The organism is Rhizobium sp. CG4 (genome assembly GCF_023701965.1).
Lineage (GTDB): Bacteria > Pseudomonadota > Alphaproteobacteria > Rhizobiales > Rhizobiaceae > Agrobacterium.
This window is the reverse complement of sequence record NZ_JABAEG010000003.1, coordinates 574,757-631,619: the sequence shown is the minus strand read 5'-3', so window position 1 is coordinate 631,619 and position 56,863 is coordinate 574,757. Positions and strand designations below refer to the sequence as shown.

At 54.8% G+C, this 56,863-nt stretch carries 57 protein-coding genes (2 of these 57 cut by a window edge); 25 read left to right on the top strand and 32 right to left on the bottom strand.

The window, feature by feature from the left end; genetic code table 11:
- From corA to HGO37_RS13175, 5 genes are all read right to left on the bottom strand, one after another.
- Positions 1-471 carry the start of a magnesium/cobalt transporter CorA gene (gene corA / locus HGO37_RS13195; protein ID WP_250983660.1) on the bottom strand. 507 nt of this gene lie to the left of the window's left edge, so the window shows 471 of its 978 coding nt (coding positions 1-471); it begins with the start codon at positions 469-471; the stop codon falls past the left edge of the window.
- Positions 472-722: 251 nt separating this feature from the next.
- Positions 723-1,862: an Mrp/NBP35 family ATP-binding protein gene (locus HGO37_RS13190; RefSeq protein WP_250983659.1), complete on the bottom strand. Its 1,140-nt coding sequence runs from the start codon at positions 1,860-1,862 to the stop codon at positions 723-725.
- Between the two features lie 85 nt (positions 1,863-1,947).
- Positions 1,948-3,174, bottom strand: coding sequence for a CmpA/NrtA family ABC transporter substrate-binding protein (locus HGO37_RS13185; protein WP_250983658.1), 1,227 nt, complete (start codon positions 3,172-3,174; stop codon positions 1,948-1,950).
- Positions 3,175-3,252: 78 nt separating this feature from the next.
- Positions 3,253-3,993: a helix-turn-helix transcriptional regulator gene (locus HGO37_RS13180; protein ID WP_502941418.1), complete on the bottom strand. Its 741-nt coding sequence runs from the start codon at positions 3,991-3,993 to the stop codon at positions 3,253-3,255.
- Positions 3,994-4,148: 155 nt separating this feature from the next.
- On the bottom strand, positions 4,149-4,964 hold the full coding sequence (locus tag HGO37_RS13175; protein ID WP_250983656.1) for an IclR family transcriptional regulator: 816 nt from the start codon (positions 4,962-4,964) through the stop codon (positions 4,149-4,151).
- A 138-nt stretch (positions 4,965-5,102) separates the two neighbouring features.
- On the opposite strand from HGO37_RS13175, the gene HGO37_RS13170 reads away from it, so the two are divergent.
- From HGO37_RS13170 to HGO37_RS13155, 4 genes are read left to right on the top strand one after another with little or no spacing between them, the layout of a single operon-like run.
- Positions 5,103-5,867, top strand: coding sequence for an SDR family NAD(P)-dependent oxidoreductase (locus tag HGO37_RS13170; protein ID WP_250983655.1), 765 nt, complete (start codon positions 5,103-5,105; stop codon positions 5,865-5,867).
- Positions 5,867-6,796: a 2-dehydro-3-deoxygalactonokinase gene (locus tag HGO37_RS13165; RefSeq protein WP_250983654.1), complete on the top strand. Its 930-nt coding sequence runs from the start codon at positions 5,867-5,869 to the stop codon at positions 6,794-6,796. Before HGO37_RS13170 ends, HGO37_RS13165 begins: the two co-directional genes overlap by 1 nt.
- A gap of 5 nt (positions 6,797-6,801) precedes the next feature.
- Positions 6,802-7,434, top strand: a complete 633-nt coding sequence (locus HGO37_RS13160) for a 2-dehydro-3-deoxy-6-phosphogalactonate aldolase (RefSeq protein ID WP_250983653.1) — start codon at positions 6,802-6,804, stop codon at positions 7,432-7,434.
- The gene (locus tag HGO37_RS13155; protein ID WP_250983652.1) at positions 7,434-8,324 is read left to right on the top strand and encodes an SMP-30/gluconolactonase/LRE family protein; all 891 of its coding nucleotides are present in this window, start codon (positions 7,434-7,436) and stop codon (positions 8,322-8,324) included. Before HGO37_RS13160 ends, HGO37_RS13155 begins: the two co-directional genes overlap by 1 nt.
- A 58-nt stretch (positions 8,325-8,382) precedes the next feature.
- On the opposite strand, the gene HGO37_RS13150 is transcribed toward HGO37_RS13155, so the two are convergent.
- Both HGO37_RS13150 and HGO37_RS13145 read right to left on the bottom strand, forming a co-directional pair.
- Positions 8,383-9,735, bottom strand: a complete 1,353-nt coding sequence (locus tag HGO37_RS13150) for a putative bifunctional diguanylate cyclase/phosphodiesterase (RefSeq protein ID WP_250983651.1) — start codon at positions 9,733-9,735, stop codon at positions 8,383-8,385.
- Positions 9,736-9,861: 126 nt separating this feature from the next.
- Entirely contained in the window at positions 9,862-11,556 is a 1,695-nt protein-coding gene (locus tag HGO37_RS13145; RefSeq protein ID WP_250983650.1) for a response regulator, read from the bottom strand.
- Positions 11,557-11,885: 329 nt separating this feature from the next.
- On the opposite strand from HGO37_RS13145, the gene mutL reads away from it, so the two are divergent.
- Together mutL and HGO37_RS13135 are read left to right on the top strand one after the other, a co-directional pair.
- Positions 11,886-13,709 (top strand): DNA mismatch repair endonuclease MutL, encoded by a 1,824-nt coding sequence (gene mutL / locus HGO37_RS13140; RefSeq protein WP_250983649.1) that lies wholly within the window; start codon positions 11,886-11,888, stop codon positions 13,707-13,709.
- Positions 13,710-13,811: 102 nt separating this feature from the next.
- Positions 13,812-14,051: a DUF2093 domain-containing protein gene (locus tag HGO37_RS13135; protein WP_192487100.1), complete on the top strand. Its 240-nt coding sequence runs from the start codon at positions 13,812-13,814 to the stop codon at positions 14,049-14,051.
- Positions 14,052-14,057: 6 nt separating this feature from the next.
- Here HGO37_RS13135 and lpxK read toward each other — a convergent pair whose 3' ends face one another.
- From lpxK to HGO37_RS13090, 9 genes are all read right to left on the bottom strand, one after another.
- Positions 14,058-15,086, bottom strand: coding sequence for a tetraacyldisaccharide 4'-kinase (lpxK, locus tag HGO37_RS13130; RefSeq protein ID WP_250983648.1), 1,029 nt, complete (start codon positions 15,084-15,086; stop codon positions 14,058-14,060).
- A gap of 100 nt (positions 15,087-15,186) precedes the next feature.
- Positions 15,187-15,912, bottom strand: coding sequence for an HAD family hydrolase (locus HGO37_RS13125; RefSeq protein WP_250983647.1), 726 nt, complete (start codon positions 15,910-15,912; stop codon positions 15,187-15,189).
- A 129-nt stretch (positions 15,913-16,041) separates the two neighbouring features.
- A complete protein-coding gene (waaA, locus tag HGO37_RS13120; RefSeq protein ID WP_250983646.1) occupies positions 16,042-17,361 on the bottom strand; it encodes a lipid IV(A) 3-deoxy-D-manno-octulosonic acid transferase in 1,320 nt (439 codons plus the stop codon).
- 225 nt (positions 17,362-17,586) lie between these two features.
- Positions 17,587-17,826 carry a DUF4170 domain-containing protein gene (locus HGO37_RS13115; RefSeq protein WP_192487097.1) on the bottom strand — a complete coding sequence of 80 codons (240 nt, stop codon included), beginning with the start codon at positions 17,824-17,826 and terminating at the stop codon, positions 17,587-17,589.
- A gap of 78 nt (positions 17,827-17,904) precedes the next feature.
- Positions 17,905-18,687: a 3'(2'),5'-bisphosphate nucleotidase CysQ gene (locus HGO37_RS13110; protein WP_250983645.1), complete on the bottom strand. Its 783-nt coding sequence runs from the start codon at positions 18,685-18,687 to the stop codon at positions 17,905-17,907.
- Between the two features lie 27 nt (positions 18,688-18,714).
- A complete protein-coding gene (locus tag HGO37_RS13105; protein ID WP_250983644.1) occupies positions 18,715-20,064 on the bottom strand; it encodes a TldD/PmbA family protein in 1,350 nt (449 codons plus the stop codon).
- Positions 20,065-20,192: 128 nt separating this feature from the next.
- Complete coding sequence (locus HGO37_RS13100) at positions 20,193-21,104, bottom strand: patatin-like phospholipase family protein (RefSeq protein WP_502941417.1); 912 nt, start codon at positions 21,102-21,104, stop codon at positions 20,193-20,195.
- Positions 21,105-21,167: 63 nt separating this feature from the next.
- Complete coding sequence (gene rsmD / locus HGO37_RS13095; protein WP_192487094.1) at positions 21,168-21,725, bottom strand: 16S rRNA (guanine(966)-N(2))-methyltransferase RsmD; 558 nt, start codon at positions 21,723-21,725, stop codon at positions 21,168-21,170.
- Positions 21,706-23,805 carry a pseudouridine synthase gene (locus HGO37_RS13090; protein WP_250983643.1) on the bottom strand — a complete coding sequence of 700 codons (2,100 nt, stop codon included), beginning with the start codon at positions 23,803-23,805 and terminating at the stop codon, positions 21,706-21,708. The genes rsmD and HGO37_RS13090 overlap by 20 nt, the downstream gene beginning before the upstream one ends.
- Before the next feature lie 70 nt (positions 23,806-23,875).
- On the opposite strand from HGO37_RS13090, the gene HGO37_RS13085 reads away from it, so the two are divergent.
- Positions 23,876-24,331: a nucleoside deaminase gene (locus HGO37_RS13085; RefSeq protein WP_250983642.1), complete on the top strand. Its 456-nt coding sequence runs from the start codon at positions 23,876-23,878 to the stop codon at positions 24,329-24,331.
- A gap of 58 nt (positions 24,332-24,389) precedes the next feature.
- Here HGO37_RS13085 and HGO37_RS13080 read toward each other — a convergent pair whose 3' ends face one another.
- The 5 genes from HGO37_RS13080 to chrA form a co-directional block, all read right to left on the bottom strand.
- A complete protein-coding gene (locus HGO37_RS13080) occupies positions 24,390-25,022 on the bottom strand; it encodes a hypothetical protein (RefSeq protein ID WP_192487091.1) in 633 nt (210 codons plus the stop codon).
- A 129-nt stretch (positions 25,023-25,151) separates the two neighbouring features.
- A complete protein-coding gene (ileS, locus tag HGO37_RS13075) occupies positions 25,152-28,055 on the bottom strand; it encodes an isoleucine--tRNA ligase (protein WP_250983641.1) in 2,904 nt (967 codons plus the stop codon).
- A gap of 331 nt (positions 28,056-28,386) precedes the next feature.
- Entirely contained in the window at positions 28,387-29,367 is a 981-nt protein-coding gene (locus HGO37_RS13070) for a bifunctional riboflavin kinase/FAD synthetase (RefSeq protein WP_250983640.1), read from the bottom strand.
- A 16-nt stretch (positions 29,368-29,383) separates the two neighbouring features.
- Positions 29,384-30,232: a TIGR01459 family HAD-type hydrolase gene (locus HGO37_RS13065; protein ID WP_250983639.1), complete on the bottom strand. Its 849-nt coding sequence runs from the start codon at positions 30,230-30,232 to the stop codon at positions 29,384-29,386.
- A 105-nt stretch (positions 30,233-30,337) separates the two neighbouring features.
- Positions 30,338-31,690 (bottom strand): chromate efflux transporter, encoded by a 1,353-nt coding sequence (gene chrA / locus HGO37_RS13060; protein WP_250983638.1) that lies wholly within the window; start codon positions 31,688-31,690, stop codon positions 30,338-30,340.
- 166 nt (positions 31,691-31,856) lie between these two features.
- On the opposite strand from chrA, the gene groES reads away from it, so the two are divergent.
- From groES to HGO37_RS13045, 3 genes are all read left to right on the top strand, one after another.
- Positions 31,857-32,153, top strand: a complete 297-nt coding sequence (groES, locus tag HGO37_RS13055; RefSeq protein ID WP_027673890.1) for a co-chaperone GroES — start codon at positions 31,857-31,859, stop codon at positions 32,151-32,153.
- A 73-nt stretch (positions 32,154-32,226) separates the two neighbouring features.
- Positions 32,227-33,864: a chaperonin GroEL gene (gene groL, locus HGO37_RS13050; protein WP_250983637.1), complete on the top strand. Its 1,638-nt coding sequence runs from the start codon at positions 32,227-32,229 to the stop codon at positions 33,862-33,864.
- A 916-nt stretch (positions 33,865-34,780) separates the two neighbouring features.
- Positions 34,781-35,227: a hypothetical protein gene (locus HGO37_RS13045; protein ID WP_192487085.1), complete on the top strand. Its 447-nt coding sequence runs from the start codon at positions 34,781-34,783 to the stop codon at positions 35,225-35,227.
- Positions 35,228-35,284: 57 nt separating this feature from the next.
- Here HGO37_RS13045 and HGO37_RS13040 read toward each other — a convergent pair whose 3' ends face one another.
- Positions 35,285-35,986, bottom strand: a complete 702-nt coding sequence (locus HGO37_RS13040; protein WP_250983636.1) for a glutathione binding-like protein — start codon at positions 35,984-35,986, stop codon at positions 35,285-35,287.
- Between the two features lie 218 nt (positions 35,987-36,204).
- Between HGO37_RS13040 and HGO37_RS13035 the strand changes: the two genes are divergently transcribed.
- Complete coding sequence (locus tag HGO37_RS13035; protein ID WP_250983635.1) at positions 36,205-36,645, top strand: DoxX family protein; 441 nt, start codon at positions 36,205-36,207, stop codon at positions 36,643-36,645.
- 50 nt (positions 36,646-36,695) lie between these two features.
- On the opposite strand, the gene HGO37_RS13030 is transcribed toward HGO37_RS13035, so the two are convergent.
- From HGO37_RS13030 to hisS, 4 genes are read right to left on the bottom strand one after another with little or no spacing between them, the layout of a single operon-like run.
- Positions 36,696-37,109: a GFA family protein gene (locus HGO37_RS13030; protein WP_250983634.1), complete on the bottom strand. Its 414-nt coding sequence runs from the start codon at positions 37,107-37,109 to the stop codon at positions 36,696-36,698.
- 56 nt (positions 37,110-37,165) lie between these two features.
- Positions 37,166-37,861 carry an ATP phosphoribosyltransferase gene (gene hisG, locus HGO37_RS13025; RefSeq protein WP_250983633.1) on the bottom strand — a complete coding sequence of 232 codons (696 nt, stop codon included), beginning with the start codon at positions 37,859-37,861 and terminating at the stop codon, positions 37,166-37,168.
- A complete protein-coding gene (locus HGO37_RS13020; RefSeq protein WP_250983632.1) occupies positions 37,858-38,979 on the bottom strand; it encodes an ATP phosphoribosyltransferase regulatory subunit in 1,122 nt (373 codons plus the stop codon). Before HGO37_RS13020 ends, hisG begins: the two co-directional genes overlap by 4 nt.
- 1 nt (position 38,980) lies before the next feature.
- Positions 38,981-40,495 carry a histidine--tRNA ligase gene (gene hisS / locus HGO37_RS13015; RefSeq protein WP_250983631.1) on the bottom strand — a complete coding sequence of 505 codons (1,515 nt, stop codon included), beginning with the start codon at positions 40,493-40,495 and terminating at the stop codon, positions 38,981-38,983.
- A 358-nt stretch (positions 40,496-40,853) separates the two neighbouring features.
- Between hisS and HGO37_RS13010 the strand changes: the two genes are divergently transcribed.
- The 4 genes from HGO37_RS13010 (at position 40,854) to copM (ending at position 42,792) form a co-directional block, all read left to right on the top strand.
- Positions 40,854-41,099: a DUF2798 domain-containing protein gene (locus HGO37_RS13010; protein ID WP_192487078.1), complete on the top strand. Its 246-nt coding sequence runs from the start codon at positions 40,854-40,856 to the stop codon at positions 41,097-41,099.
- A gap of 82 nt (positions 41,100-41,181) precedes the next feature.
- Positions 41,182-41,946 carry a hypothetical protein gene (locus HGO37_RS13005; protein WP_250983630.1) on the top strand — a complete coding sequence of 255 codons (765 nt, stop codon included), beginning with the start codon at positions 41,182-41,184 and terminating at the stop codon, positions 41,944-41,946.
- A 45-nt stretch (positions 41,947-41,991) separates the two neighbouring features.
- Complete coding sequence (locus tag HGO37_RS13000; protein WP_250983629.1) at positions 41,992-42,348, top strand: hypothetical protein; 357 nt, start codon at positions 41,992-41,994, stop codon at positions 42,346-42,348.
- Positions 42,349-42,423: 75 nt separating this feature from the next.
- Positions 42,424-42,792: a CopM family metallochaperone gene (gene copM, locus HGO37_RS12995; RefSeq protein ID WP_502941416.1), complete on the top strand. Its 369-nt coding sequence runs from the start codon at positions 42,424-42,426 to the stop codon at positions 42,790-42,792.
- 69 nt (positions 42,793-42,861) lie between these two features.
- Here copM and HGO37_RS12990 read toward each other — a convergent pair whose 3' ends face one another.
- Both HGO37_RS12990 and HGO37_RS12985 read right to left on the bottom strand, forming a co-directional pair.
- Complete coding sequence (locus HGO37_RS12990) at positions 42,862-43,305, bottom strand: hypothetical protein (RefSeq protein WP_250983628.1); 444 nt, start codon at positions 43,303-43,305, stop codon at positions 42,862-42,864.
- Positions 43,302-43,931, bottom strand: coding sequence for a DNA-3-methyladenine glycosylase I (locus tag HGO37_RS12985; protein ID WP_250983627.1), 630 nt, complete (start codon positions 43,929-43,931; stop codon positions 43,302-43,304). The genes HGO37_RS12990 and HGO37_RS12985 overlap by 4 nt, the downstream gene beginning before the upstream one ends.
- Before the next feature lie 186 nt (positions 43,932-44,117).
- On the opposite strand from HGO37_RS12985, the gene HGO37_RS12980 reads away from it, so the two are divergent.
- Together HGO37_RS12980 and HGO37_RS12975 are read left to right on the top strand one after the other, a co-directional pair.
- Positions 44,118-44,894, top strand: a complete 777-nt coding sequence (locus HGO37_RS12980; RefSeq protein WP_250983626.1) for a L,D-transpeptidase — start codon at positions 44,118-44,120, stop codon at positions 44,892-44,894.
- A 134-nt stretch (positions 44,895-45,028) separates the two neighbouring features.
- Positions 45,029-45,727 (top strand): L,D-transpeptidase, encoded by a 699-nt coding sequence (locus tag HGO37_RS12975; protein WP_250983625.1) that lies wholly within the window; start codon positions 45,029-45,031, stop codon positions 45,725-45,727.
- Positions 45,728-45,798: 71 nt separating this feature from the next.
- On the opposite strand, the gene HGO37_RS12970 is transcribed toward HGO37_RS12975, so the two are convergent.
- On the bottom strand, positions 45,799-46,179 hold the full coding sequence (locus HGO37_RS12970) for a DUF4870 family protein (protein WP_250983624.1): 381 nt from the start codon (positions 46,177-46,179) through the stop codon (positions 45,799-45,801).
- A gap of 164 nt (positions 46,180-46,343) precedes the next feature.
- Here HGO37_RS12970 and HGO37_RS12965 point away from each other — a divergent pair, with 164 nt between their 5' ends.
- From HGO37_RS12965 to HGO37_RS12935, 7 genes are all read left to right on the top strand, one after another.
- Positions 46,344-47,240: a LysR family transcriptional regulator gene (locus tag HGO37_RS12965; RefSeq protein ID WP_250983623.1), complete on the top strand. Its 897-nt coding sequence runs from the start codon at positions 46,344-46,346 to the stop codon at positions 47,238-47,240.
- Positions 47,241-47,366: 126 nt separating this feature from the next.
- Positions 47,367-48,695: a glycosyltransferase family 4 protein gene (locus HGO37_RS12960; protein ID WP_285200574.1), complete on the top strand. Its 1,329-nt coding sequence runs from the start codon at positions 47,367-47,369 to the stop codon at positions 48,693-48,695.
- Positions 48,695-49,432 (top strand): HAD-IIB family hydrolase, encoded by a 738-nt coding sequence (locus tag HGO37_RS12955; protein WP_250983622.1) that lies wholly within the window; start codon positions 48,695-48,697, stop codon positions 49,430-49,432. Before HGO37_RS12960 ends, HGO37_RS12955 begins: the two co-directional genes overlap by 1 nt.
- Before the next feature lie 155 nt (positions 49,433-49,587).
- Positions 49,588-50,079, top strand: coding sequence for an NUDIX hydrolase (locus HGO37_RS12950; RefSeq protein WP_250983621.1), 492 nt, complete (start codon positions 49,588-49,590; stop codon positions 50,077-50,079).
- A gap of 191 nt (positions 50,080-50,270) precedes the next feature.
- Positions 50,271-51,773: an inorganic phosphate transporter gene (locus HGO37_RS12945; RefSeq protein ID WP_250983620.1), complete on the top strand. Its 1,503-nt coding sequence runs from the start codon at positions 50,271-50,273 to the stop codon at positions 51,771-51,773.
- Positions 51,774-51,792: 19 nt separating this feature from the next.
- Entirely contained in the window at positions 51,793-52,530 is a 738-nt protein-coding gene (locus tag HGO37_RS12940; RefSeq protein ID WP_250983619.1) for a 16S rRNA (uracil(1498)-N(3))-methyltransferase, read from the top strand.
- A 127-nt stretch (positions 52,531-52,657) separates the two neighbouring features.
- A complete protein-coding gene (locus HGO37_RS12935) occupies positions 52,658-54,031 on the top strand; it encodes a glutamate--cysteine ligase (RefSeq protein ID WP_250983618.1) in 1,374 nt (457 codons plus the stop codon).
- Between the two features lie 149 nt (positions 54,032-54,180).
- On the opposite strand, the gene HGO37_RS12930 is transcribed toward HGO37_RS12935, so the two are convergent.
- Positions 54,181-54,477 (bottom strand): DUF1127 domain-containing protein, encoded by a 297-nt coding sequence (locus tag HGO37_RS12930; protein WP_192487065.1) that lies wholly within the window; start codon positions 54,475-54,477, stop codon positions 54,181-54,183.
- Positions 54,478-54,623: 146 nt separating this feature from the next.
- Here HGO37_RS12930 and HGO37_RS12925 point away from each other — a divergent pair, with 146 nt between their 5' ends.
- Positions 54,624-55,577 carry a LysR substrate-binding domain-containing protein gene (locus HGO37_RS12925; RefSeq protein WP_250983617.1) on the top strand — a complete coding sequence of 318 codons (954 nt, stop codon included), beginning with the start codon at positions 54,624-54,626 and terminating at the stop codon, positions 55,575-55,577.
- Positions 55,578-55,595: 18 nt separating this feature from the next.
- Here the strand turns inward: HGO37_RS12925 and HGO37_RS12920 are convergent, their stop codons facing one another.
- Together HGO37_RS12920 and katA are read right to left on the bottom strand one after the other, a co-directional pair.
- Positions 55,596-56,213, bottom strand: a complete 618-nt coding sequence (locus HGO37_RS12920) for a TetR/AcrR family transcriptional regulator (RefSeq protein WP_250983616.1) — start codon at positions 56,211-56,213, stop codon at positions 55,596-55,598.
- A gap of 169 nt (positions 56,214-56,382) precedes the next feature.
- Positions 56,383-56,863, bottom strand: partial view of a catalase KatA gene (gene katA / locus HGO37_RS12915; RefSeq protein WP_250983615.1) — the end only. It continues 1,001 nt past the right edge of the window; 481 of the gene's 1,482 nt are visible here — the last part of the coding sequence; the start codon falls outside the window, past its right edge; its stop codon occupies positions 56,383-56,385.

Below are 56,863 nucleotides of genomic sequence, written 5' to 3'. Positions count from 1 at the left end.
ATCAATGCCGGCTACGGATCGTTCGAGAATTTCCGCAGTGCGGTCGACAATCGTTTCCAGCAATTTCAGCAGGAACTGAAGGCCGTTGCGCTGTTCGCCGGAAACACGTGAAATGGCGGCAATGAACAGATTGAAGGATTTCGGCTCAGCATATCGGATGGTGACCAGTCTATTTCCAGCCAGAATGAAGGCGACATCCGTCAACTGGGGCACATCGGTTTCTGCCTTGCAGATCAAAGATGCCGTCATGAAGACATTGCCGTTATCAATATAAAGACGGCTGGACGGTTCAATATCTTTCAAATCTTCGCGGGTAGGAACCTCTATGCCCAGCAGAGTCTCTATATATTGCTCTTCATCCTGAGTAGGATTGAGCATGTCGATCCAGATTATATCGGGATATAGCTCCGCAATCGGCTGTTGCGCCGAGAGGGTTACTGCCTCGCAGGTCGAGCGATAGGCATTGATCAATCAGTTTCTCCGGTTTGCAAATCTGACTGTCATCAGCCTGCCGCCAAATCGTTCATTATCATGATCCGGGCGGAGGCGACAAACAAATGATTGCAGCAAGCCAGAACGGCAGGGGATAAAGTTAAGCCGCCCTACCGCTCTGTTTTTGTTCAAGCCTCGGACGCCCTGATCCAACGTCTGAACGGCGCAGGCATGTGCCCGTAAACGGATTTATAATCAAGCGCTATTTATCGGCTCACAAAACCGGAGTGTTATTCAAACACGATTTTTGGTGCAGCCTTGCCACTTCCAGCCTTCAGCGTATCCCAGACACGCAAGGCAATATCGCGGTAGATTCTAGCAACCGGAGCGTCCGGCTCCATCGCAACGATTGGCGTTCCAGCGTCGGACATTTCACGGACCGAAATGGTGAGCGGCACTTCACCAAGGAAAGGAACATTGATCCTTTCAGCTTCTGCCTTGGCGCCGCCATGACCGAAAATGTCATAGCGCGCGCCAGTATCCGGCGCGATGAAGTAGCTCATGTTCTCGATAACACCGAGCAGCGGAACCTCGACCTTGCGGAACATGGTGATGCCTTTGCGCGCATCGGCTAGTGCCAGATCCTGAGGTGTCGACACGATAACTGCACCGGACAGCGGAACCTGCTGCGCCATGGTGAGATGTACGTCACCTGTGCCGGGTGGCATATCAACGACCAACACGTCCAGCTCTCCCCATGCGACTTCGCGCAACATTTGTAGCAATGCTGACTGGACCATGGGACCACGCCAGATCATGGCCGCTTCTTCATCGACCAAAAAACCCATCGACATGGTTTTAAGGCCGTAATTTTCCATCGGCACGATGGTGCGACCTTCCAGCTGTTTCGGGCGACCGGAAATTTTCAGCAAACGCGGCAATGAGGGCCCGTAAATATCGGCATCCAGAATACCGACTTTTAGACCGATCGATTGAAGACCGAGGGCCAGATTGACGGCAGTGGTGGATTTGCCCACCCCACCTTTGCCGGATGCGACCGCCAGAATGGCACCGATGCCGGGAATGCCCGCCTTGGCAGGAGGCCGAGGTGCGGGTGGACGCAAACCGCCGGCAGGAGGAACCGGCCGCGATTGCGCAGAGGAAGATGGTTCGCCCGCCTTCTTGTCAGCCGTCAGGGCCACCATAACCGAGGCGACCCCGGGTATGGCTTTGACCAAAGTTTCAGCCTGTTTTCGCAGTGGCTCGAGATCTTCTGCTCGTCCGGCGGGCACGGAAATGGAAAAATATACTTTGCCATCGGTGACAAAGATTTCCGAAACCATGCCCATATCCACGATGTTCGACGGGCCGCCGGGCACCTGAACCTTCGCAAGAACTTCCAGAACTCTCTGTTTTTCGACCTGTGCCATGACTGCGCTGCCTTCCGGTTTCCAGCGTAGATAAACACGTCCGGGCCATTCGCCAATGCCCGGATTGCACTATCCCTGACATAGATCAAAGATCGTTGAAGGTGTCAAAACGCTCCGGATCGAAAATCCGGCCATCAAAAAACATGTCTGGACCCAAAACGAGACCCGAACGAGAGGAGCCGACATGAACCGGCTGGCGCAATGTTCCCTCCATTTTCAGATTGGCGGATGGTACATGCGCAAATAACGGTTTTAGGGCCTTGCGAAAAATATCCGGCCGGAACGCATCTCGCACCGCCTCGCATGTCGTGGGGTCATCGGCCAGTGTGGCCGGGCAATCGCCCCAGCGCATCATCTGGTTGAAGTACCACAGCGCCTGACTTTGCCATGGGAAATTGGCCGCCTTGCCACTGGTGACAAAAAACTCCTCGATTTCCAGCATCTGCAGATCGGATATCGACAGAAAGCCGGTGAAGGACGGCAGGATAAGATCACCATCTTCGCCCAGATATTTTGGTGCTGCCAAAATGCCGGTCAGTTCCTCGATATTGCTGGCATTGGCGCACCACTGGCCGGCACGGTAAAGGGCGCGCAACAAGGCTTCCAGATGCTGCATATTTTGTTCGGCCCAGCCCTGGCTGACGGCAAGCACCCTTTCCGGAGAGTTGTGCCAGATATTGGACTTGGTGGTGGCCATAAAGCCTGTGCCATTGAGGATAGACGCACTGCCAAATGGCTCCGGCGCATAAAACCCGTCAATCGTGCCCTCTTCCAGAAGATAGGGCATGGCCTGTGGTGACGAGATAACGATGCTGACGTCGGTCGGCACCGCGATGCGACAGTGTGCCAGCATGTAGCGCAGCTCATACCACGAGGTGCCGTATCTGCTTTCAACGGCAATCTTTAGAGGTGTTGCCAGACCTTGCGCTCTTCGGCGTCCGCACAGGCGCGACAGGGCAATGGATAAGGTGGACGGGCTCAAACCGAGCGCGCCAGCATCCTCCAGACGTTTATGCAAATCCGGAGAGACAACCAGACTGGCACCGCCGAGCGACAGCGTAAAGGGTGCAAAATACCCTTTGGGCATACCAGCCAGTTGCAAAGCAGACAAAACCGGGAATGTTGCAGGCAATTGACCCAATGACAGTTCGTCATCGCGCAGGGCTTCGACAATATCACCAACGAGGTTTTTACGAACGAGTGAAAGGCGGACGCCTTCATCCGCTGCAAAACCCTTCTCAGCTGCGATCGCAAGAATTGCGCTATCGACGGAAGGAGAGAAACCAACCGAGATAATGGGGTTGTCCGGCAAGCACGGGTCCTCCTGACGAATCGTATAGAGGATTGCGCATGGCGCGGCAGATAACAATCACCAAACAGCAAAATCGTCTTATTTTATAAGACCCACGCGCAACGCTTTTGCTACAGCCTGGGTCCTGTTGACGGTATCCAGCTTTTTGGTTGCCCGGTTGAGATAATGATTGACCGTGTGCTCGGAGAGAATGAGGATTTCCGCAATCTCAGCGCTGGTCTTACCAGCAGCGGTCCAGTTCAAGCAATCCAGTTCCCGGTCCGTCAATGTGTCCGGGACGCGGTTGTCGAGGCGCTTGATATACGCCAGTCGGTCGAAGATATGGGTGGCAATATAGGAAATTTCGGCAATTTCCTGATGGGAGAACGCTTCTCTGTTGCCAGAGAAGGACACGGCACCCCGCGCGCCAGAAACGTCATGCGCCGGACACCATATGGAATTTAACATTTCGAAGCGCTCAAACAGCGCACGCACGACTTTTGTGGTTGCCGGGTCTTCTGTTCGATTAAGAAAGTCAGCATCAACGAAAAAAGGAACAGTCGATTTTTGCAGCGCCGCCATGACCGTGCTGCCACGGATGAGGCTTTCGTTGTCATAGGACTGCAGCAGTTCGGCCGGCCAATTGGTGATAATCGTATATTGCGATAATTCAAGTCCTGCCTGGGTGGGCAAATTGACGACCATGAATGCCTTCATATCCCAGGTTTCCGTCAGATTTTTCAAAAAGCGGAAAACATCAAATTGTGTCTTCAGCGCTTCGATCTCAGTGACACGCTCTGCATGCGTCCTGACAGGTCTATCGTGTTCAGACATGGACATTCTGCTTTTTCTTTAGATGGATAAAACAAATAGACCGGCTTCAGAAAACGTGGTTCGAGTATCTACCCAAGACCGCATTTTTTTACAAACCATAGTTGAGCTAAAAAACCACAACCGCGCCGTTTGTGTAACCCCACAAATTGAAAATCAATGACCTAACGGGATGATGGAGATATTCTGACGGATATATCAGTTGCAATTTTATCGGCGATTTCACAAACAACCGGCGCGAGCTTTTCAAGATGCTCAAGCGTCAATCGATACGCCGGACCCGTGACGGAAACTGCCGCTGCAAAGTCATGACCGGTACAAAGAATTGGCGCTGCAACACAGTGGATACCGTCCTCATGTTCGGCCAGATCAAAGCCAAAGCCACGGGCTCTTATGGCATTGACCTCTTTCAGCAGCGCCTCACCATTTGTTATGGTGCTGGCTGTAAATGAACGAAATTTAATATTATCAACGATTTGCAAGAGCCTCTCCTGCTCAAGCGTGGCCAATGCTGCTTTGCCAACCCCGGTGCAAAAGACGGGTGATGCATTGCCGATTTGCGAGTGCATGCGAATGGCACGGCTACCCTCCACCTTGTCCAGATAGATGACTTCAGTGTCGCGCAGCATACCGAGATGCACTGATTCTCCGGTTACAGCCTGCAATTCTCGTAAATAGGGGGCGGCAACACTTCTGAAATCATTACGGGCCCATGCCTTGCCGGCAAACTTCAAAAGCCGCATGCCGGGCACATAGGCCTGATGGGCATCGAGCTCCAATAACCCTTCCTGCAACAAATGGGTCAATTGCCGGTGAACAGTGCCGCGCGGCTGGCCGACAATGTTCAATATCTCGGTGAAACGCAAAGGCTCGGGCGCCATCACAACCAATTCCAGCAGAGCCATGGCCTTGCCAAGTGTGCCGGTTGCTGATTCTTCCCCGGCTGTGTTTACTGATGATGCGACATTATGGTCGGGCATTTGCCTTGATATCCTTGGCCGCAAAGCTTGACAGCTTGCGAAAGAGCGACGAATAATTCCATTTAATTGAACATAGTTCCAAATAATGGAATTAACAAGACTTCAGGGATTGAACGTCTATGGCGAGGAACGATTAAGATGCAGCGGCCCGGTTTTTCCGATCTGAAAGATGCTGGCGTTCTGATTTCCGGCGGAGGCTCCGGTATTGGTGCGGCGCTGACTGAGGGATTTGCCCGCGCGGGCGCCCGAGTGACGTTTCTCGATATCGCCAAGGCGCCGAGCGAAGCCCTGGCAGCAAGGCTTTCGGCCGAATGCAGCCATCCGGTGAATTTCGTCCATGCCGACTTGCGCAATATCACTGAAACGAAAACAGCGATCGATGAAGCTGGGCGCAAGGCCGGTTCGTTTCGCGTGCTGGTCAACAATGCCGCATGGGACGACCGTCATGACATCGACACCGTGAATGAGGACTATTGGGACAATAATCAGGCGATCAACCTGAAACAGCTGTTTTTCGTCACGCAGGCTACCCTTCCCTATCTGCGCAAGGAAAGGGATGCGGCGATCGTCAATTTCTCATCCATTTCCTTCATGCTCAACATGGGTGATCTACCATCCTATGCGGCGGCGAAGGCTGGCATCATCGGCCTGACGAAAAGTCTCGCCGGACGGCTTGGGCCGGAAAACATTCGGGTCAATTGCATCCTACCGGGCATGATCGTGACGGAGCGGCAAAAGGAACTTTGGCTCACCGAACAATCAATCGAGGCGACAATGGGCAAGCAGTGCCTCAAGCGCGTCTTGACTGCAGAAGATATTGTCGGCCCGTGCCTTTTCCTATCTTCAAAGGCGGCAGGGGCCATTACATCACAATCTATTATCGTTGACGGAGGAATTTTCTGATGGCGCAACCCGCATTCGTAGCCGTGGACTGGGGAACCACCAGTTTCCGCATGTGGCTACTCGACAAGAGCGGAGCCATTCTTGCTGAACGACGCAGCAACGAAGGTATGACCACGGCAGCCCGCACCGGCTTCGCCGAGGTACTGAACGCACATCTGGCGGCGACGGATGCACCTGACGATATTCCAGTGCTGATATGCGGCATGGCTGGTGCGCGCCAAGGCTGGATCGAAGCCGGTTACATTGACGTACCTGCACAAATCGAAGACGTCCTGAAGGGCGCTGTTCGTATTCCCGGCGAAAGCCGGGACATTCGTATTTTGCCGGGTCTTGCCCAGCGTGCAGAAACGGCACCAGACGTTATTCGCGGTGAAGAAACCCAGCTGCTCGGCGCGTTGGCCTCCGATGAGGTCAAAAACAATTGCCTCGTCTGCATGCCGGGAACCCATTCCAAATGGGTGACCGTACAGGACGGCACTGTTGAAGGTTTCTCCACCTACATGACCGGTGAGCTTTTTGAAGTTATCGCCAAACATTCGATCCTTGCTCACGCCGTTTCGGAAGGTGAAGCAACGACGGGCGAGAACCCTGAATTTATTGCTGCTGTGCGCAAGGCCGTTGAGAACCCGCAGATGGCGACACACCATGTGTTCACTGTCCGCTCCGGTCAGCTGCTGCATGCACTGTCCGCCACCAACGCCAAGGCACGCCTCTCCGGTATTCTGATCGGTGTTGAAATTGCCGGTGCCCGTTCACAGGTATCCAGTGACACGCAGGTTGTTCTGGTCGCATCCGGCGGACTTGGCGAACTCTACAAGGCCGCATTGGCGGCTCTGGACATTTCCTACACGCTTATCGATGCCGATGCCGCAGTACGCCACGGTCTTTACGCCGCCGCTACGACCATCTGGCCGAATTTGAAAGGTTGATACCCATGCGCATTCCATTTCCATCCATAAAATATCCGCTGGTCGCCATTCTGCGTGGCCTGAAGCCGGAAGAAACCCATGATGTGGTCAGCGTTCTGATCGAAACCGGTTTTCGCGCCATCGAAATTCCGCTGAACTCGCCAGAGCCGTTCAAGTCCATCGAGATAGCTGCAAAGCTTGCCCCTGCCGATTGCCTGATCGGTGCAGGCACCGTGTTGAGCGTTGACGATGTAGAAAATCTCGACAAGGCTGGCGGCAAGCTGATGGTTAGCCCGAATGTCGACGTTGAGGTTATCACCGCCGCACGCGAAAAAGGCATGGTGACATTGCCGGGCGTGCTGACACCAACTGAAGCACTGCTGGCCGCCAAGGCCGGTGCAACCGGTCTGAATTTTTTTCCGGCCAGCATTATGGGCCCCGCCGGTATTGTTGCCATCCGTACCATTTTGCCAAAGGATCTGCTGGTTGCAGCCGTCGGCGGCGTATCGGACAAGAACTTCTCCGATTACACCAAGGCAGGCATCACAGCTTTCGGCCTTGGCACAAGCCTTTACAAGCCCGGCCTCACGGCTGCGGAAGTCAAGGAACGCGCCATCCTCACCATCAACGCCTATGACGCTGCGATCAAGGAGGCATAATGGCAACCTTACATCCGTTCACTGGTAAAGTTCTCGACGAAACTGCACTTCGGTTGGGTGAAGGCCCGACCTATGACGCAGCGACCGACACTGCATGGTGGTTCAATATTCTTGGAAAAGAGTTGCATGAATTGCACCTCGCTTCCGGCCGAAAGAGCGTTCACAAACTTCCCTTCATGGCCAGCGTTCTGGCCAAGGTGGATGATGACCGTCAGTTGATTGCATCCGAAAATGGCCTGTTCCTGCGCCAGATCGCAACCGGTGAGCTGACGCTGCACACCGATTTCGAGCCCGGAAAACCGGCAAACCGCTCCAATGATGGACGCGTGCATGCCTCAGGTGCCCTGTGGATCGGCACGATGGGTAAATCAGCTGAAGACGGCGCTGGCGGCATTTATCATGTTGCCAACGGTACTGTGACGACGTTGTTTGATAATATCAGCATCCCCAACTCCATCTGCTTTTCACCGGATGGAGCCATCGCTTACTACACCGACACAAGGGTCAACAAGCTGATGCGTGTTGCGGTTGATCCCTCGACCGGCCTGCCGCTGGAGAAACCATCCGTTCTGGTTGACGCAAGCGATGACGATGCCGGTATAGATGGATCGGTATGCGACAAGAACGGCGATATCTGGAACGCCAAATGGGGTGCCGGGCGCGTTGCCCGTTACAACGCCAATGGACAGTTGCTTGAACAGTATTCCGTACCGGGTCTGCAAACCACATGCCCGGCGTTCATCGGCAAGACTGCAAATCGGCTCCTGGTCACGTCAGCTTTTGATGGCATGGCGGATGCAGGTCTGTCGCCTGATGCCCTGCAGGGTGCAACATTCGATCTCGGTATCGACGTGAATGGCGTTCAAGACTTCGCGTATCGGCTCGCCTAAAAGAAATGAGCGGTGGAAACAGTTCCGCCGCTCAAATTCTGATTTAACCCGGACGTTTTCAGGCGCCCACTGGTGCCAAATCGCGGAAATTGTCGCGCAGATAACGTAGTGTTGCATTGGCATCTGCTGGGCGGCCAAAGAAAAAGCCCTGCCCCATTTCGCAACCAAGCCCACGCAGTTTTTCAGACTCGTTGCGGTTCTCAATCCCTTCAGCAACGACCTCGAGATCAAGACCATCACACATGGCGACGATTGCCTTGACGATGTGTTCCGACGGGCGATCCGTTGAAATGCGCGACACGAAGGCACGGTCGATTTTGACCTTGTCAAAGGTGAAGTCCCGCAGGCGGCCAAGGCTCGACTGACCCGTGCCAAAATCATCCAGTGAAATACGCACACCGGCCTGCTTGAGGTCCGAAATAATTTTGGTCGCCGTTTCCGCAGAGGTCATGACGGCGGTTTCGGTAATTTCCAGTTCCAACCGGCTGGGATCGAAACCCGCGCGGCCAAGGATGGAGAGAATATTGTCTGCAGTGCCCGGATCCATCAATTGTGCCGAAGACAGGTTGAACGACAGGAACAGGTCGCGTGGCCAGGAGAGTGCAGCCTCAATTGCCTTGCGCAGCAGCGTTTCCGACAGTGCATCGATAAACCCGCGTTCTTCCGCCAGTGGCACAAACACGGCTGGAGATACAAAACCGAGATCAGGATCGTGCCAACGCGCCAAGGCTTCAAAGCCAATGACCATTTCATCGGTCAGGCGAACGATAGGCTGGAAATGAACTTCAACGGCATCGGTGATAATGGCATTACGCAACGCCTGTTCCAGCTGCGTCGCCCGCTTCATTTCCTGCGCAATTTCGCTGGAATAGACTGTAATCTGCCCGCGACCACGGCGTTTGGAACGATACAAGGCAGTTTCGGCGCTTTTCAGCAGATCTTCGAATTCCTGCCCCGCGAAGGGATAGACGGCAAAACCGAAGGACGACGACAGACGCACATTTCGGTCCCCTAGATCATAAGGCGCCGACAACACATCCTTGATCATATGACCAATGCGTTCGGCGCCTGTACGCTCGAAGACAAGTGGTAAAATGAATGCAAATTCATCGCCCTCGTGGCGGGTAACGGTCGCACCATCGGGGATACAGGCTTTCAGGCGATGGGCGACCTGGCACAAAATTTCGTCACCGGCAGCCGCACCAAACAAGTCATTTATTGGCTTGAAGCCGTCAATATTGGCAATACCGATGGTAAAGGGAGCAGGATCATTGGCGCGTTCCGCAGCTAGCTGACGCACCTTGTCTCGCAGGCGATAGCGATTTCCAAGACCGGTCAATGGGTCACTATAGGCCATGGCCTGCAACTCATGCTGACTGATCTGCGGGTAGTTTGCTTCCGCCGACTTCATGTTCGCGTCCTAAGAAATCTGCAACGATTTAGCGCACAATGATGGCTATGTCTTAAGAAACATATAGCGTATATTTAACAATGGTTAAATACCGACGATTATCGATGGCCCGTACTTGGCCGACCGTCATACACTCATATCGCTATGCGTAGCGGTGTTGCTGGATGGCAGAAATCGTCTGAGAACGGTTTCAATCATGTCCGGGCTGACCGGCTTGAGAATCATATCATCCATGCCGGCATCAAGGCACGCTCGGCGATCACCATCAAAAGCATGGGCGATCACACCGATCAGCGGGATCTTCTTACTATCGCCTTCGGCGGAGCGAATACGTCTTGCCAATTCAAACCCGTCAAAGTCAGGCAATGTCGCATCAACCAGCACCAATGACGGTGAATGGGCGTCGATCATCCGCAATGCCTCTTCACCGGAGCCCGCGACCTTGTAGCCGACATTCAGGCTTTCGAGGATCTGTGAAAAAACGATCTTGTTGACTTCGTTGTCCTCGACGACAAGCACATCTATAACCGACGTCTGGGTCTTGGGGCGAGCAGTCTTGATGGCATTGTCCGCTGCGGTTTCCTTGACGCTGGATAATGTGTTGGCCTGCGATGTCGTGGCCAAGAAGTTATAGATATGGCGGACAAGGTCTTGCTGGATCTGGAACGCATCCAGTGTCAGCACCGACAGCCCATATTGCTTGGCAATATCAAGGCTGGCGTGGCTCATGTTGGAATCAACAACCACGAGATCGATTGCCACACCTGATGATGTCGCGACATCAAGGAAGGTCACCTGCTCGTCAAAACTACTGGCTGCCGCATAATCCGCTTCGACACAGGCAAAGACGTGCGAGGCATTATCCCGCACGCCCTGATCTGGCGACACGAAAAGAATGCGGCATCCCTTCAGGCGGGCGGCGAAATCCGGCTCCTCGCGCTTCTCAACCGGCCTGCCCTTATGCGATGTTTTGACGAAGGGCAGGTGCCTCATTCCCGGCAGAACCGGTTCACCGGTTTCATCGGTCACGGACAGAGCCGTGACATCTTCCATTGTTGTGACCAGGAAATAACGGCCGGGTTTGCCCACACGCTGCTTGCGCGTGATCAGCAATGCATGTTCGCCGTCAATTTTGGTAAGGTGTTCGGGAATCGTACTGCTTTGGCCGGTCTCCAGAATCCGGCGATCCATCGCATCGATCCGGCTTGCCAGTTCATGACTGTGAATATCAAAAACCGTGCGGCCCAGCATTGCTTCCGGGCCGACTTCCATCATATCGCAGGTCGCCTTGTTGACGGCGACATAGGTCAGGTTGCGGTCCTTGACGACGACCGGGAACGGAATGTTGTCCAGTATTTCCTCGGTCAACTGCAACCGCTCGAGATCAGCGCGCCATTGCTCCTCGCGCTTCTTTTGTTCGGAGACATCTGTGATCACACACATTCCGATGCCGGATGGCAGCCGTTTCTTGACGTAACGATACCAGCGGTCGCTACCGCGTTTTTCAAGATGTTCGGATTTTTCTTTCCAGTGGGCGGCAAGCCGTTCGGCGATCCATTCCTCGCGGCTGCTTTTGCGGCCTGAAGCGATATTCTGACTGGAAACGTCCTCACAGTCGTAACGTGTATTCAGGAAGTCCCGCAGGCGCATACCAACGAAAACACGTTCTCCAAGCGATGGCAGATAATTGGTAATGTGGCGACTGACGAAGGTAATGATGTCGTTTTTGTCATACACAATGACGGCGGTCATCAGTGCATCACACACGGTTTCCAGCAGTGATATTTGGATGTCTACGTCTTGCGACGTCACATCAGTCATTGCTGCTCCCCACGCCTATCCTCCAGCCACAAGGGCATTCCGAAAATTGATAAAACAACTGATGTCGAGCACGGGGCCGTTACTGTTGCAATCGCTGAGAAAACATACCGGGCAGACCTTGAAACAAAGCACATATTACAAATTGGCGACCCTCCGGTTGGCCACCCAATGCTTTGACGGAATTACTATCCCGTAATCATTTCAAGTCTTTGCGAGATTACAGTTTTTGTCTTAAGCGTTGCTTAATGGCCGGGTTTCATCCGTGAATAAGGCGCGGAAAACATACGATTTCTCTTTTCCCATCACAACAAATCCACGACAATAGAATCATGTCCATAAAACAGCTTTCAGAAACGCTCATCAACCAGATCGCCGCTGGCGAGGTTATCGAACGACCGTCCAGCGCGGCCAAGGAATTGATAGAAAATGCTATCGATGCCGGTGCGACGCGTATCGAAGTTGCGACATCCGGTGGCGGCAAAAGCCTCATTCGCATTACCGACAACGGCACTGGCATGAGCCCTGACGATCTGGCGCTCGCCATCAAGCGGCATTGCACCTCCAAGATCTCGCAGACACTGGACGATATACGTACACTCGGCTTTCGTGGCGAGGCACTGCCATCGATCGGTTCGGTGGCAAAGTTGACTATTACAAGCCGCCAGCATGGCTCGGAACAAGGCTCCGTCGTTGCCGTAACTGGCGGTAAAGTGGCAGATGTCCGTCCTGCAGCCGCCAATGTCGGCACCGTCGTTGAAGTGCGTGACCTGTTTTTTGCGACCCCTGCCCGTCTGAAATTTCTCAAAAGCGAGCGTGCGGAGACGGCTGCGATTACTGAAACCGTCAAACGCATGGCGATTGCCTTCCCGAATATCCGCTTTGTCCTTTCAGGTACGGACCGGTCCACGTTGGAACTGCCCGCGACTGGCAGCGATGCGCTTGCACGCATGGGCCAGATCCTAGGTGTGGAATTCCGGGACAACGCGATTGCAATCGATGCGGCACGTGAGGATGTTGCGCTGTCCGGTTATGCCGGTGTGCCGACCTTCAACCGCGGGAACTCCGCCCATCAGTACATGTTCGTGAATGGGCGGCCGGTTCAGGACAAATTGCTGCTGTCTGCCATTCGCGGTGCCTATGCCGAGACCATCCCGCATGGCCGTTATCCGGTTGCGGTGCTCTCATTGACGCTCGATCCGGCACTGGTGGACGTCAACGTGCATCCGGCCAAGTCCGATGTGCGGTTCCGTGATCCCGGACTTGTTCGTGGCCTCATCGTCGGTGCGATCCGTGAGGCGCTTTCGCGCGAAGGTGACCGCGCCTCGACAACGGCGACCAGCGGCATGATGAATGCGTTCCGTCAGGGTTTCCAAGCCGCTCCGGCAGCCAGAGCGCAGGCGGCAACCGCGTGGAGTGCTGCTGCATCACCATCCCGTCCCTTTTCCTATCCGCCATCCGCTGGCTTTGCAGAGAACACGCAAGCCGAGTTTCTGGACGTCACAGCACCTGCAGCCCGGCAGGAAACAGCAACGGTTTTTGCCGAGCAGCCAACTGAAAGCCTATCGAGCGCGCAGTACCCACTCGGTGCAGCCCGCGCGCAAATTCACGAAAATTACATTGTTGCACAAACCGACGACGGACTGGTGATAGTTGATCAGCATGCGGCGCATGAACGTCTGGTGTTTGAAGAAATGCGCAAGGCGCTGCATTCACGGCGCCCGCCATCGCAGGTGTTGTTGATTCCTGAAATCATCGATCTTCCGGAAGAAGATTGTGACCGGCTGATGGAGCATGCCGAAGGTTTCGACGCTTTGGGGCTGGCAATTGAACGTTTCGGCCCCGGTGCAATTGCAGTGCGCGAAACACCTGCCATGCTCGGCAAGGTCGATGCTCAAGGCTTGGTGCGCCAGTTGGCGGATGAAATTGCCGAATGGGACACTGCATCAACGCTGAACGGTAAGCTGGAGTATGTGGCGGCCACAATGGCGTGCCACGGTTCTGTCCGTTCCGGTCGTCGTTTGCGGCCAGAAGAAATGAATGCGCTTTTGCGACAGATGGAAAACACTCCAGGCTCTGGCCAGTGTAACCATGGGCGGCCTACTTACATCGAACTGAAACTGTCCGATATTGAGCGGTTATTCGGCCGAAGCTGATGCTAAATGCTGGTATTTCATACCTGCAACGATTATTGGATAGAGATGATCGGACCTGCAATTGGCAGTGCTTGACCTCACGAAATTGAATGGAGACAGCGGATGAACCGGTTTGAAGGCAGCGGCAGCCGCGAAGCCAAAATCAAATATCTGGATGGTGATTTTCAGATCGTCACCAATGGATCTTATGTGACCTGCGCCATGACAGGGCAGCAGATCCCCGTCGATGAACTGCGTTACTGGAGCGTTGCGCGACAGGAACCGTATGTCGATGCCGCTGCATCGCTGGAAGCAGACAAGATTGCAGGCATTTTGCCGAACCAGAAGCGCCCGACGGCCTGATTATCGTCAGTTGCCCTTGAGCACACGCGTGCGGCAGTTCTCGATTGCCGCATGAATGATATCGGAAGCCGTGTTTGGGTCATCAAACACCATTTCGATTTCAATGACTTGGCTCCGCTGCAGCAACTCTTCTGCCTTGCCGTGAACACCCTTCAAACGCACGAAGTCCTTGGCGGTCGTGACCAGTTGCAGCTGCTGTTTGTCAGCGAGCGCCAGCAGATCGGAAATCTCATCCTCTTCGAACGTATGGTGATCGCTGAACGAGCGACGCTCGACGATATTGCCACCGAGACTTTCGACCGTTCTGTAAAATTTATCGGGATCAGCAATGCCGGCATAGGCCAGCACCCGTTTGCCGACAAAATCTGGGGGCACGACCGGCTGAATGGCAGAGACATAGATTGTCTTGCCCGCCCTCGCCGCTTTGCGAACCAGCGGGTCGGCGGCGTCACCAGCGCCAACCTTGAGAATGGCGGAAAGCTGCTGCATCTGTTCCTGGATTGGCGCACGCACCGGCCCTGATGGCACAAGGCAACCATTGCCAATGCCGCGCACGCTATCGATCACCACAAGCGCATAATCCAGCGTCAGACGAGCGCTTTGAAAACCATCATCCATGATGATGAGATCGGCGCCTGCCTCCACCAGACGACGTGCACCTTCGATTCGCCGCCGTGAGATGACCGTCATGGCGTGGCTGACCAGCAAAAGCGGTTCGTCACCGACATCGGCGGCGCGATGATGCGGCTCTACCAACGTCGTGACATCCAGCGTTCCACCGTATCCACGGCTGAGGAAGCCAGGTTTCAACCCGTTTTCGACCGCAGCTTTGGCAATTGCAATCGCAGTTGGCGTCTTGCCGGCACCACCGACGGTAAAGTTACCGATGCAGATCACCGGAACAGGCACGGATGGCCGGTTCTCACGGCGCATTCTTTTGCCCGCAATCCAGCCGTAAACCCATGAAACGGGTTTGAGTGCATATGCCTGCCAGCCCGGTTTTTTCCACCAGAAAGGCGGCGCTTCCGAAATCATCTCTCGCTCCTGCCGAATACGCTGTCTGCCAATATCCGATTGAAACGATAAAATATACTAAAGTGGCAAAACGTTAGCCCGGCTTACTGTTTAAAGCGGGTTAGATTGCAGCCCGTTGCGGCAAAAGCGGCTCTAGCGCGGTGATATCGGACAGGCAATAGTCGCTGTCGTCACTGAGGCTTTGCGGCGAGCCGGTTCCGGTGAGAACGGCAACCTTCAAGGCCGCCCCGGCGCTCTTTGCCATATGCAGATCATGATTATTGTCACCGACCACGGCAACCTGCGAAGGCGACAGTTTTACCGCCTCACAGAAACCGAGCACCATACCCGGCTGTGGTTTGGTACCAAATCCACTGTCATAACCGGCAATAAAATCAATGTGCTCTTCAAAACCGAAACGGCGCGCCGTTTCACGGATCGAGCGCTCATTGTCGCTGGACGCGATACCGATGCGATAACCGCGTTGGCGCAGGCGCACGAAAAAAGCCCGCAGATCCGTGACCGGAACGGAATGGGCAGCGGCTTCGGTAAATAGCGTGTCCAGACGTTTCGTCAGTTCTTCCTGATCGCAAGGGGAACCAGCAGCGACCAGACCGGCCGCGATCTCCTGCGTATTGCCGGCCGCCAGCAAGCTATCCGGCATGACCTTTCCGCTGACTGGGTCCATGCCGCATGCCAACAGCAGCCTGTCTGCCAGTTCAGGATCGTCCATTGAGGCAATGCGGGCCAGTTCCCGGTTTACCGGGCCCCAGCTTGCGTCATAACCCAACAGGGTTCCGTCCTTGTCGAAGAGGATACCGGCAATCGACTGTGTGTCTTTATTCACGGGAAAGCACCAATTTTAAAACATGTTACCGGAAACCCGACAGCTGTCCCGCTGTCAGGCCACGGCACATCATCATGATGGAAAGCAATGTGGATAGACAGGCTTCGATGCGACATGCTTTGGTGGATATCAACCGGCAGCCACATTTCTTGGCATCAGCTTTGCAGTCACGGTCAGCGGTGCGATGTAGGGTTCAAGTCCCTTAATCGTCGAGGACAAGGCGCCACGCATTTCCTGAATGACCCGGTCGCCCGCATCCATCATCTTGTAACGCTCGTTGTCGTTGACCATCAGATAATGAACGGCCTTGGCCAACATTTCGACGTCACGAATGATACGTCCGCCACCGGCCCGCAGCAGCTTCTGATAGGCCTCACGGAAATTCTGCACATGTGCACCGGACAGCACTGCGCAACCGAGCATGGCCGGTTCCAGCGGGTTCTGGCCACCCTCACCGGTCATCGAGCGACCGACAAAGGCGATTTCTGTCAAACGAAGATAAAGCCCCATCTCGCCAATGCTGTCACCGAGGAATACATCCGTTTCCGGCGCAATGACATCGTTGCGGCTGCGACGGGCAACAACCAGACCCATTTCCTTCAGCTGCGCTTCAATGGCGTCGGCACGGTCGGGGTGGCGCGGAACGATAATCGACAGCTGACCGTTGCGCGCCTTGATGGCGTTATGAACGGTGCCGGCAATCTTCTCTTCGCCTTCAAAGGTCGAGATGGCCGCCCATGTCTTGCGGGTGCCAATCTGCTGACGATACCGATCCAACAGTTCCTGATCCACTGGCGGCGGATCCGTGTCGCCCTTGAGGTTACCTGAAGTCATCACCGGCCAGGCGCCCAGATCACGGAAGCGTTCGGCATCGAGATCCGACTGCGCGATAACCAATGACATCTTGTTGAAAATGGTTTCGGCAAAATCGGCATGCGATTGCCACCGGGCGAAGGAACGGTCCGACATGCGGGCATTGACGCGGATTTGCGGAATGTGGGCCTGTTCCAGTTCCATCATCGTCACCGGCCAGACCTCAGACTCCGCCGTGATGGCTGCATCCGGATGCCAATAGCTGATGAAACGTTTTACCGCGATTTTGATATCAAGCGGCACATATTGGTGAATGACGTCACTACCAAGTCTGGAGCGGCACAGCTCTGCCGACGTCACGGTTCCGGTTGTCAGCAGCACATGAATTTCGCGTTTGCGGATTTCGCGGATCAACGGAATAAGCGCCATTGTTTCGCCGACGCTTGCGGCATGAAACCAGATGAGCGGGCCTCTAGGGCGCTCTACGCTGGCATAACCGAAGCGCTCCAGCTTTCGGCTTCGGTCTTCCTTACCCTTGATCGCACGATAGGTAAGGTAAGGACCGGCAAATGGATAGGCTGCCATGCCTGCCAACCGGTAACCGGAAAGTGCCACCCGCGCAATTCGGCTTTTCATGACGGTATGCCTTCAATCCGTGCGCCCAATGGTGCCATCCCCTTGTCAGGTGTTTTCTTGAACTTTCTGTCTTATCGAAATGCGTCAATAATTGAGCCGACGTGAATCTTTTTGTTCATTTGCGGCAAAAAACTTTGGATGCGGCACGGATGTTTTTACACCCATGCCGTGCGATTCTACGATATATATTATAGCATAAATCGGGGTCTTTAAGTCTAAACCCGGTTATTTCGTGGTTTGTGGATCAAGAAGTCTGTGCATATGCACTATAAAGTAGCGCATGTGAGCGTTATCCACAGTCTGCTGCGCCTTTGCTTTCCAAGCTGTCAGTGCAGAGGCATAGTCCGGGAAGATACCAACGATATCCAACCCGTTCAAATCCCGGAATTGCACGTCTTCAAGACTTTCAAGCTCGCCGCCAAAAACGAGGTGCAGAAGTTGTTTTTTTTCACTGGATTCGGTCATTTTCTTTTATCTCTTGCCATGTGATCTGGTCCCTTTCCTGTGCGGGATTTCCGCCAAAAGGTCAACCATTACCTGACTTCACAAAGCGTTCAGAAGACCGCCAAGCGCTCCTTCGCTGGCTGCACATAATGACGGATGACTGACCACCGGCTTGTTGTAAACGATTGGTGAACCATCAAGGTTCACAAGGCGACCGCCGGCACATTGCAGGATAAGATCTGCTGCGGCCAAATCCCAGTCATGTGAACCTGTGCGTACCAGCGTTCCATCGATACGGCCATCGGCCACCATCGCCAGACGATAGGCGAGCGACGGCACATGTTTTATGCGATTGATGATCTGAGCGGTGTTTTTCTGCAGATCCGCCACGACATCTTCCGGGGCTGCAATATTGAGCACCGAGGACGGAAATGACACAGTAATCGCCTGCCCGTTTCTTTGGGCGACACCACCTTTAACAGCCAGAAATTCTTCCCCGAGCGCCGGTGCAACAAGAACGCCTGCGACCGGCAACCCGTCGTGGACGACAGCGACGCTGACGCACCATGTGGCGAGACCAGAGATAAAGGCCCGTGTGCCGTCGACAGGGTCGACAACAAACGCTGTCTTGCGGCTCAGCCGATCATGACCGTCTTCGGTTTCTTCCGAAAGCCAGCCATACTCTGGCCGAGCTGTGCGAAGAACCTTTTCCAGAACAGCATTCGCCGCATAATCCGCCGCACTGACGGGAGAGCGGCCTTCATTCTTCCACCAGACCTCAGGCTTATTACCGAAGTAACCGAACGCGACCTCACCTGCCTGCCTTGCCGCAGCAAGAATAAGGTCGAGATCGGCCTGCCAGTTGTTTTGCTCTGCCGTCATTGTTTAATCGCTATCTGCTTTGCCGGATCAGCGGCCGGCAAGCGTCATGCCCTCAATGGCCAAAGTGGGCGCTGCCACGCCGTATTTGCGGTCGACATCATTGGCCGGAGTGACACGCATGAACATGTCCTTCAGATTGGACGCAATCGTCACTTCCGATACCGGGAACGACAATTTGCCATTTTCAATCCAGAAGCCGGTTGCTCCACGGCTGTATTCACCCGTGATCATATTGACGCCCTGACCGATCAGTTCTGTCACGTAAAAACCGTTGCCGACGCTTGCGATCAGCTCTTCCGGCGAAACGTCACCCGGTTCCAGCGCCAGATTGGTCGAGGCAGGGCTAACTGTGGTGCCACCACGAACGCCGCGCCCGTTGGTCTCGAAACCGCCAATTTCCTTGGCTGCCGATGTGGACAAGAACCAGTGCTTCAACACACCGTCCTCGATCATGACAAGACGTTCGCCCCGGACACCTTCACCATCGAATGGACGGGAAGACGAACCACGCACGATTTGCGGATCATCGGTAATAGACAGGCCGCTTTTCAGAACCTGCTGTCCCATCTTGTCACGCAAGAAGCTGGTCTTCCTGGCAACTGAAGCACCATTGATGGCACCGGCGATATGACCGACGAAACCACGCGCCACGCGTGGATCAAAGACAACGGTAACGTTTTTACCCGTATCGACCTGACGCGGGTTCAGGCGTTCAACCACCCGTTCACCGGCACGACGACCAATGTCCTGCGCACTGTCGAGATCGGAAAAATACAGGCGGCTGTCGAAATCATAGTCGCGCTCCATCTTCGTGCCTTCGCCAGCGATAACACTGACGGAACGGCTGAAACGGCTGCCCATGTAGCTTCCAGCAAACCCGTGCGAAGTGACAAGCACAAGACCACCCATGCCGGTAGAGGCGCCGGCGCCGGATGAATTGGAAACACCCTCCACTGCGAGAGCGGCCTCTTCCATGGCCAGGGCTGCTTCCTGCAAGGCAGCAGATGACACTTCGGTCGGATCGAAAAGATCAAGATCATCATATTGACCAGCAAGGTGTGCTTCGTCCGCCAGGCAGGCGAAGGGATCTTCTGGTGAAACCTTTGCCATGGCGACAGCACGCTCGGCCAAGGTTTTCAGGTCGAAGCCCGGATTGGCAGAAACACTTGCGACCCGGTTGCCGACAAAAACACGCAGGGCGAAATCATCGCTTTCCGAGGACTCGGTATTTTCAACCTTGCCAAGACGCACGCCAACAGAATGGGAGCGGGAACGAACTACAACAGCGTCGGCCTTATCCGCACCTGCCTGTTTTGCAAGGTCCACCAACTGGCTTGCGCGATCAATGAGAGCGGAGGAATTGATTTCAGAGGACATTATTTCGCCTTTCGTTACGCTCCATTTATTGACCGGTGCGCCTATCATCAAGGGTAAAGGGAGAACTGGGTCGCAAAATCAGGCAAAGAACTGAAGCTACTTTCAAAGCTCGCACAGATTTGACGGGATTAAATTCGCCCTTCCCGACGGCGATGGTACAATTCGATCTGCGTTTCGATCTGCCGTTTGAGATCGTCCTTCACGGACGCCGTTTCTGCCAGAACCTCTTCAGCTTTCATAAAATCCATGACGCGGAAACGGTTTACCGGTGGACGCAGGAAGATATGTGGCGGATTGAGCTTCAATTTTGCAGCAATGGCAGAATGCATCATCAACTGGCTTGCACCGAACAAGCTATCGATACGGCTGGGAATTGTGGTGCCGTCACCTTCCGGTCCGCCCACCACATCGACGCCGATCACAATATCGGCATCATCGAGAAGCGGTTCATAGGGAACGGGATTAAAGATACCGCCGTCGATCATCACCCGACCGTTAACCCGGACCGGCATGAACAGAGCCGGGATAGCTGATGATGCAGCAAGCGCCGTGCAAATGTCGCCCTCTGTTACCACAGCCTCGCACTGGCCGTAATAATCCGTCGTCACCACCTTCAACGGGGTTGGCAACTTGTCGAATGTCTTCGGAATCGCCTGGGGCAGCAGTGCATCAAGGATAAGTTCCAGATTAAACTGGCCGAGACGAAAACCATCGACGGGATGGCGCATGGTGGCGGGCCCGAGGCTCCACAGACGGTTTGCCACACTGCCTTTTTTGCCCATCAGGTCGATCGTATAATTGCGGATATCCGCGCCGGTCATTCCGGCGGCATAACCAGCACCAAAAATCGAGCCGATTGAGGCACCGGCCACGGCGACTGGCTTCAAGCCAAGCTCATCCAGGGCTTCGATGACGTTGATGTGACAGATGCCGCGCGCGCCACCGCCGCCGAGGGCAATGGCAAATCGTGGTTCGCTATGGGTAAGTGCTGGTTGCGAAGGTGTGTCCTGCATTTCGAGAGCGTCCTTCACAACAGCCATTACATTCCCTGTTTTCTCGTCAGAGTGAAGACATCTTCAGGGACATTGCGAACCGCATCATGATTACGGCTCGTAACGATAGAAATGCATCTTCGTATCGCCAAAGGTTCTCTGCTCCAGCGGCTTGAAGACGGGAGCAACACTGACCATGACGTCGCCACGCTCTTCGAGAATGGCCAGAGCGCCTGGCACCAACCAGCCGCCCTCATGCGCGGCAACAAAAGCCTTCTCACCCTGTCCCAGCCCATAGGGCGGGTCGGCAAAAAGCACATCGAAAGGTTCGATATTGTTGACGCTGCCAAGTTTGGTCGCATCCCGCCGCAGGATACGCGCCCGGCCGTGCAGGCCCAGCGCGTCGATATTTTCCCAGAGCAGACCACGGCCTTCAACGCCGTTTTCCACAAAAAGCGCAATACGACAGCCTCGGGACAATGCCTCAAGGCCGACGGCACCGGTGCCAGCAAACACATCGAGAATGCGCGTGCCATCCAGTGCTTCCGGATAGGCGTGGCTCAATATGTTGAACAGGCTTTCCCGGGTCCTATCGATTGTCGGGCGAATGCTGTTTGATTTTGGGGCCGCTAAACTACGGCCACGAAACTCACCGCCTACGATCCGCATTCCGTGTCATCCCTTTGCCACCTGAAGACTTGCCGCCGGGTCCCTTGCCAGGACCTTTGCCGCCGGGTTTGCCTCCAGACCCATTACCATCGAATTTGCCGCGTGCGCCGCCTTCGGAACGTTCACCGCGCGGTTTTCCAAAACCAGGTTTGCCGTCCGGACGTCCGCCGCCAGGTTTGCCACTGCGTGGCTTGTCACCAAATGGTCGCTCGCTGCGCTCGCCACGGGCCGGGCGATCACCAAACGGACGGTCACCGCGTGCCGGACGCTCAGAACGTTCGCCACGTTCAGCACGATCTCCGCGTGGCGGACGATCGCCATAAGGTTTATCGCCGCGTGGTGGGCGGTCACCGAAAGGTCTGTCGCCACGTGCTGGACGATCACCGTAAGGCTTATCACCACGTGGTGGACGGTCGCCAAAGGGTCTGTCGCCACGGGCTGGACGTTCGGAACGTTCCCCACGCTCCGGTCTGTCTCTAAAAGAACGCTCTTCGCGCGGGCGATCCCCAAACGAACGTTCGCCAGCGGGACGATCTCCACGTGGAGGCCGAGCACCGAACGGCTTGTCGCCACGGGCTGGTCGATCCGAGCGGTCGCCGAATGGTTTGTCACCCCGTGGCTTGTCACTGCGTGGGCGGTCACCGAATGACCGTTCGCCGCGTGGTCGGTCGCCACGCTCACCACGGCCACGGCCTTGTTCTTCGTCACGCGGTGGAGAATCGGAGCGAATCCACTCACCCTCTGCATCTGCATGGCGCACGACGCTACGGCGTGCTTCTTCCTGTGCAGATGGCTGCTTGAACAGGCTTTCAGCCTCAGCGCGCGCTGATGTCTTACGTGCCTTGCCATCGCGGGTCGGCTTTGCACCGGGTGCCATCCAGACATTGGCAGTACGGCTGCTGCCCAAAGCAGGACGGGATGGACGGCGATCGTCGCCTTCGTTTTCGTCGCGGCCTTTCGCGCCAAATTTCGAACCGGGCTTGGAACCAAATTTCCCGGCGGGCTTGTCAGAACGTTTTGTATCGAGGCGTCCTAGCGAACGTTCACGGTCGTCGCGCTTATCGCCGGATCTTGCTGGACGTGAATTGTCATCGCCGTCCGAGCGCTTTGCCCACTCACCCTTTGCAGGACGGGCAGCTGGTGCCTCATCGTCTTCTGCACCGGCATTGTCGTTATAAAGCGGCGCTTCGAAGTTGGCGCCAGCAGCTTCAATCAGGCGTGGACCCAACTGATCGCGCAACATGCGTCCACGAACTTCCACAACCTTGCCTTCCGGCAGGTCACCCAATTGGAAAGGACCGTAGGAGATACGGATCAGGCGGTTAACTTCCAGACCGAGCGCACCGAGAACGTTCTTGATTTCACGGTTCTTGCCTTCACGCAGACCCATGGTAATCCAGACATTGTGGCCCTGCTTGCGGTCCAGCGTCGCATCAATTGCGCCGTAGAGAACGCCGCCGACGGCAATGCCTTCCTTCAGCTTGTCCAGTTCTGCCTGATCGACCTCACCATGGGCCCGCACGCGGTAACGGCGCAGCCAGCCAGTGGTGGGCAGCTCCAGTACACGAGACAATCCACCGTCATTGGTCAGAAGAAGCAGACCTTCGGTATTGATGTCCAGGCGGCCGATCGACAGAACGCGCGGCAATTCTTCCGGCAGGTTGTCAAACACTGTCGGACGACCTTCAGGATCGAAATTGGTGGTCACCAGACCGGCAGGCTTGTGGTAGAGCCACAGGCGGGTGCGTTCTGCGCCACGGATCGGCACGCCATCCACTTCGATCTGATCGGCAAGTGTTGCATTCACGACCGGCGAATCAAGCTTGACGCCGTTCATTGAAACACGACCTTCCATGATCATGCGCTCGACATCACGTCGCGATGCGACCCCTGCCCGTGCCATGATCTTGGAAATGCGCTCCGGCTTGCCGACCGGCGCGTCTTCAGCTGCGACCTTTGCGGCGGCCGCCTTGTCATAGGACTGTTTTTTCGCCGCCGGCTTGCCTTCTGGCTTGCCAGGCTTGCGATCACGGTCAAATTTCTTGTCACCACCGCGCGTCGGCTTGTCTTTGAATGTCATTTGTTGTTTGCCTGTTGTTTGCCGTGTCCTATCAGGTCAAACGGCCGTGGTTAAGAGGAAATTGCAGACAATGGCGGAAACAATGCATTTCATGGACCTTGCCTTTGCGGCTGCGCAAGAGGCTGGAGAAAAGCAGGAAGTTCCTATTGGCGCTGTGGTCGTCCTCGATGGTTATGTTATTGGCAGTTCCGGAAACCGCACACGTGAACTAAATGATGTCACGGCACATGCCGAAATCATGGCGATCCGCATGGCATGTGAGGCATTGGGGCAGGAACGGCTAAGCGGCGCCGACCTGTATGTGACCCTTGAACCATGCACGATGTGCGCTGCCGCCATATCATTTGCACGTATTCGCAGACTGTATTACGGCGCCGAAGACCCCAAGGGCGGCGGCGTTGACAATGGTGTGCGTTTTTACCAGCAGCCGACCTGCCACCACGCACCCGATGTTTATTCCGGCATAGGCGAAACTTCGTCCGCGCAGCTGCTCAAAGATTTTTTCCAGAGCAAGCGAGAGGATTAAAACGCTGCGATCTCATGCCGTCGCGATAAGGGCAACGGCATGATACCTCAACCGGTCATTATTGGAATGGCATCCACCACTTGCTGCCCTGCTTGGCAGCTGCGGCCTCTTTCTTAAGGCGCTTGGCCTTTTTCTGTTCCGGTTCGCCCAGATCATTCAACTCTTCTTGTGAGGCTGAACGATAGCCGGTTGGCGGGTCTGTCAGGTATTTGCGCTGGCCGTTGACGGCGTTGCCGCCTGAGGCTTCCGCCTTGGCCTTACGGAATGCTTCCCACTTCTGGCTTTCGGTCATCTGGCCATTGGTGCCATTGCCTGCCAGGAGTGGCGAACGGTAGTTCGGGTTGTTCTTGTTGGCTTCCGCCTCTTCACGCAGGCGCTCGCGGGTTTCTTCCGGCGCTTCCACCCATTGCGGGTTGTTTTCGCGGCTGGCAAGAGACTGCTGCGGCTGGTTGAGCTGACGTGTGTTGGCGTTGGCAGGCACAACGAGACCCGGACGCGGCGTGTATTTCAGATTGCGATTTTCCTGATTGCCGGTCAGCGAAACCGACGAACCCAGATCTTCGACAAGCTGCTCCATGGAGGATTTGCCCGTGCCATAGGTCGGACTGCCGGTACATGCACTCAAGGCCAGGCAAGCGGTGAGAACACCTGCGATACCGCCGGACATGCGTAAACCTTGCATCATCTTCATCGAACCCTTCAAGCCAAGCCAGAACAAAAGACATAGCCAATTTCATTTGGCAATGCTGGGAAAATCCGGCCAATTTCAGGCAGGTTTACCGGATGAAGCACCAAAGTGCAATTCATCCGGTCATTTTCCTTAGTTTACTGCGGCCAATTCACGCAACGCTGCTGCATCACGCGCCGATACGTCAGGATATTCAGGATCGGAGCCGACATCAGCCGTAATCCGCCAGGACCGTGCGCACTTCTTGCCTTCGGCCAGCTTCTGCTCAACCGAAACCTTCTGTACTTCGTTCAGACGGAAGGCATCAGACGCACCCTCACCCGTCACCACCGAGATGGCAGAGGTGATGCAGATTTCTGCGAAATCCTGGCCTTCAAGTGCCTTTAGCAGTTCCGGATCTGCAATGTGCACAACCGGAGCGGCTTCCAGCGAAGAACCGATACGCTTTTCACGGCGCTCGATTTCAAGCGCGCCGGTGACAACCGTGCGAACCTTGCGGATCTTGTCCCACTTGGCGGCAAGCGCATCGTTTTTCCATTCACCCGGCACAGTTGGGAACTGCTCCAGATGAACCGATTCGCTTTGTGGATAACGCGAGAGCCACGCTTCTTCTGTGGTGAATGGCAGCATTGGCGCCAGCCAGCTCACCAGGCAATCGAACAGCTTGCGGATAACCGCAAGCGATGCACGACGCTTGAGCGAAGACGGAGCGTCGCAATAAAGCGTGTCCTTGCGAACGTCGAAATAGAATGCCGACAATTCAACATTCGAGAAATCGATCAGGGCACGGGCGATCTTCTTGAATTCGAAGGCGTCGTAACCTTCGCGGACAACCTTATCCAGCCCAGCCAGACGGTGCAGCATCAACTGCTCCAGTTCTGGCATGTCGGCATAGGCAATGTCTTCACCGGTGTCATGCGCGAGCGTACCAAGCATCCAGCGGATGGTGTTACGCAGCTTGCGATAGGCATCGATATTGGTTTGGATGATGGCCTTGCCGAGACGCTGGTCTTCCCAGTAGTCGGTCGTCATAACCCACAGACGCAGGATGTCAGCGCCGGATTCCTTCATGACGTCCTGCGGAGCGACAACGTTTCCAAGCGACTTGGACTGTTTGCGGCCCTGTTCGTCCATGGTGAAACCGTGGGTAACGACAGCCTTGTAAGGCGCACGGCCACGCGTTGCGCAGCTTTCCAGCAGCGACGAGTGGAACCAGCCGCGATGCTGGTCAGAACCTTCCAGATAAACATCGGCTGGCCATTTCAGGTCAGGGCGATCTTCCAGCGTGAAGGTGTGCGTGCAACCACTGTCGAACCACACGTCAAGGATATCCATGACCTGGTGCCACTTGGCATGATCGTGCTCGTCGCCGAGGAAACGATCCTTGGCGCCATCTGCAAACCATGCATCTGCACCCTCAACCTCGAACGCTTCAAGGATGCGGGCATTGACGGCGTCGTCCACCAGCACTTCGCCCTGCTCGTCTGCAAAAACAGCGATTGGAACGCCCCAGGCGCGCTGACGCGACAGCACCCAGTCAGGGCGGTTCTCGATCATTGCGCGCAGACGGTTTTGGCCGGACGCAGGCACAAAGCGGGTGTCGTCGATGGCCGAAAGCGAGCGCGAGCGCAGCGTGGTGCCGTCACCCAGTTCCTTGTCCATGTAGACAAACCATTGCGGCGTGTTGCGGAAGATAACCGGCTTCTTGGAGCGCCAGCTATGCGGGTAGCTGTGCTTCAGACGGCCGCGTGCAAACAGGTTATTGCCGGCGATCAGCGCCTTGATGACACGATCATTGGCATCACCCTTCTTGCCGTTATCGTCCATGACGCGTGCGGGACCGCCTTCAGCCGACGGACCGAAGCCCGGAGCATCCTCGGTGTAAAAACCGTCATCACCAACCGGGAACGGGATTTTGGGCGAGATGCCGCGCGCTTCCAGTTCGCGAACACTGGCCATCCACGCGTCAAAGTCTTCGCGACCATGGCTTGGTGCGGTGTGCACAAACCCCGTGCCGGCATCGTCAGTGACGTGATCGCCGTCCAGCAGCGGAACCGCAAAGTCGTAACCCAGGGATGCCAACGGATGGGCGCAGGTGACCGACGCCAACTCCTCCGCTGTGACACCACGCAGCAACTTGAACGTAACCTTGGCCTTGGCTGCAGCATCATCCGCCAGGCGGGTGGAGAAGATGAGCTTTTCGCCGGGCTGTGGTCCAAAATCATTGGTCGCCGTTTCAACTTCGTACAGGCCGTAAGGGAAACGCGACGAGAACGAGATCGCGCGGTTGCCTGGGATTGTCCAAGGCGTTGTCGTCCAGATGACAACAAAGTTGCCCTTCAGGTCAGCCGGGCCTTCGACAACCGGGAACTTCACCCAGATCATGTCGCTTTCGACATCAGCATATTCAACTTCGGCCTCAGCCAGAGCCGTGCGTTCGACAACCGACCACATGACCGGCTTGGAGCCGCGATAAAGCTGACCGCTTTTGGCGATCTTCAACAGTTCGCCAGCGATCCGCGCTTCCGCGTGGAAGTTCATGGTCGTGTAAGGGTTTTCAAAATCGCCTTCGATGCCGAGACGCTTGAATTCCTCCGACTGCTTCGCGATCCAGCCAGCTGCAAAATCACGGCACTCCTTGCGGAACTCGTTGATCGGAACTTCGTCCTTGTTCTTGCCCTTGGCGCGGTAGGCTTCTTCGATCTTCCATTCGATAGGCAGACCGTGGCAATCCCAGCCAGGAACATAGTTGCTGTCGAAACCGCGCATCTGGAACGAGCGCGTGATAACGTCCTTGAGGATTTTGTTGAGTGCGTGGCCGATGTGGATATTGCCATTGGCATAGGGAGGGCCATCATGCAGCACGAACTTCTCACGTCCTGCGGCCGAAGCACGAAGGCGCTTATACAGGCCCATTTCCTGCCAGCGCTTTACTGTTTCCGGCTCTTTTTGCGGCAAACCTGCACGCATCGGGAAGTCCGTCTGCGGCAAATAGAGCGTGGAGGAATAGTCTATTTTTTCTGCGGTGTCGTTCATAACCGTACCGTTACTGAGGCGCCCTCATGGGGTCGCGTCGTATTGATTTTGATAAACAAAAGCGGAAAGCGCCTCGACAAGCGCCAACATCCCGGACCTTCCGGCTGTTACAGCGGGCGGAAGGCCGGGCCAATAATTCGGGATATGAACGTCGACCGATATTGGAACATAGTGCCGGTTCTTTAAGGCGTTTCAGCCCGTTTGAAAAGAGAATAGATGGTGATAGCGCCTCAATAGCCCGCCACCCGCCAAAAAAATGCAACAAAATCGCCCTCCTGCCTTGCAATCAAGCATTGTCCGCTCGAATTTTCCGGCCGGATGGCAAGACTTGTCAAAAAGCGATTTTTGCATCCAGTTCGCCCAGCGGACGAATACCTGACAGAAGCGCCCTAGCCTCTTCTTCGTCGCGCTTGATCTGGGCGACAAGTGGCTCGAGCCCGTCAAACTTCAACTCATCGCGCAGATGACCAAAGAACGATACGGAACAGGTTTCGCCGTAGAGATCGCCCGAAAAATCGAACACAAATGTTTCCAGCAATGCGGCGCCATTTTCCGTGACGGTCGGGCGGTAACCGAAGCTCGCCACACCATCATGAAGCGTGCCATCGGCACGACGGAAGCGCACGGCGTAAATGCCGGGTTTCAGTGCAGTCTCCGGAGGAAGCGCCATATTGGCGGTTGGATACCCCAAGGTGCGGCCAAGTTGCTGGCCTTTGATAACCACTGCCTCAACCGTATAACGATAACCCAGAAGTCCGGCAGCGCCGACAACATCGCCCTGGGTCAGCAATGCCCGGACACGACTGGACGATACCACCTCTGCACCTTCATCCCGGAAGGCATCAATCAGCGCGACATCAAAACCGTAACGTTTGCCCGCTTCCATCAGGAATGCAGGCCCGCCTTCACGACCTTTGCCGAAATGAAAATCAAAACCTGTCACCACTGCACTGGCACCCAACCAGTCCGACAATATGGATTTGACGAACTCATCGGCAGAGCGCTGCGAAAAATCATGGTCGAACGGATATTCGATGACCGACTGGAAACCTTCGGCTTCCAGCAAACGCGCCTTGAGCGACGCAGGGCTCAGACGGAAAACAGGTTCATCCGGTTTGAAAATCGTGCGCGGATGCGGCTCAAACGTCAGCACCAGCGCAGGTACGCCACGCGACCTGGCCAATTCCAGTGCCCGCTCAAGCACAGCCCGGTGGCCGCGATGCACGCCATCGAAATTGCCGATGGCAATGACCCCACCGCGAAGATTTTCCGGCAGCGGCTCTTTTTTTTCGTTGCGATGAAATACTGTCATTTCCGCCAATTCCTGTTTACGCCAGACGTGGCATCCACCAGCCAGGCGCCGCACCCTGCCCCTTCAGATAGGCATTGAGCAATGCCTCATCCGTCTGGCCGTTCAGCGTATATTCCGCAGCGTGAATGCCACCGCTTATATAGAGCAATTGCAGGCCGTTCGAGAGGGCGCCCTTGACATCTGTCGGCATGCCGTCGCCGATTGCCAAGATCCGCTCCTGCGGAAACGGGCCACGAACCTCTTCGGCCGCAGCTAGGCACGCCTGATAGATTGGCGTGTGCGGCTTGCCAGCAATACGGACCTCGCCGCCAAGCTGCCCATAATAGGCAGCCATGGCACCTGCACATGGAATGATGCGCTCGCCGCGCTCAACCACCAGATCGGGGTTTGCACAGATCATTGGTACGGAGCGGGCAATAAAGCCCTTCAGCATATCGGTGTAGTCTTCAGGTGTTTCGGTTTCATCATCGAAGAAGCCGGTGCAGACAACCGATTCCGCGTCGGCTTCTGGTACAATTTCAACGTCCAGTCCGTCGAGCAACGGCAGGTCACGTTCCGGTCCGAGCAGGAAAACCTTGCTTGGGCCTTCGGCGATCAGTCCACGTGTCACGTCTCCTGAGGTGATGATGCGGTCATAGGCAGTATCGGGAATGCCGAGCACGCGCAGCTGAGCAATCACACCGGGCGCCGGGCGCGGAGAATTGGTAATCAGCACCACGGTCTTGCCCACCTTGCGCGCTTCTTCCAAGGCAACGGCCGCATCCGGAAATGCCGAAACGCCGTTGTGCAAAACACCCCATACATCAGACAGAATGACGTCGAACTGCTCGGTAATGTCGCCAAGAGTGGTTATGCGGTGGGCCATGAGTACTTTCCGGGTAAAAGACAATTGAGGCTGACATTGCAAAGCGCAACGTCGATGGCAAGAAAAAAAGCCACCGGATTGAAAGGCAAGTTGACGTTACGGCGGTTAACCGCCGACCCAGAGGCGGGCGAAACCGGCGGCGATGCACAACGCCAAAACCGGCACCATGCCAAGCTTGAAGCGAAACAGCATCAGTGTTGAGGCCACAAACAGTGCGAGCGCAACCGGATCCAGCGTGTTCCACACCGGCACCGACAGGTTGAGATTGATGACAGGGACGAGCGCCACACGCTCGACATCCCGAAACAGCACATGCAGGCCAAACCAGACAGAAAGATTGAGAATGACACCAACGACGGCAGCGGTGATTGCTGACAAGGCGGCAGAAAGCCTGCGGTTGTGGCGCGCACTTTCCATGTAAGGTGCACCAAGAAAAATGAAAATAAAGCTGGGCACGAAGGTTGCCCATGCCGCAACACTTGCCCCCATGACACCTGCCAAAAGCGGATCAAGCAGGCCGGGATTTCTGAACGCTGCGAGAAAACCGATGTATGACAGCACCAGCACCAGCGGACCAGGCGTCGCTTCCGAGAGGGCCAGACCATCAAGCATTTCACCTGCTGTCATCCAGCCGTGGGTTTCGACAGCAATCTGCGCCACATAGGCCAGCACCGCATAGGCACCGCCAAAGGTCACAACGGCCATCTTTGAGAAGAAGGTTTGCAATTGCGCCAGGGTTTCAGGTGCCGCAAAAATCCAGATCAAGGCAAAGGGGATTTGCCAGATAGCAAGACCACACAGCAGGCCGACCGCTCTTTTGTGCAAAGGCGGCACGTCGATCTTTGGCGCGCTTCCTAAAGAAGGCGATTGCTCACCAGCTGCACTGGAGGTCATGGCTCTTCGCGCCACAAACCAACCGACAGCACCGGCGATTAGGATCACCAACGGGAATGGCAGACCAAACAGAAACAGAGCAATGAATGCTGCGCCAGCGATATACATAAGAGACCGACTGACAAGGGCACGTTTTGCCACCCGCAGCAGTGCTTCAATGACGATGGCGAGAACGCCAGCTTTCAGACCTGACAACAATGCTGGCAGCCAGTGGGTATCCTGATAAAGCGCGTAAGCTGCCGCGAGCGCCACGATGACGATAAAGCCAGGCACAATAAAAAGTGTTCCGGCAATGATGCCACCGCGCCTGCCATGTAAAAGCCAACCGCAATAGGTGGCAAGTTGTTGTGCTTCTGGACCGGGCAGCAGCATGCAATAATTCAAAGCATGTAGAAACCGCTCCTCAGAGATCCAGCGGCGTTCATCAACCAAGATACGGTGCATCATGCCGATCTGACCGGCCGGACCGCCAAAGCTAAGCAGGCCGATCCGGGCAAAGGTCGCAGTCAACTCAAAAAATGAGGGGCGGGTAGTCGGAATGTCGGGGCGCAAAAAATCTGTCATGCAGACGCAGTAACCATTTTACATGAAATTTTTCCGACAGGCCGTCCTTGACTCGTACAGGTAGCCTGCTTATCTCCGTCTCGCTGGCACTCACATACAGGGAGTGCTAACACTATCCAGATGGATCACAAGATCCATGAATGTCATTTGATCGAGGGATTAGACAATGGCAAGCACAACTTTCCGCCCGCTTCACGACCGCGTTGTCGTTCGTCGCGTTGAGTCCGAAGCAAAGACCAAGGGCGGCATCATCATTCCTGATACCGCTAAGGAAAAGCCACAGGAAGGCGAAATCGTCGCCGTCGGTTCCGGCGCTCGTGACGAGTCCGGCAAGGTCGTCGCTCTCGACGTCAAGGCTGGCGACCGCGTTCTGTTCGGCAAGTGGTCCGGCACCGAAGTCAAGCTCGACGGTGAAGACCTTCTGATCATGAAGGAATCCGACATCATGGGTATCATCGGCTAATCTGCCGAACCCGTCGTTTCCTTAAATTTTAAGCCGGACACCGTCCGGCAATTCGAAACCAGGAGTTTTGAAAATGGCAGCTAAAGAAGTAAAATTCGGCCGCAGCGCACGCGAAAAGATGCTGCGCGGCGTAGATATTCTTGCAGACGCAGTGAAGGTAACTCTCGGCCCTAAGGGTCGTAACGTTGTTATCGACAAGTCCTTCGGCGCACCGCGCATCACCAAGGACGGCGTTTCGGTCGCCAAGGAAATCGAACTGGAAGACAAGTTCGAGAACATGGGCGCACAGCTCGTTCGCGAAGTTGCATCCAAGACCAACGACATTGCAGGTGACGGCACCACGACCGCTACCGTTCTGGCGCAGGCCATCGTTCGCGAAGGCGCAAAGGCCGTTGCAGCTGGCATGAACCCAATGGACCTGAAGCGCGGTATCGACCTCGCTGTTGCAGAAGTCGTCAAGGACCTGCAGGCAAAGGCAAAGAAGATCAACACGTCCGAAGAAGTTGCACAGGTCGGCACGATCTCTGCAAACGGCGAACGTCAGATCGGTCTCGACATTGCTGAAGCAATGCAGAAGGTTGGCAACGAAGGTGTTATCACCGTTGAAGAAGCCAAGACTGCTGAAACCGAACTCGAAGTCGTTGAAGGCATGCAGTTCGACCGCGGTTACCTGTCTCCTTACTTCGTAACCAACCCAGAAAAGATGATTGCGGATCTCGAAGACGCATACATCCTTCTCCACGAAAAGAAGCTTTCGAACCTGCAGGCTATGCTGCCAGTTCTCGAAGCTGTTGTTCAGACCGGCAAGCCACTCGTCATCATCGCTGAAGACGTAGAAGGCGAAGCTCTTGCTACGCTCGTCGTCAACAAGCTGCGTGGCGGCCTGAAGATCGCTGCTGTTAAGGCTCCTGGCTTCGGCGACCGCCGCAAGGCCATGCTCGAAGACATCGCCATCCTGACCGGTGGTACAGTGATCTCCGAAGACCTCGGCATCAAGCTCGAAAACGTTACGCTCGACATGCTCGGCAAGGCGAAGAAGGTTTCGATCTCCAAGGAAAACACAACGATCGTAGACGGCTCCGGCCAGAAGTCCGACATCGAAGGCCGCGTTGCCCAGATCAAGGCTCAGATCGAAGAAACTTCTTCTGACTACGACCGCGAAAAGCTGCAGGAACGTCTTGCCAAGCTCGCTGGCGGCGTTGCCGTTATCCGCGTTGGCGGTTCGACAGAAGTTGAAGTTAAGGAAAAGAAGGACCGCATCGACGACGCTCTCAACGCGACGCGCGCTGCTGTTCAGGAAGGTATCGTACCAGGCGGCGGCGTTGCCCTGCTGCGTTCCTCCACGAAGATCACTGTCAAGGGCGAGAACGACGATCAGGAAGCTGGCGTCAACATCGTTCGCCGCGCTCTGCAGGCTCTGGTTCGCCAGATCGCTGAAAACGCTGGTGACGAAGCATCTATCGTTGTTGGCAAGATCCTCGACAAGAACGAAGACAACTACGGCTACAACGCTCAGACCGGTGAATACGGCGACCTGATCGCACTCGGCATCGTTGACCCTGTCAAGGTTGTTCGTACAGCTCTGCAGAACGCAGCTTCGGTTGCTTCGCTGCTGATCACCACTGAAGCCATGATTGCTGAACTGCCGAAGAAAGACGCTCCTGCAATGCCAGGCGGCGGCATGGGCGGCATGGGCGGTATGGACTTCTAATCAGTCCTACTCGTTTCGTATACGAAAGGGCGATCTTCGGATCGCCCTTTTTTGTTTGCGCCAATACTATTCTTGTAACGTTAATGCGCGCGGTTAAGCAAAACGGTCAGCACACAGGTCTTATCGGTTTTGCCAATCTAAATGTGAGATTGGGCCTTTCGCGCCCCCGGCGCCTTCACAACGTGCGCATCCTTCACAGTTTTGCCTCAGATCTCAGCAAAACAGTTTTGACGGCAGTCACTATTTTATGTTTCAAATGCCGTTTGCAACAAATTAGAAATACAAAATTATCTAATATGAATCATTATGGGACAGCATTGATGTTAGAAAATACTTGTCGCGGTGGAAAAATAGAGTATGAGGACTTTCTTCTTCCGTCCCTGAGCTTACCGGATGGTAGATGCTGACAGACGAACACCCTTGAAAACCTAGCAAATTGTCGTATTTTCGAGTTATCGCGGAAAAAACATAGTATGTGATGTTTTTTAGCAAAAATGCATTGCCGTTTAAAAAAAAGAAACTATAAATCCTGCGCGAATAGCAGATATTTACAACTCTAAGATAAAATTTCAGAGCGCGTCTAAAACGAAAAGCATTTATCAAGACTCGCCGACATTCGTATGAGTGAATACTTTGCGCATTCGCAATATTCACGATTTCAGGTTTCTCATGATGAGCAACCAGCATCGCAATGCCACATGCTTCAGCGAAAAACGCAATCTGAAGTGTGTCACGCGCAAGTGTACCGGAACTTTGCGATAACGATACGTAAAACAACAGCTTAAACTACGCCAGCAAATCGGGGTCATCGCGACGTGTTTGAGTATGGGAATTGTTAAAGTGCCATTTTGCATTCCAATATCGTCAGGTACGAGAGACCAGCGAATGCATTCCGGCATAAAATTCGGGGACTACTGTGTTTAAGATTTCGCGAAACAACAATGCCGAATTTTCCCCTTCATGGAGCCACGAGGACCATGGAATTTTTTCGCAGCTCTGCGTTTCGGAGAAATGGACCGGCAACCTGTCAAACGGCATCATTGAACTTGGCAGCCTGTCGTCGTCACTTCATGGTCTTGAAGGTAAAGAATGCGGCTTGCTTAGCCTGATGCGTTGTTATGATCCCCATGATCGCGCCAGCATTCTGGCCCTGTTCGAGCAAGCTTCTATGGCTGCATCACGCTTTTGTTTCACAACAACGGTGAAAATAGACGGCAACAAACGCCAACCAGTGTTCTGTGCAGGCGAATCTCGCGGCCAAGAAGAGCGTTTTTACGGCAGCATAACCGGCCTCTTCATGTTCCCACGCTTTCAGGTGCCTGTTGGTCAGAATGCATTTTATTCGACCCGTTTCGCGCAATAAGCTCCAACTCCGACCGATATAGGGTATGGGACCGTGGAAGGACAAACCAGCCCTTTCCTAGGCCGGAACTTTTAGGCCCTTTATGCTGGCTGGGCGAGATTCTGCTTTATGGTGCCACGCTGCAACAGCGGGATAACGTTCCAATTGCAGAGCCTCCCTCGCGCCATAATGGACTTCCAGGCCCCGCACCCAAGGAAATGTCGCGATGTCGGCGATCGAATAGTCATCACCTGCCAGCCATTGATTGTGCTCCAGCCATTTTTCCAAAACACTCAGCAGGCGCTGGGTTTCTTCACGATAACGGTCCGTCGCGTATGGATTATTCGCGACCTTGTCGGAGGCATACTTAAAGAAATGGCCAAACTGGCCGAACATCGGGCCGACCCCACCAACCTGAAAAAATAGCCATTGTATCGCAAGATACCGCTTCTCCGGATCGCGGGGCAAAAGTTTCCCAGTTTTTTCAGCGAGATACAGCAGGATGGCACCGGACTCAAAAATACCAATGGGCCGTTTGTTTGGCCCATGTGGATCTATGATTGCGGGTATGCGACCGTTGGGATTGAGCGACAAAAACTCCATCGATTTCTGGACATTGGTTCCTATATCGATCTTGTGAACCTCATAGGGTAGCCCCAATTCCTCCAACGCAATTGCAACCTTCACGCCATTGGGCGTGGCAAGTGAATAAAGCTGTATGATGTCTGGATTGGTGGCCGGCCATTGAGTGGTCACAGGAAAAGCAGAAAGATCGATCACGGCACATCTCCTCGGTCGTTATGAGACTGTATGCGCATTGCAAATATTTTAATGCTTGCAACTAAACCCGAAAGTCATCGCTTCGGATCTTTATTGTTCATCAATTGCGAACAAATCGTCTTTGTTCGTCTATCTTTCGTAAACAGACAAACTGATCCAAATATGGTTGCAGAATTCAGCATCACACACAATCGCCTACACGGCGCATGGAGCCTTATATGTCTGCAACAAATTCCAATACCAACAGCCTGATCTTGCTTGGCGCACGCGTACTTCTTGCCGCCATGTTCCTGCTCGCAGGTTTTCCTAAACTCATCGATCCGTCCGGCACCGCTGGCATGATCGCCGGCGCTGGCCTGCCTGCCGCAACCGCGCTTGCTTACATTGCCGGCATCTTTGAAGTCGTTTCCGGTCTTGCGATCCTTCTCGGTTTCCAAACGAAGATTGCAGCATTTGCTCTCGCGCTCTTCTGCTTGTTCACCGCATTCGTCTTCCATAATGGCCCGATTGTTGTCCCCGACTTTCCTGAAGGCGCAAACAACCTCCTGACCATGTTCAACGGCTTAATCTTCTGGAAAAACATTGCGGTCGCAGGTGGTTTCCTCGGCCTGGCAGCAGCTGGCGCTGGCGCCTATTCCATCGATGGTCGTCGCGGCTAATAAGCCCTTCTTGAAAAACACAAAAACCGCCGGATTGTTCCGGCGGTTTTTTATTCCACATAGTCTTTCTCATGGGATGGAAGATCATCGATCTGCGACAGCCATGCCACTGAGGAGCGCGCCCATATCTGGGCTTTGGGAGCCAACACATCACGCTCGTTGATGCTGCCCCATCGAATTCCCCATTCCTTCTCGTCCTCGCCCTCGCCGCTGGTAAACAGGGGCGAACCGCACTCTGGACAAAAATATTGCCGGCGGGCACGGCCGTTATCACCGACCTTCCGGTAGAGCTTGGGTTGGTTATCGAGAATTTTAAGATCGGCCCTCGGAACGAGCAGTGTGACGCGGAAGGGTGAGCCGGTTAGTCTCTGGCAATCAGTGCAATGGCAAATGCCCACACGGCTCGGATCGGCTTCCGCTTCAAATTTGACATGGCCACAGTGGCATTGCCCGCTAATATGCATGATAGCCTCCCTCTTCAGGCAGGCCATCATAAATGAACAGTACAGAAACCGACAGTCTAAAGGGCAGACTGCACGCGGGTGATGATATCTTTCACTACCGCATCGCCCTCATGTTCAGGCTTGCGTGCCCGCACAAAGCAGGCCTCGGAGCGCAGGATGACGCCATCCGACAAGATCTTTAGGTGGTTTGCCTTCAGTGTCGAACCCGTCGAGGTGATATCAACGATGATATCTGCTTGACCTGCAGCAGGTGCGCCTTCGGTGGCACCAAGGCTTTCGACAATGCGATAAAGTTGAATGCCATGGCTGCCGGAAAAATACTGCTGCGTCAGACGCCAGTATTTCGTGGCAATGGCCAAACGACGTCCATGGCGCGCACGAAATTCGGCCGCCACATCACCAAGATCCGCCATGCTGTCGACATCCAGCCAGATCTCCGGCACGGCCACAACAACATCCGCACGACCAAAACCGAGGCGTGCACAAAATTCGACACGTCCATCGGCATTATCAAGTCCTTCGCGCACAAGATCTTCACCGGTCACGCCGAAGTCTACGGTGCCATTGCCGATCTCACGAGCAATCTCAGAGGCAGACAGATAGGCGATCTCGATGTCGTCGCGTCCGTCAACACGGGCGCGATAGGAACGATCATTGCCTATGGCAGAAATCTTCATGCCTGCCCGTTCGAGAATGGCAGAGGATTCCTCTTTCATGCGACCCTTGGAGGGCAGGCCAATGGTGATGGTCATTTGGAAGCCCTCGCCATTTCAATACGGTCCAGCCACAGGGAGAAGCCAACGGCGGGGATACGATCCGTTGCGCCGAGCAGCGTCATGAGCCGGTCAAAACGTCCGCCACCCGCCAGCACTTCAACACTGCCAGTTTTGGTGATTTCGAACACAAGGCCGGTGTAATAGTCCAGCGGACGCCCGAAGGCTGCCTTGTACTGAATGTTATCCAAGTCGGCACCGGAATTTGCCAGCGCAGCCACACGGCCATCGAAGGTGGAGAGAGCTGCGCCGAGCTGCAAACCGGCCTCCTGCGCAAAGGCGGCAAGCGCCTCGGATGCACCTGACAATGGCGCCTTCAAGGACAGGAATGTCTTCAGGGTGTTGAAATTATGGTCGGAAAGACGGGTGGCCGCCAATGCCAGCTTTTCGCGCAGACGTCGGGCAATTTCTGCCGGTGCGCGGCTTGCATTGGTGGAATAACCGGTCTGCTGCATGACGGTATCGATGTAACCGACAAGCTCCGTTTCATCGCCTGAGGCAAGCAGGCCTGCTACCCGCGAATCCAGTCCCGTTACCGGTTTTGGATTGATCAGTCCCTCGAGCAGGGCTTCCAGTTGCTGGATATTGCCAAATGCCTGCACAAGCCGCTTTTGCCAACCGGATGGCAGGCCAAGGGCTGCAACAACCGCTTCGAAAACCTTCTGGTCGCCCAGCGTTATCGACAGCGTCTGCGATGGCAAAAGTCTGTTAAGGACCGCCGTTGCGTCAACGATGGCGCGGGCGTCAGATGCAGCGATATCCGCATCGCCCAAATCCTCGATACCGGCCTGGTAAAATTCGTTGGCGCCTTCACGACGCTGGCGAAATACCTGCCCCATATACGAATAACGTTTCGGCGTCCCGGTTGCCGTTTCGATGTGGCGAAGGCAAACGGGAATGGTGAATTCCGGGCGCAGGCAAAGGCTAGCGCCGGTTTCGCTTTCGGTCAGGAAAATACGGCGGCGCAAATCTTCGCCCGCCATATCCAGAAACGGTTCGGCGGGCTGAATGACAGGCGTATCGATGCGCACTGTCTTGCGCTTGGCAAATTCATCCAGCAGTTCACCGGCAAAATCCGGCATGTCGATGAAAGGCATGTTACCCTGCCCGCGCCCGGTCGTCAGCCTGTGCGGCCAGAATTTCCTTTACCTTGGCAACGAGTTCAGCTTCCGGAACGGTTTCCTGCGCCACACGTGCTTCACGCCAAGTCGCATTGTCCTCGATCTCGCCGGAAAGTCGCTTACCCTCGATCAGATCCTTGATCTGAACGACGCTCTGCGCACGCTCATCACCGCCTTGAATGATGGCGACAGGAGAACCTAGGCGGTCGGCATATTTCAGCTGGTTGCCGAACTTCTTCCAGTTGCCCTGATACATTTCGGCGCGGATGCCTTCGGCGCGCAGTGCCTGTGTGAAACGCTGGTAACGGCCCATGCTTTCCACATCACCGTCCATGACGGTAATCAACACAGGCGCCAGTGCCTTTTGCTGGCCAAGCTTGCCAAGGTTCTTCAGCGCCGTCATCAGGCGCGAAACACCAATGGAGAAACCGGTCGCCGGAACAGGCTGGCCCATGAAGCGGGATACCAGACCATCGTATCGGCCACCGCCGCCGACTGAACCGAATACGACCTTGTCACCCTTGTCATTGGTAACGTCGAAGGTCAGTTCAGCTTCGTAAACCGGGCCAGTGTAATATTCGAGACCACGCACGACGGACGGGTCGATCTTGATGCGGGTTTCATCGTAACCGGCACTGGTCACCAGCGCGCCGATGATATTCAGTTCTTCGACGCCTTCTTCACCCTTCGAGGTGCCGGCAACGAGTGCTGCCAGATCAGCGGCGCTTTCCGCGTAATTCTTGATACCTACGAAGAACAGAACCTTTTCGATCTGTCCGTCATCAAGGCCTGCGCCCTTGGTGAAATCGCCTGACTCATCCTTGCGGCCGGGACCGAGCAGCAGCTTGACGCCTTCAGGGCCAAACTTGTCCAGCTTGTCGATGGCACGCAGAACGTTAAGACGGCGGGCAGCATTTTCGTCGCCACCCAGACCCAATGCTTCCATAACGCCGTCGAGAACCTTGCGGTTGTTGACGCGAATAACGTAATCGCCACGCTTGATGCCCAACGCTTCCAGCGTATCGGCCATCATCATGCACATTTCAGCATCGGCCTGCACACCGGCAGCACCAACCGTGTCAGCATCAAATTGCATGAACTGCCGGAAACGGCCGGGACCCGGCTTTTCGTTGCGGAACACATAGCCAGCGCGGTAAGTGCGGAATGGCAGCTGAATTTCGTTGAAATTTTCTGCGACATGACGGGCGAGAGGCGCGGTCAAATCGTAGCGGGCGCTCATCCACTGTTCATCATCGTCCTGCAGCGAGAACACGCCTTCATTTGGGCGATCACTGTCGGGCAGGAATTTTCCAAGCGCATCGGTGTATTCGAACAGCGGTGTTTCGATCGGATCGAAACCGTAAAGTTCGTACACCTTGCGGATTTTTTCGACCATTTCATTGGTGGCATGAATGTCGGCAGCCGAACGGTCCACAAATCCACGCGGCAAGCGTGCTTTCAGTTTCTGCGGTTTCTTCTGCTTTTCACTCATTTTTACCATTCCGGTCTTCTTCAGGATAATGCCGGTTCTTAGAGGATCGGGCTGCATGCGGCAAGCACGAACACGACCAATCTGGCCTCAGAGAATGGGCCAGCGGTCGATAAATCAGCACAAGTCCTGCCGATTGGATTTTGTCGCAGCAAGGGATCGACCCAAAGCCGCTTTTATCAGTACGGCTTCCCGCATCCTAAGCGCTTGCGAAGCGCCATACCATCTGTTAGTCGCTTGCCCGTTGCATGCAGCAACCGTAAGCGTCTGACGTCAAGCAACGCACCTAACCCTTCGTCATCCGGAGGGCGCTTATCCAAGGTGCTGTCCATGAAGACGAATTTCCAGAAAGCGAAGCTTTATGAAACTGTCACGCTTACCCGCGAAATATGGTGCGCTTCTGACACCTTTGATCCTGTCGATCATCATGACCTTCATCGTGTCGCTGATTGCCACCGTCAAGGCGGTCGGTATCAGCGATTTCTCGGCACGTGAATGGATGTCGGCATGGGGCCTGTCGTGGATGGTTGCCTTCCCGACGCTTCTTCTTGTGCTGCCGCTGGTGCGCAGGATCGTCGGGCTTTTGGTAGCCCCTCACCGCGCCTAACGTGTTACGCCGCGCTCAATACGAGCGCGGCTTCCGCCAGCAAACTCTTTCAAACACCCTGCAAAAAACCGATAAAGGCATCATGATTCTCGAAGCCATCCATTATGCTGCCACGTTTGCCGTCACTCCACGGGAGTTCCGGCCTTATATTCGTTACAGCATAAACCTGTGGGCGCGTGCCAAACGCTGCACACAGGATTGGAAGGTGCATGAAGAAAACTGTAAGCGCACCATACTGGAACGCGCTGCTAAACTGCGGCAACGGCGAACCGCTGTCGTGCTGGGCTCCGGCCTTTGGCGCGATGTGCCCGTCAGAGAGCTCTGTCGACTGTTCGACACCGTCGTGTTGATCGATCTTGTCCACCCGGCCAGCGTGAAGCTCGAACAATCATTCCGCAAACTGAAAAACCTGCGATTCGTTTACCGCGACCTCTCCGGTTATGAAGACGCAGCGGAAGATCGACCCGGTGAGCCACTAGGGTTTCTGCGGCTGGTGCCCTATCTCGATTTTGTCGTTTCAGCCAACGTGCTTTCACAGATCGGCACCGGTGCCCGCGACCGACTGTCGAAACACGGGCTGGAAACCAGAGAACAGGACGTTCTGCCCCGGCTGATCAAGGCGCATGTCGAGGGGTTGGAAAACCTGCCCTGCGCAGTCTGTCTGCTGACCGATACCGACTACACGGTTATCGATCGTAACGGAAACACCCATGAAACCGTAGATCTGTTGTATGGCGTGGAAACGCCAACACCTGTTTCAGACTGGGTATGGCCGGTGGTGCCATTGGGTGAAGAGAGCCGCGATTACAAAGTCGTGCACAAGGTGATTGCTGTTGACGTGCGCTGATCGCCAGCTTTAAATCAGCCTATGCGATTTGCGGCAAAAGCATTGATGATCTTGGCATGGCTGTTTTACGGGTTGATCCCGGCACAGTCTGCTTTTCTCATTCAGCCGATGAACGTTCGCCCCATCATGCAGGACATGATAGGCGATAAGTCCTCTCATTCAGATCATAAAAAGGTCGACCACACTTCCGCGCATCAGCAGCAGGCGGCCCAGAAAGGCGAACCCTGCCCGCACCGCGGAGACATGAAACACAGTGGCTTATGTACCGCCTGTCTGACGACAGCACCGCACATCACTGTTTTCGAGAGCGGAAAACACATCTTCGTCTATCCGGTACCGGATTTTGGTGACGTTTTCCTGACCTCCGGCTCTGCGCCACCGATCCCGCCTCCCCGATCCTGATTTCTTATCGTTCAAAATCAAAACCGCGGATCATCCGCTTTACCCTGAAACAATGAGAACTCAGGATTTATACTCATGACCAAAACACTTCTTTTGACGGCGGCCTTTGCTGCGATGCTCGCTGGCCAACCCCTGGCGCAAGACACCAACAGCCATGCCGGTCATGGCGCGGCGGCTCAAACGCAAGAGAGCCCATCGACCAAGGCGTTCATGGAAGCGAATGACAAGATGCACGGCGACATGTCGCTGGAATTTACCGGTGATACCGACGTAGATTTCGTACGTGGCATGATCCCGCACCATCAGGGCGCTATCGATATGGCCCGCATTCAGCTGCAATACGGCAAGGATCCTGAAATTCGCAAGCTGGCCGAAGAGGTCATCAAGGCGCAAGAAGGCGAGATTGTCATGATGAAGGAATGGCTGAAAAGCAAAGGCCACTAAACAATAAAAAAGGGAATGCGCCTGATGGGCGCATTCTCCCTTATATCAGTAAAGACGCAGGCATCGGCGTCAGTTTTTCTCGATACGTAAATCGTAATGAGCACCCAACCCGCGGCGTGGTGCACTGAGGATAAGAATGGGACGGATAAGCCACCAGCTATCCTTGTTAGCCTTTAGAGTGGCGACCTTCACCCCGGCATCGCTGAAAAAAATTGCGTCGTCATCGGGATCGGCCATATCGAAAACCGCAAAATTCAAGAATTCGCTTGAGGACGTAAGTGTGATCCGCATGGCGTCGCCCGCCTTGACATTGAGACGGTAGACATTGCCTCTGCCTTGACGCGTCCAGCCGCCGACATGCAGACCTTCCGGCGTAAAAGAGCCAAGATCTTTCAGCACTTCGCCAGGGTTGAGCCATGACGGCCTCTCATCTTGTGCCACTGCCGTGATTGGCGCGGCACATGATGCAAGAAGCAACATCAGAAAATGGCGTTTTTTCAACTCGTCGCTCAAGGACGTACAAACTCCGCGCGCAGTTTTTTCACCCGGTTCCGGCAATAACAACCCTCGATATGATCATTGACCATGCCCATGGCCTGCATGAAAGCATAAACGGTGGTCGGGCCCACAAATGTCCAGCCACGTTTTTTCAGGTCTTTAGATAATCGCACCGAGGTTGGTGTTGTCGGGTTGGCTCTCAGTTCCTGATAATCGAACACCGCCGGACGCTGGTCCGCAGACGGTTCATAACTCCAGAAATAATGGGCCAGCGTGCCAAATTCCTGTTTCAGGTCCAGCGCACGCCGCGCATTGTTGATGGTGGAAACAATCTTGCCACGATGCCGCACAATGCCTTTGTCGGCCAGGCACCTGTTCACATCATCCTCGGTAAAAGCTGCAACGATGGAAAAATCGAACCCACTGAAGGCGGCGCGGAACGCCTCGCGCTTGCGCAGGATGGTCAGCCAGGACAGGCCAGACTGAAACCCTTCAAGACAGATTTTCTCAAACAGCCTGATATCATCGACCACAGGCTTGCCCCACTCTTCATCATGGTAGTGACGGTAATCTTCAAGCCCCTGATGCCACGAGCAGCGCACTTGTCCATCCGGACCCGTCAGAAGCCCATTTTCACTCATCTGATGCCATCCCTCGTGCAAATCACCATGGAATTACCATTGATTCACCCTGTTTCAAAACCCCGCAGTAACCTTACGACAAGGTTTCCATGATCCCGCCTGTTTTAATTAATCGGCATTTACCATTCGCTTGTCCGAAAGTGAGAACGTCAAAACATGTTTCGGTGCATGTAACGAGTAGATCCGATGACGATGAAGTCTCTATGTCTGGCATTAAGCCTTGTTTCTGTCTTTTCTTCAGCCGCTTTGGCAAATGACCGCTATCGCGAACGGCCTCCGGTTATTGTCAGCCCCGATCTTTCGGCACCGTGGCTAATGCAGCTTGGTGGCGGCAGTGCACGTCCCGTGGTGGTACCGCAGCGCCAGACTGTACGTCAGCCAGTTTACCAGCGCCAGCAGGCGGTCAATGTTCGTCCAACCCGCCAGTATAACGGCGTGACAAGCCAGCGTCCGGCCGGTGTGCAGCAGGTTGCTGTACGACCAAATTCACCGGCCAAGGCACAGATCGCGCCGCAGTTCCTGCCACAGATCGTATCCTACCAGACACAGCATCCGGCCGGCACAATCGTTATCGATACGCCGAACCGTTTCCTCTATCTGGTTCTGGCCGATGGCAAGGCACGTCGTTACGGCGTTGGCGTTGGCAAGCCCGGCTTTGAATGGGCGGGCACCCACCAGGTTACCCGCAAAGCGGAATGGCCAAGCTGGACACCACCGAAAGAAATGATCACCCGCGAAGCGGCAAAGGGTCATTATCTGCCGGCATTCATGGAAGGTGGTCCGCAAAATCCAATGGGTGCACGCGCCATGTATCTCGGCTCGACCCTGTACCGCATTCACGGCACCAACCAGCCATGGACAATCGGCAGCAACAATTCTTCCGGCTGCATCCGCATGCGCAATGAGGACGTGACCGACCTCTATGAGCGCGTCAATGTCGGCACCAAGGTTATCGTCATGTAAGGCTTTAAAGCCGACAAACAGAACATGACATTCCGGCAGTATAGCGTGTATTGCCGGAACAGATGCACGTTAAGACTTGCGTTCACGGGCGGCTTGGCTAACTTCAGCCTGTATCAGGTTTGAGGGGAGCATAGATGAACCGAAGAGATCTTCTTGCATCAGCCATGGGGATGGCAGCGCTGACTGTGATTTCCGTACCATCCGCGCAGGCAGTCACACTCGCCGACAAGGCGTTGAACGTACCCGCAGGCACCGATGTCCAGCCGGTGGCAATTCAGAAAAAGCAGGTTGAGGAAAAATACAAACGCCGCGTCGTTCGTCTTTCCACCAGCGAAACGCCCGGCACGATCATCGTCGATACCAACAACAAGTTTCTCTATTTCGTTGAAGGCAAGAACCGCGCGACCCGCTACGGCATTGGCGTCGGACGCGATGGTTTCGGTTGGTCCGGTGTTGTGAAAGTCGGCCGTAAGGCGGAATGGCCCACATGGACCCCGCCTGCTGAAATGCGCCGCCGCGAAGCCGCGAAAGGCCGCATTCTGCCAGCCGTTCAAAAGGGTGGCGAAGACAATCCGCTGGGCGCACGCGCGCTTTATCTCTATCAGGGCGGACGCGACACCATCTTCCGCATTCACGGCACAAACCAGCCGTGGACAATCGGTCTGAATATGTCATCCGGCTGCATCCGTATGATGAACAAGGATGTCGAACATCTTTATGCCCGCGCCGATATCGGCACGAAGGTCATCGTTGTCGGCCCGGGCAACAAGCAGGGCAACGTATCGTTCAACGATCGCGGTATTGATATTCTGCGCACCATTTTCGGTGGCTGACACACCATCCATGACAGGGTGGATGACGCCCTGTCATGGTTTTGCGATTTTGTCGCCGGTTGAATGATCCGTCAGATCAACCACTTGTAGGGATCAGCGATCGGTTCCTGATTACCGGCTTTCTGCAGTCCCACGACACAACGGACAACGACCCAGATAATCGTGGCCAGCATGCCCAGAAAACCGATGAAAACGACTGTCAGCATCAGTGATATGAAGCCGTAGAGAATGCCTATCCAAAAGGTCCTGATAGCCCAGATGTAATGCGACTGCATCCAACCGGTTGCCTTTGTCTTGTTCAGATAGGCGATAACAACTCCGACAATGCTGGTAATGCCGACAACGAAGCTGAGCAGATACAATATGTAAACCAGCTGGATGTTGGTTTTGCCCGGTTCGAGCCAGTTATCGTCAGGGGAGCGCACAGGTTCGTTGGACATAGGGTCTGCCATGAAATACCTCCGCTATTCATAACATTTACTTCCGCCTTCAACATTTAGGGCGTGTTTGGAATTTTACCAGATTGACCTGCCAGGAACGTCTTGCCTGACCCATGACGTGGCTAGCAATTGCTGCTATTGGATTGATGACCGTTCCGGCATAAATGGAAAAGATTTTGACCAATCTGGGTGACCTTGAAGTCTTCAATCTCGTGGCGCAATGCGGCAGCATGTCAGAAGCGGCGCGTTCCCTAGGATATTCGCCAGCGGTTATTTCCAAACGCATCAAACGACTTGAAGAACGCCTTGGGGTCCGTCTTTTCCAGCGCACCACACGTCAGCTTTCATTGACCGAAGCGGGTCAGGGGTTTTATGAGCGGGTTCAAGGCATTCTCGTCAGTCTGGGCGAAGCAGAGGATTTTGTCGCCGGACGCGCCAATGCCATTTCAGGGTCGCTGAAAATTTCGGCCCCCACCTCTTTCGGGCGCCTCCATATCGCACCCCACCTCAAACCCTTCATGGATGCCAATCCCGCCCTTGCCATCAACCTGGTGCTAAGCGACGAGTTCACCGATCTTGTGGCCGGCGGTTTTGATCTGGCCATCCGCATCGCCGACCTTAATGATTCAAGTCTTGTGGCACGGCGCCTAGCCCCGGTTCGCCGCGTATTGTGCGCCTCTCGCAGCTATGTCGAGACACATGGACTGCCGAAGGACATCAGCGACCTTGCCAACCATCGCTGCCTGCCGGCCCATAACAATGACAGTTGGCGGCTGGAGGGCCCCGATGGTGCCGTGACATTGCGGCCCGACGGCATGCTGGTCACCAACTCGAGTGAAGTTATTCGTGAAGCTGTCATCGCCGGTCTTGGCATTGCACTGCGCTCGACATGGGATATCGGGCAGGAACTGCGTGACGGTTCGCTCGTTCAGGTTTTGCCTGATTATGAGGGATCGAAAAACGTCTCGCTCTCGGCGGTTTATTCCAGTCGCAAACTGTTGCCTGCAAAAGTGCGGCTGTTCATCGACTACCTGACGACACTTTACGCACCAGTCCCCTACTGGGAGCGATGACACCGTCGTTTTTCAGTCGAAATACAGAAAAACCAGAAACTGCACCATTCCGATGGAACTTTTTCAACGAAGTCGCATTTGCATTCATTAGTTGAAAAATTATACCAAGATGGATGTATATTTCCCATGACCGATCAGGATCGCTATCCAAGGATTGCACTCGTTTCGACCCATGGCTATGTGGCCGCCCATCCCCCCTTGGGCGCCGCAGACACCGGTGGCCAGGTTGTCTATGTGCTTGAACTTGCCCGAAAACTTGGGCAGCTCGGCTACACTGTGGACCTGTATACACGGCGCTTTGAAGATCAGCCGGAATTCGACGAGGTTGACGAACGCGTGCGCGTGGTCCGCATTCCCTGCGGCGGCGGCGATTTTATTCCCAAGGAATATCTGCACCGCCACATGATGGAATGGTGTGAGAATGCGCTGCGGTTCATCAAGAAAAACAACCTCACCTATTCCTTCATCAACAGTCACTATTGGGACGCCGGTGTCGCGGGTCAACGCTTGTCCGAAGCGCTCAAGGTGCCGCACCTGCATACGCCGCACTCCCTCGGCATCTGGAAAAAACGCCAGATGGAGACCGACTACCCGGAGAAGGCAGACAGTTTCGACCTGGAGTTCAACTTCAAGGAACGCATCCAGCACGAACTGATCGTCTATCGCAGCTGCGATCTGGTGATCGCCACGACCCCAATACAATTGGACATGCTGCTTGAGGACTACAATCTCAAGCGTAAGCAAGTGCACATGATTCCGCCGGGTTATGATGACAATCGCTTTTTCCCTGTGTCAGAAGCATCCCGCCAGATGCTGCGCAGTCGTTTTGGCTTCGAGGGAAAAACCGTGCTTGCGCTTGGTCGGCTGGCGACCAACAAGGGCTATGATTTGCTGATTGACGGCTTTTCGGTTCTTGCGGAACGCGAACCGGAAGCTCGCCTGCATCTGGCCGTTGGCGGCGAGAACATGGATCCGCAGGAAACAACAATCCTCAACCAGCTCAAGCAAAGGGTCGAGGATCTTGGTTTGCAGGACAAGGTCGTATTCTCCGGTTACGTGTCAGATGAGGATTTGCCGGATATTTACCGCGCAGCCGACCTGTTTGTTCTCTCCAGCCGTTACGAACCTTTCGGGATGACCGCCATCGAGGCGATGGCCAGTGGCACACCCACTGTGGTGACCATTCACGGTGGTTTGTTCCGGGCGGTCAGTTATGGTCGTCACGCACTGTTTGCCGATCCTTTCGACAAGGAGGATCTGGGCATCACCATGATGAAGCCCTTCAAACATGAAAGGCTGTATGGCCGCCTGTCGCGGATGGGTGCCCACAAGGCTCGCAGCCTGTTTACCTGGACCGGCATTGCACAGCAGGTGCTGGCACTGGTGGAAGGGCGAAGCATGATGCCTGTGCTGGAAGAAGCCGATTGGGCAGAACCGTGGAATGACGGCGATTGATGCGGCTTTTTTCGACTGACCTCGACGGCACGGTTGTCGGAAACCCAGAGGCGACCCGTCGCTTTGCGCGTTTCTGGCATTCCCTGCCTGACGATATTCGCCCGGTACTGGTTTACAACAGTGGTCGTCTGGTGGACGATCAGCTTGCGCTGATTGACGAAACCGGCCTGCCCGAACCGGACTTCATTATCGGTGGCGTCGGCACGATGTTGCACCACAAGACAAATACCAGTCTTTCCGACAACTTCAGTTCGGCCATCGCCGACGGCTTTGATAGCCATTCCGTCGAACGCGTCATGTCCGGTATAGACGGCATAAAGAAGCAGCCGGATGAGTATCAGCATGCGCTGAAATCAAGCTGGTATCTTCACGATTCAACGCAGAATGCGCTTACCGCCATTCAACAGCGGCTGGAACATGCGGGGCTTCAGGCCCAGATCGTGTATTCCAGCAGTCGCGATCTGGACGTGCTGCCACGCAATGCCAACAAGGGCTATGCCGCCCTTTGGCTTGCAAAATCGCTGGGCATCGCACCAAGCGATATCATCGTGGCTGGCGATACTGGCAATGACCGCGCCATGTTTGAAATTCCTGGTGTGCGCGGCATTATCGTCGCCAATGCACTGGATGAACTGCGCCAGCTTGGCAACACAAATGATCGATTGATGATTGCGAAATTACCGATGGCCGATGGCGTTATTGAGGGGCTTACCCGATTGCTGGTGCGTGAAACTTAAATTTCCGGTGGAACGTCGCCGGAATGCCGCAAACAGGATATTGACGGTCCTTTTTGAAGCGCAGACTATCGAGAATAATCATATTTTCATGATTTGCACATAATATTCGACATCGCTTATATTTAAGCATGCCCAAATGGAAGGAAACTCCGTTATTGAACCTGCTCAACCGATTGACCAATGACGTTTATCTCATGCTGCGCCGTCCACCGCGTCAGCAATATGCGGCTTTGTGCTATCGGATCAAGAAAAAGCAGGGCGACGTTGAGATCCTGGTCCTGACGAGCCGCGATACCGGACGTTGGGTTATTCCGAAGGGCTGGCCGATGGACGGCAAGCAGGCTCACACGGTTGCCGCGCAGGAAGCCTACGAGGAAGCTGGCGTAAAAGGTAAAGTCGAAAAGGAAATTCTCGGCTTCTACGAATACCAGAAAAAACTATCCAACGGCATGAATGTTCTTTGCAAGGTACAAGTCCATGCACTGGAAGTTGAAGAGTTGATCAAGAACTTCCCTGAAAAGAACAGCCGTAAACTTGAATGGGTTTCCGTCGAAGAAGCTGCAAGCCGCGTCAATGAACCGGAGTTGAAAACTCTCATTCGTTCTTTCGGAAAGCGTATTTCTACAGTCATTCCAGCCAAAATCTGATAATAATACCGACTTTGGGGGCCGTCCATATTGATTTTGCGGGCTCCATAAACTAACCGATATTCCCCATCATGATAACGAATGCTTTATCCTCGCGCTCCGTTCGCAGGCCTCGTGTTATCATGAGTTTTCCTACCCTCCCTTAAGCCGCCTGAACCACGGATGAAAGGATACCCGGCATAGAGGTGACGATGGCTATGGAATTGCCAGACTTAACAAAACGTACACTGGACAAAGACCTAGACAAGCTGACCAATGTCGAGGCGGCGACGCATTATCTTGCCAGGCAATTTGCGAATTATGCCACTGCAACGCTGTTTCTGATCGTTGCAGGTTTCTTTGCGGGTGCGTCGGTCAGCAATAGCCCGGGGGTCTGGATCATTATCGCGGCTGGTGCTGTCGGAGCCTACATGGCCGTCAATATCGGCGCCAACGACGTGACCAACAATGTTGGACCGGCGGTAGGCGCAAAAGCCATCAGCATGGGCGCAGCACTTGTGCTTGCGGCCGTTTTCGAAATTGCTGGCGCGCTTTTAGCGGGCGGCGGAGTTGTGCACACGATTTCGAGCGGAATTATCGACACGTCCGACGTCGCCAATGCCGACGTCCTCGTGTGGATCATGATGTCCGCCCTGCTAGCGGCGGCCTTGTGGGTCAATCTCGCGACTTGGCTGAAAGCACCAATTTCCACCACGCACGCGATTGTTGGCGGTGTTGCCGGTGCAGGCATTGCAGCGTCCGGCCTTGATGCCGTTGACTGGATTGCCATGGCGCGCATTGCCGCAGGATGGATGGTCTCTCCGTTGCTGGGCGGACTGGTTGCCATCGCATTCCTGGCCTTCATCAAGGAATTCATCATCTACCGTACCGACAAGGTTGCAGCGGCACGTTTCTGGGTGCCTATCCTGTCGGCAATTCTGGCCGGTGTATTTGCGAGCTATCTGGCCCTGATCGGCGTACAGCAAATCGTGCAGATTTCTGTTGGCAACTCTCTGTTAATCGGATTGCTATGTGCGGGTCTTACCTGGCTTGCCAGCGCGCCATTTGTCAAAAAGCAGTCGATAGGGCTTGAAAACCGCAATCAGTCCCTGCGCCAGTTGTTTCAGATACCGCTGATTTTTTCTGCTGCGTTGCTGTCTTTCTCTCATGGTGCAAACGACGTATCCAATGCGGTCGGCCCCTTGGCTGCAATCGTACAGGCCGTGCAGAACAACTCGATGAGCAATGACGTTGACGTGCCGTTGTGGGTCATGCTGATCGGCGCATTTGGGCTGTCCTGCGGTATCCTGCTGTTCGGGCCGCGCCTGATCCGGTTGGTTGGTGAACAGATTACCAAGCTTAACCCGATGCGCGCTTTCTGCGTTTCCCTCGCAACAGCGCTGACCGTTCTCTTGGCATCCTGGCTCGGCATGCCGGTCAGTACCACACATACCGCCGTCGGAGCGGTGTTTGGGGTCGGCTTTTTCCGCGAGTGGTACACCCGCAATTCCAAGCGCCGTAAACTTACGGTGCGTGCACAGCCGATCCGCGCAACCGACAATGTGTTTGAAACGGACACCGTGGAAATGCGCAGACGTTATCTGGTGCGCCGTTCGCATTTCATGACCATCATTGCGGCCTGGATGATAACGGTTCCTGCAAGCGCCACTCTTGCAGCCTGGCTTTATTGGGTTATGTTCCGGCTCTTCATATAACGGAATGTAAGAGCAGAAAATGCGCGCCAATTTTCGCATGCAACGTCTTTATGTCGAGGATGCCATTATCCTCGGCACCGGCATTGCCGCCAGCAGTGAACAGTTCAACTATCTGGCCAATGTGCTGCGCATGACGGACGGCGCAGAGGTGCTGATTTTTAACGGCCGTGATGGCGAGTGGAAAGCGCGTCTGGCGTTCCCATCGAAAAAGAAAATCGTGCTGGTGCCACAGGAACAGACCCGGTCACAGCCAGCGCCCTGCGACCTGCATTATCTCTTTGCTCCTTTGAAGGTTGGACGTATCGATTACCTGATCCAGAAGGCTGTCGAAATGGGTGCAGGTATTCTACAACCGGTCATGACCCAGCATGTACAGGGCAAGATCACCAATCTGGAACGCTTGCAGGCCAACGCAATCGAAGCCTCCGAACAGTGCGGCATCTTGGCCATACCGCAGGTGCAACAGCCGGTAAAGCTGCGCGACCTTCTGGAGAACTGGCCATCGTCACGCCGCATCATTTATTGCGATGAAGGCGACGAGGGCCAGAACCCCCTGCCCGCTCTGTCACGTATCAAGGAGCGCCAACTTGCGCTGTTGATTGGCCCGGAAGGCGGTTTTTCCGAAGAAGAACGACAGCTGCTCCGCAACCACCAAAGCGTGACGCCGATACCACTCGGCCCACGGATTTTGCGGGCGGATACGGCTGCTGTTGCCGCACTTGCGGTTATTCAGGCGGCCATCGGAGACTGGCAATAATCAATCCTGGTGATGGCGATTATCGGCATTAAACCATGATTGAAAGAAATTCATTTGCAGAGGCTATCGTCCCGCCCTATCTGGCTTTTTGAATGACAGACAGACGTTGCGCAGTAAGGTTACATCAATGGCTCGCGATACTACCGATCAGACCCCGATCTCCTCAAAACAGGAACTGACAGACTATCTGGCAGGCGGCAACAAGCCGGTTGAGAAATTCCGCATCGGGACTGAACACGAGAAGTTCGTGTTTTTCCGCGACACACATAAGCCTGTGCCCTATTTTGGCGACGCAAGCATTTCCGCCCTGCTCAAGGGCATGGAATCCCGGCTTCGCTGGGAGCCGATCATGGACGGTGAAAACATCATCGGCCTTGCCGAACCCACCGGCATGGGCGCTATCTCAATCGAACCCGGTGGCCAGTTTGAACTTTCCGGTGCACCACTGGAAAATATTCACGAGACCTGCAAGGAATCCAACCAGCATCTTGCCGTGCTACGTGACATTGCAGAGCCGCTGGGCATTCGTTTTCTGGGTATGGGCGGTACGCCATCCTGGAGCTTTGCCGACACACCGCGCATGCCTAAGTCCCGTTATGCCATCATGACCGACTATATGCCGAAGGTCGGCAGCAAGGGTCTGGACATGATGTACCGGACCTGCACCATTCAGGTGAACCTAGACTTCTCGTCGGAAGCGGATATGCGTCGCAAGATGCGCGTCAGCATGAAGTTGCAGTCCCTTGCAACCGCCCTGTTCGCCTCCTCGCCATTTACCGAGGGCAAGCCGAATGGCCAGCTTTCATGGCGTGGAGATATCTGGCGCGATACGGACAACAACCGCTCCGGTATCCTGCCCTTTAGCCTGAAAGAAGATTTCGGCTTCCACCACTATGTCGAATGGGCGCTGGATGTGCCGATGTATTTCGTCGTGCGTGACGGAAAATATCACAACTGCACACACATCACCTTCCGTCAGTTCATGAATGGCGCATTGAAGGGCGAAATTGCGGACTGGCAACCGACGCTCGGTGACTGGACAAACCATCTCTCGACGCTGTTTCCGGACGTTCGCCTCAAGCGTTTTCTTGAAATGCGTGGTGCAGACGGTGGCCCATGGCGCAGAATCTGTGCGTTGCCGGCTTTCTGGGTGGGTCTACTTTATGACGACGAGGCCCTGTCCGCTGCCGATGAACTGACCAAGGACTGGTCGTTCGAGCAGGTCAATCAGTTGCGTGACGATGTGCCGACCAAGGCACTGAAGGCAGAAATTACCGGCCATAGCCTGCTGGATATTGGTCGTGAAGTTCTGAAAATTTCTCACCTTGGCCTGAAAAACCGCAACAGACTGAACGCGGACGGTCAGGACGAAACAGTTTTCCTGTCCACTCTTGATGAAGTTATCGCCAAGAAGACCACACTCGCAGAAGACATGCTGTCTGCCTATAACGGCCGCTGGAACCAGTCGGTTGATCCGGCTTACGAAGAATACCAGTACTGAATTTGCGTCAGCAGTGTTGGCTCATTGAACCCATTGAACCGGCAAGACAATTTGCTACACCGGGCACAAAAAAAGCCCGGTGCGGCATAGCCTGGCACCGGGCAAAAGCAGGGCTATTGGCAATCACCCTGCGGGGAAAACTCAAAAAATCAGAGCGTCTTGCGAGCGAACCGTTGGGTCGCGTGCACTTCCGCTGCCTTTATTAACTGCTGAGCGGGGTCATCTAGCAAGCCCACATTCAGGGCTTTTAGTACGTCCTGACGAACAATACCGATATCTGCCAACATTCGATCATCGAGATCGGTCAGGCGGTTGACCTGGAAACGGGTCACGAGGTTGCGCCAAACCATATTCACGCGCATGCCGAAGCGGGAAACATTGCGTAGTTCGACACGCTTTTCCGGCTGGCAAATACCGCTTGCAATAATCTGGTCTGCCGTGCTCATGATGAGATCCTTTCCTTGGCACGATTGCGACCATCAGGCTTACTGTCCTGATCGTCATTGAGTTGCACCTTTAATGACGCAGCCCCATTGATCAGTCCAACGAATGTTTTTAATGTTAGTCATCAATGGTTCTTATGGGATGCACCATGTCCGCCCCGCTTGATATCGATCAGCTACACACATTTATCGCCATCGTGGATACAGGTAGCTTCACCAAGGCTGCCGATCGTATTTTCAAAACGCAATCTGCGGTGTCCATGCAGATGCGCCGTCTTGAGGAGCGGATCGGCAAACAGCTGTTCACCAAGGACGGGCGCGGCAACCGCCTGACCAACGAAGGTGAGAAGCTGATGAATTATGCGCGGCGCATCATTCGTCTGAATGATGAGGCAATCGCAGCTTTCGATGATAATCGTCTGGAAGGCACATTGCGCATCGGTACACCCGACGACTACGCCGACCGGTACATGCCGGAGATTATTGGCCGTTTTGCCAAGACACATCCCAATGTCGAACTTTACATCGTCTGCGAACCCTCCGTCAGCCTGGCGGAAAAGATGGCCCGTGGCGAACTTGATATCGCACTGGTGACGCATAATCCCCGCGCCCGTGTTTCTGACGTGGTTCGCACCGAACCGCTTTGCTGGGTGGCATCCGCCAATCACCCGTTGCGTGACAATGCACCGGTACCGCTTGCCGTGGGCCGTCGTGACTGTCACTGGCGCCAGCTTGCCTGTTCAGCGCTGGATGCCGACGGTCGCGATTATCAGGTTCTGTTTACCAGTTGGTCGTCTACGGTTATCGCTTCTGCGGTTCTGGCAGGCATGGCGGTTTCGGTCCTGCCGGAATCGGCCTTAAGGACCGGCATGAAGGTGCTGACCGCCAGTGATGGCTTCCCGCCACTTCCGCCTGTTCAGATCGGCCTGATGAAACGTCCGGGCATTTCGCCGTCACTTGCCAATGCCATTACCGACCATATCTCGGCCTGCCTCGACAATATTTCACTGACGGCTGTGGCAACCGATGATCTGGATAGTGACGTCAAAAGTTATCCGAAAATGCCGAGGCTGCGGGCCGGACATATGCTGCCGGGTTGGTGAGCGACGGTCTGAACGGTGTTAGATACTTTCACCGATCAGCACCTTGCACTCCGCCACCAGACGTTGTGCCTCATCCTGATCACTCAGCAGCGACAAGCGCATGCAGGAGCCGAGAAAATAGCTGAGTAGTTTACAGCGGGCTTCATAATCTTCGCCCGGACGTGGACTGCGCAATGATGAGGTGTAACGGATGAAAATCTCTGCCAACCGATAGCTTTGGTCGATGTTCAACCTGGCCAGCGCCTTGTCCATCTCCATGCTCAGCCAGATGCTGAGATAGATGGGGTTTTCGCGGCACTCCTGATAATACCAATCAATTAAAACGAAAACGTGCTGTTTCAGTTCATCCAGTGACGTCGCCTCGTCCAGCGACCGAATGACATGATCTTCGACACGGTTCGAGATCATGTCGAACAGCGCACGCAGGATGGCGGCTTTTTCAGGAAAATATTGGTAGATCGACCCAATTGGAATACCGGCCTCTTTGGCGAGAGCGGTCATGGTCAGGGAACTGACACCGCTTTTGGTAATCAGTCTGGTTGCCGATTCAAGAATGGCATTGACGCGCTGGATGCTGCGATCCTGTTGTGGCGTTTTTCTTGGTTCAATGCGTTCTGGCGTACCACGTCTTGGCATATTGTTTCCCGTCCTGAAACACATGCGGGTAGCTCCCTTGCCACCACAATGGTTGCGATATGGCATGAGCTTTTTTGACGAAAGTTGAACTGCGTTGCGGGCTTTTTAATGAAAACAGCAAAAAGCCGGACAAAAGCCCGGCTTTCCGTTTTCAACTGGCAGTTTAGTCTCACTCGGCCGCGCTGATCGTATCGGCCTGATAACCGTGAGCGGCCTTGAGGGCAGCTCTTACACCGGCTTCATAGTCCGGATGAACCTGGCGGAAATGCGCAAGCTGGCGCTCAACGATAAAGCCGGGTACACCACCCATGGCTGCAGCAATGTTCGAGAACAGGCGCTGCTTCTGACCTGCATCGAACAGGTTGAAGAGCGCGCGCGGCTGGCTGTAATCGTCGTTGCCGATACGGTGGTTGTAACGAGCGGCATCACCGGAGATACGCAGTGGCGGCTCTTTTGCAGCCGGCTGTTCTACCGGGCCATTAAACGAGTTTGGCTCGTAATAGGCATCCGGGTTACCGGTCTTGATACCACCGTAAGTATTCATCTGACCATCGCGGTGGTAGTGATGCACGGGACACTTCGGAGCGTTGACCGGAATGTTCTCGTAGTGAGTACCGAGGCGGTGACGGTGTGCGTCCGCATAGGAGAAC

Excerpts from the sequence above, each read along its gene's own strand:
- HGO37_RS13190 (WP_250983659.1), bottom strand. The coding sequence starts at position 1,862 with ATGGCACAGGTCGAAAAACAGAGAGTTCTGGAAGTTCTTGCGAAGGTT.
- HGO37_RS13180 (WP_502941418.1), bottom strand. The coding sequence starts at position 3,993 with ATGTCCATGTCTGAACACGATAGACCTGTCAGGACGCATGCAGAGCGT.
- HGO37_RS13175 (WP_250983656.1), bottom strand. The coding sequence starts at position 4,964 with ATGCCCGACCATAATGTCGCATCATCAGTAAACACAGCCGGGGAAGAA.
- HGO37_RS13170 (WP_250983655.1), top strand. The coding sequence starts at position 5,103 with ATGCAGCGGCCCGGTTTTTCCGATCTGAAAGATGCTGGCGTTCTGATT.
- HGO37_RS13165 (WP_250983654.1), top strand. The coding sequence starts at position 5,867 with ATGGCGCAACCCGCATTCGTAGCCGTGGACTGGGGAACCACCAGTTTC.
- HGO37_RS13160 (WP_250983653.1), top strand. The coding sequence starts at position 6,802 with ATGCGCATTCCATTTCCATCCATAAAATATCCGCTGGTCGCCATTCTG.
- HGO37_RS13155 (WP_250983652.1), top strand. The coding sequence starts at position 7,434 with ATGGCAACCTTACATCCGTTCACTGGTAAAGTTCTCGACGAAACTGCA.
- HGO37_RS13150 (WP_250983651.1), bottom strand. The coding sequence starts at position 9,735 with ATGAAGTCGGCGGAAGCAAACTACCCGCAGATCAGTCAGCATGAGTTG.
- HGO37_RS13145 (WP_250983650.1), bottom strand. The coding sequence starts at position 11,556 with ATGACTGATGTGACGTCGCAAGACGTAGACATCCAAATATCACTGCTG.
- mutL (WP_250983649.1), top strand. The coding sequence starts at position 11,886 with ATGTCCATAAAACAGCTTTCAGAAACGCTCATCAACCAGATCGCCGCT.
- HGO37_RS13135 (WP_192487100.1), top strand. The coding sequence starts at position 13,812 with ATGAACCGGTTTGAAGGCAGCGGCAGCCGCGAAGCCAAAATCAAATAT.
- lpxK (WP_250983648.1), bottom strand. The coding sequence starts at position 15,086 with ATGATTTCGGAAGCGCCGCCTTTCTGGTGGAAAAAACCGGGCTGGCAG.
- waaA (WP_250983646.1), bottom strand. The coding sequence starts at position 17,361 with ATGAAAAGCCGAATTGCGCGGGTGGCACTTTCCGGTTACCGGTTGGCA.
- HGO37_RS13115 (WP_192487097.1), bottom strand. The coding sequence starts at position 17,826 with ATGACCGAATCCAGTGAAAAAAAACAACTTCTGCACCTCGTTTTTGGC.
- HGO37_RS13110 (WP_250983645.1), bottom strand. The coding sequence starts at position 18,687 with ATGACGGCAGAGCAAAACAACTGGCAGGCCGATCTCGACCTTATTCTT.
- HGO37_RS13105 (WP_250983644.1), bottom strand. The coding sequence starts at position 20,064 with ATGTCCTCTGAAATCAATTCCTCCGCTCTCATTGATCGCGCAAGCCAG.
- HGO37_RS13100 (WP_502941417.1), bottom strand. The coding sequence starts at position 21,104 with ATGGCTGTTGTGAAGGACGCTCTCGAAATGCAGGACACACCTTCGCAA.
- rsmD (WP_192487094.1), bottom strand. The coding sequence starts at position 21,725 with ATGCGGATCGTAGGCGGTGAGTTTCGTGGCCGTAGTTTAGCGGCCCCA.
- HGO37_RS13090 (WP_250983643.1), bottom strand. The coding sequence starts at position 23,805 with ATGACATTCAAAGACAAGCCGACGCGCGGTGGTGACAAGAAATTTGAC.
- HGO37_RS13085 (WP_250983642.1), top strand. The coding sequence starts at position 23,876 with ATGGCGGAAACAATGCATTTCATGGACCTTGCCTTTGCGGCTGCGCAA.
- HGO37_RS13080 (WP_192487091.1), bottom strand. The coding sequence starts at position 25,022 with ATGAAGATGATGCAAGGTTTACGCATGTCCGGCGGTATCGCAGGTGTT.
- ileS (WP_250983641.1), bottom strand. The coding sequence starts at position 28,055 with ATGAACGACACCGCAGAAAAAATAGACTATTCCTCCACGCTCTATTTG.
- HGO37_RS13070 (WP_250983640.1), bottom strand. The coding sequence starts at position 29,367 with ATGACAGTATTTCATCGCAACGAAAAAAAAGAGCCGCTGCCGGAAAAT.
- HGO37_RS13065 (WP_250983639.1), bottom strand. The coding sequence starts at position 30,232 with ATGGCCCACCGCATAACCACTCTTGGCGACATTACCGAGCAGTTCGAC.
- chrA (WP_250983638.1), bottom strand. The coding sequence starts at position 31,690 with ATGACAGATTTTTTGCGCCCCGACATTCCGACTACCCGCCCCTCATTT.
- groES (WP_027673890.1), top strand. The coding sequence starts at position 31,857 with ATGGCAAGCACAACTTTCCGCCCGCTTCACGACCGCGTTGTCGTTCGT.
- groL (WP_250983637.1), top strand. The coding sequence starts at position 32,227 with ATGGCAGCTAAAGAAGTAAAATTCGGCCGCAGCGCACGCGAAAAGATG.
- HGO37_RS13035 (WP_250983635.1), top strand. The coding sequence starts at position 36,205 with ATGTCTGCAACAAATTCCAATACCAACAGCCTGATCTTGCTTGGCGCA.
- HGO37_RS13030 (WP_250983634.1), bottom strand. The coding sequence starts at position 37,109 with ATGCATATTAGCGGGCAATGCCACTGTGGCCATGTCAAATTTGAAGCG.
- hisG (WP_250983633.1), bottom strand. The coding sequence starts at position 37,861 with ATGACCATCACCATTGGCCTGCCCTCCAAGGGTCGCATGAAAGAGGAA.
- HGO37_RS13020 (WP_250983632.1), bottom strand. The coding sequence starts at position 38,979 with ATGCCTTTCATCGACATGCCGGATTTTGCCGGTGAACTGCTGGATGAA.
- hisS (WP_250983631.1), bottom strand. The coding sequence starts at position 40,495 with ATGAGTGAAAAGCAGAAGAAACCGCAGAAACTGAAAGCACGCTTGCCG.
- HGO37_RS13010 (WP_192487078.1), top strand. The coding sequence starts at position 40,854 with ATGAAACTGTCACGCTTACCCGCGAAATATGGTGCGCTTCTGACACCT.
- HGO37_RS13005 (WP_250983630.1), top strand. The coding sequence starts at position 41,182 with ATGATTCTCGAAGCCATCCATTATGCTGCCACGTTTGCCGTCACTCCA.
- HGO37_RS13000 (WP_250983629.1), top strand. The coding sequence starts at position 41,992 with ATGATCTTGGCATGGCTGTTTTACGGGTTGATCCCGGCACAGTCTGCT.
- copM (WP_502941416.1), top strand. The coding sequence starts at position 42,424 with ATGACCAAAACACTTCTTTTGACGGCGGCCTTTGCTGCGATGCTCGCT.
- HGO37_RS12985 (WP_250983627.1), bottom strand. The coding sequence starts at position 43,931 with ATGAGTGAAAATGGGCTTCTGACGGGTCCGGATGGACAAGTGCGCTGC.
- HGO37_RS12980 (WP_250983626.1), top strand. The coding sequence starts at position 44,118 with ATGACGATGAAGTCTCTATGTCTGGCATTAAGCCTTGTTTCTGTCTTT.
- HGO37_RS12975 (WP_250983625.1), top strand. The coding sequence starts at position 45,029 with ATGAACCGAAGAGATCTTCTTGCATCAGCCATGGGGATGGCAGCGCTG.
- HGO37_RS12970 (WP_250983624.1), bottom strand. The coding sequence starts at position 46,179 with ATGGCAGACCCTATGTCCAACGAACCTGTGCGCTCCCCTGACGATAAC.
- HGO37_RS12960 (WP_285200574.1), top strand. The coding sequence starts at position 47,367 with ATGACCGATCAGGATCGCTATCCAAGGATTGCACTCGTTTCGACCCAT.
- HGO37_RS12955 (WP_250983622.1), top strand. The coding sequence starts at position 48,695 with ATGCGGCTTTTTTCGACTGACCTCGACGGCACGGTTGTCGGAAACCCA.
- HGO37_RS12945 (WP_250983620.1), top strand. The coding sequence starts at position 50,271 with ATGGCTATGGAATTGCCAGACTTAACAAAACGTACACTGGACAAAGAC.
- HGO37_RS12940 (WP_250983619.1), top strand. The coding sequence starts at position 51,793 with ATGCGCGCCAATTTTCGCATGCAACGTCTTTATGTCGAGGATGCCATT.
- HGO37_RS12935 (WP_250983618.1), top strand. The coding sequence starts at position 52,658 with ATGGCTCGCGATACTACCGATCAGACCCCGATCTCCTCAAAACAGGAA.
- HGO37_RS12930 (WP_192487065.1), bottom strand. The coding sequence starts at position 54,477 with ATGAGCACGGCAGACCAGATTATTGCAAGCGGTATTTGCCAGCCGGAA.
- HGO37_RS12925 (WP_250983617.1), top strand. The coding sequence starts at position 54,624 with ATGTCCGCCCCGCTTGATATCGATCAGCTACACACATTTATCGCCATC.
- HGO37_RS12920 (WP_250983616.1), bottom strand. The coding sequence starts at position 56,213 with ATGCCAAGACGTGGTACGCCAGAACGCATTGAACCAAGAAAAACGCCA.